Origin of the sequence: uncultured Methylibium sp. (assembly GCF_902826655.1) — a bacterium.
Classification (GTDB): domain Bacteria; phylum Pseudomonadota; class Gammaproteobacteria; order Burkholderiales; family Burkholderiaceae_C; genus Methylibium.
In genome coordinates this window covers 1-55055 of sequence record NZ_CADEFR010000022.1, presented here as the reverse complement: position 1 = coordinate 55055, position 55055 = coordinate 1, and the positions used below count along the sequence as shown (strand labels likewise).

General features: G+C 71.0%; 47 protein-coding genes, 1 tRNA gene and 1 pseudogene. 24 read left to right on the top strand and 25 right to left on the bottom strand.

Annotation, left to right across the window (positions count from 1 at the left end; translation table 11 throughout):
- The 3 genes from QZV97_RS11240 to metF all read left to right on the top strand — a co-directional run.
- Positions 1-424 (top strand): adenosylhomocysteinase (locus QZV97_RS11240; RefSeq protein ID WP_295641918.1); only part of this gene is annotated, 424 nt, incomplete at its 5' end.
- Between the two features lie 5 nt (positions 425-429).
- Positions 430-1185: a TlyA family RNA methyltransferase gene (locus QZV97_RS11235; protein ID WP_295641917.1), complete on the top strand. Its 756-nt coding sequence runs from the start codon at positions 430-432 to the stop codon at positions 1183-1185.
- Between the two features lie 19 nt (positions 1186-1204).
- A complete protein-coding gene (metF, locus tag QZV97_RS11230) occupies positions 1205-2056 on the top strand; it encodes a methylenetetrahydrofolate reductase [NAD(P)H] (RefSeq protein ID WP_295641916.1) in 852 nt (283 codons plus the stop codon).
- Here metF and QZV97_RS11225 read toward each other — a convergent pair.
- The 3 genes from QZV97_RS11225 to QZV97_RS11215 are packed head-to-tail and all read right to left on the bottom strand — an operon-like array spanning position 2053 to position 3974.
- On the bottom strand, positions 2053-2493 hold the full coding sequence (locus QZV97_RS11225; RefSeq protein ID WP_295641915.1) for a hypothetical protein: 441 nt from the start codon (positions 2491-2493) through the stop codon (positions 2053-2055). The two genes, metF and QZV97_RS11225, sit on opposite strands and share 4 nt — an antisense overlap.
- 20 nt (positions 2494-2513) lie before the next feature.
- A complete protein-coding gene (locus tag QZV97_RS11220) occupies positions 2514-3344 on the bottom strand; it encodes a polyphosphate kinase 2 family protein (protein ID WP_295641914.1) in 831 nt (276 codons plus the stop codon).
- A 15-nt stretch (positions 3345-3359) separates the two neighbouring features.
- Positions 3360-3974 carry a 5-formyltetrahydrofolate cyclo-ligase gene (locus tag QZV97_RS11215; RefSeq protein ID WP_295641913.1) on the bottom strand — a complete coding sequence of 205 codons (615 nt, stop codon included), beginning with the start codon at positions 3972-3974 and terminating at the stop codon, positions 3360-3362.
- A 69-nt stretch (positions 3975-4043) separates the two neighbouring features.
- On the opposite strand from QZV97_RS11215, the gene QZV97_RS11210 reads away from it, so the two are divergent.
- Entirely contained in the window at positions 4044-4454 is a 411-nt protein-coding gene (locus QZV97_RS11210; RefSeq protein ID WP_295641911.1) for a TfoX/Sxy family protein, read from the top strand.
- 10 nt (positions 4455-4464) lie between these two features.
- Here QZV97_RS11210 and QZV97_RS11205 read toward each other — a convergent pair whose 3' ends face one another.
- Complete coding sequence (locus tag QZV97_RS11205; protein WP_295641910.1) at positions 4465-4737, bottom strand: DUF2917 domain-containing protein; 273 nt, start codon at positions 4735-4737, stop codon at positions 4465-4467.
- 4 nt (positions 4738-4741) lie between these two features.
- Positions 4742-4999, bottom strand: a complete 258-nt coding sequence (locus tag QZV97_RS11200; protein ID WP_295641908.1) for a hypothetical protein — start codon at positions 4997-4999, stop codon at positions 4742-4744.
- Between the two features lie 97 nt (positions 5000-5096).
- Between QZV97_RS11200 and QZV97_RS11195 the strand changes: the two genes are divergently transcribed.
- Positions 5097-6062, top strand: a complete 966-nt coding sequence (locus QZV97_RS11195; RefSeq protein WP_295641905.1) for a LysR family transcriptional regulator — start codon at positions 5097-5099, stop codon at positions 6060-6062.
- Between the two features lie 21 nt (positions 6063-6083).
- Here QZV97_RS11195 and QZV97_RS11190 read toward each other — a convergent pair whose 3' ends face one another.
- Positions 6084-6365, bottom strand: coding sequence for a hypothetical protein (locus tag QZV97_RS11190; protein WP_295641903.1), 282 nt, complete (start codon positions 6363-6365; stop codon positions 6084-6086).
- A gap of 217 nt (positions 6366-6582) precedes the next feature.
- On the opposite strand from QZV97_RS11190, the gene QZV97_RS11185 reads away from it, so the two are divergent.
- The 3 genes from QZV97_RS11185 (at position 6583) to QZV97_RS11175 (ending at position 10379) form a co-directional block, all read left to right on the top strand.
- On the top strand, positions 6583-8622 hold the full coding sequence (locus QZV97_RS11185) for a lytic transglycosylase domain-containing protein (RefSeq protein WP_295641901.1): 2040 nt from the start codon (positions 6583-6585) through the stop codon (positions 8620-8622).
- Between the two features lie 10 nt (positions 8623-8632).
- Positions 8633-9586, top strand: a complete 954-nt coding sequence (locus tag QZV97_RS11180) for a complex I NDUFA9 subunit family protein (RefSeq protein ID WP_295641899.1) — start codon at positions 8633-8635, stop codon at positions 9584-9586.
- 88 nt (positions 9587-9674) lie between these two features.
- Positions 9675-10379, top strand: a complete 705-nt coding sequence (locus QZV97_RS11175; protein ID WP_295641897.1) for a glutathione S-transferase family protein — start codon at positions 9675-9677, stop codon at positions 10377-10379.
- Between the two features lie 61 nt (positions 10380-10440).
- On the opposite strand, the gene QZV97_RS11170 is transcribed toward QZV97_RS11175, so the two are convergent.
- A complete protein-coding gene (locus tag QZV97_RS11170; protein ID WP_295641896.1) occupies positions 10441-10887 on the bottom strand; it encodes an FxDxF family PEP-CTERM protein in 447 nt (148 codons plus the stop codon).
- A 134-nt stretch (positions 10888-11021) separates the two neighbouring features.
- On the opposite strand from QZV97_RS11170, the gene QZV97_RS11165 reads away from it, so the two are divergent.
- Positions 11022-12191, top strand: coding sequence for a multifunctional CCA addition/repair protein (locus tag QZV97_RS11165; RefSeq protein ID WP_295641919.1), 1170 nt, complete (start codon positions 11022-11024; stop codon positions 12189-12191).
- 59 nt (positions 12192-12250) lie between these two features.
- On the opposite strand, the pseudogene QZV97_RS11160 reads toward QZV97_RS11165, so the two are convergent.
- Positions 12251-12787, bottom strand: a pseudogene (locus tag QZV97_RS11160) (helix-turn-helix transcriptional regulator); the annotation flags it as partial.
- A gap of 397 nt (positions 12788-13184) precedes the next feature.
- Here QZV97_RS11160 and QZV97_RS11155 point away from each other — a divergent pair.
- Positions 13185-14705, top strand: coding sequence for a winged helix-turn-helix domain-containing protein (locus QZV97_RS11155; protein WP_295641894.1), 1521 nt, complete (start codon positions 13185-13187; stop codon positions 14703-14705).
- 34 nt (positions 14706-14739) lie between these two features.
- On the opposite strand, the gene QZV97_RS11150 is transcribed toward QZV97_RS11155, so the two are convergent.
- A tRNA-Ile gene (locus QZV97_RS11150) sits at positions 14740-14816 on the bottom strand.
- A 35-nt stretch (positions 14817-14851) separates the two neighbouring features.
- Entirely contained in the window at positions 14852-15880 is a 1029-nt protein-coding gene (hrcA, locus tag QZV97_RS11145) for a heat-inducible transcriptional repressor HrcA (protein WP_295641891.1), read from the bottom strand.
- An 82-nt stretch (positions 15881-15962) separates the two neighbouring features.
- On the opposite strand from hrcA, the gene QZV97_RS11140 reads away from it, so the two are divergent.
- Genes QZV97_RS11140 through ampC form a run of 7 tightly spaced genes read left to right on the top strand, consistent with a single transcriptional unit; the run spans position 15963 to position 23266 of the window.
- The gene (locus QZV97_RS11140) at positions 15963-16868 is read left to right on the top strand and encodes an NAD kinase (RefSeq protein ID WP_295641889.1); all 906 of its coding nucleotides are present in this window, start codon (positions 15963-15965) and stop codon (positions 16866-16868) included.
- Between the two features lies 1 nt (position 16869).
- Complete coding sequence (recN, locus tag QZV97_RS11135; protein ID WP_295641887.1) at positions 16870-18552, top strand: DNA repair protein RecN; 1683 nt, start codon at positions 16870-16872, stop codon at positions 18550-18552.
- A complete protein-coding gene (rapZ, locus tag QZV97_RS11130) occupies positions 18549-19445 on the top strand; it encodes an RNase adapter RapZ (RefSeq protein WP_295641885.1) in 897 nt (298 codons plus the stop codon). The genes recN and rapZ overlap by 4 nt, the downstream gene beginning before the upstream one ends.
- A 33-nt stretch (positions 19446-19478) precedes the next feature.
- Complete coding sequence (locus QZV97_RS11125) at positions 19479-20102, top strand: LON peptidase substrate-binding domain-containing protein (protein WP_295641883.1); 624 nt, start codon at positions 19479-19481, stop codon at positions 20100-20102.
- Positions 20102-20569, top strand: a complete 468-nt coding sequence (locus tag QZV97_RS11120) for a GNAT family N-acetyltransferase (protein WP_295641881.1) — start codon at positions 20102-20104, stop codon at positions 20567-20569. Before QZV97_RS11125 ends, QZV97_RS11120 begins: the two co-directional genes overlap by 1 nt.
- The gene (locus tag QZV97_RS11115) at positions 20562-22082 is read left to right on the top strand and encodes a pyridoxal-dependent decarboxylase (protein ID WP_295641879.1); all 1521 of its coding nucleotides are present in this window, start codon (positions 20562-20564) and stop codon (positions 22080-22082) included. Before QZV97_RS11120 ends, QZV97_RS11115 begins: the two co-directional genes overlap by 8 nt.
- A 5-nt stretch (positions 22083-22087) precedes the next feature.
- Positions 22088-23266, top strand: a complete 1179-nt coding sequence (gene ampC, locus QZV97_RS11110) for a class C beta-lactamase (RefSeq protein WP_295641876.1) — start codon at positions 22088-22090, stop codon at positions 23264-23266.
- Between the two features lie 23 nt (positions 23267-23289).
- Here the strand turns inward: ampC and QZV97_RS11105 are convergent, their stop codons facing one another.
- Positions 23290-24180 (bottom strand): MBL fold metallo-hydrolase, encoded by an 891-nt coding sequence (locus QZV97_RS11105; protein ID WP_295641874.1) that lies wholly within the window; start codon positions 24178-24180, stop codon positions 23290-23292.
- Between the two features lie 131 nt (positions 24181-24311).
- On the opposite strand from QZV97_RS11105, the gene QZV97_RS11100 reads away from it, so the two are divergent.
- Positions 24312-25274, top strand: a complete 963-nt coding sequence (locus QZV97_RS11100) for a LysR family transcriptional regulator (protein WP_295641872.1) — start codon at positions 24312-24314, stop codon at positions 25272-25274.
- A gap of 25 nt (positions 25275-25299) precedes the next feature.
- Here QZV97_RS11100 and QZV97_RS11095 read toward each other — a convergent pair whose 3' ends face one another.
- Both QZV97_RS11095 and QZV97_RS11090 read right to left on the bottom strand, forming a co-directional pair.
- Positions 25300-26175, bottom strand: a complete 876-nt coding sequence (locus QZV97_RS11095; protein WP_295641870.1) for an alpha/beta hydrolase — start codon at positions 26173-26175, stop codon at positions 25300-25302.
- Between the two features lie 88 nt (positions 26176-26263).
- On the bottom strand, positions 26264-26965 hold the full coding sequence (locus QZV97_RS11090) for a hypothetical protein (RefSeq protein WP_295641868.1): 702 nt from the start codon (positions 26963-26965) through the stop codon (positions 26264-26266).
- 430 nt (positions 26966-27395) lie between these two features.
- Between QZV97_RS11090 and QZV97_RS11085 the strand changes: the two genes are divergently transcribed.
- From QZV97_RS11085 to QZV97_RS11070, 4 genes are all read left to right on the top strand, one after another.
- Positions 27396-29039, top strand: a complete 1644-nt coding sequence (locus tag QZV97_RS11085) for a class I SAM-dependent DNA methyltransferase (protein ID WP_295641866.1) — start codon at positions 27396-27398, stop codon at positions 29037-29039.
- 86 nt (positions 29040-29125) lie between these two features.
- On the top strand, positions 29126-30238 hold the full coding sequence (locus tag QZV97_RS11080; RefSeq protein WP_295641864.1) for a Fic family protein: 1113 nt from the start codon (positions 29126-29128) through the stop codon (positions 30236-30238).
- On the top strand, positions 30235-31371 hold the full coding sequence (locus QZV97_RS11075; protein WP_295641862.1) for a restriction endonuclease subunit S: 1137 nt from the start codon (positions 30235-30237) through the stop codon (positions 31369-31371). Before QZV97_RS11080 ends, QZV97_RS11075 begins: the two co-directional genes overlap by 4 nt.
- A complete protein-coding gene (locus QZV97_RS11070; protein WP_295641860.1) occupies positions 31368-34523 on the top strand; it encodes a type I restriction endonuclease subunit R in 3156 nt (1051 codons plus the stop codon). Before QZV97_RS11075 ends, QZV97_RS11070 begins: the two co-directional genes overlap by 4 nt.
- A 141-nt stretch (positions 34524-34664) precedes the next feature.
- Here the strand turns inward: QZV97_RS11070 and QZV97_RS11065 are convergent, their stop codons facing one another.
- Both QZV97_RS11065 and uvrA read right to left on the bottom strand, forming a co-directional pair.
- On the bottom strand, positions 34665-35891 hold the full coding sequence (locus QZV97_RS11065) for a tetratricopeptide repeat protein (RefSeq protein WP_295641858.1): 1227 nt from the start codon (positions 35889-35891) through the stop codon (positions 34665-34667).
- A 16-nt stretch (positions 35892-35907) separates the two neighbouring features.
- Positions 35908-41634 (bottom strand): excinuclease ABC subunit UvrA, encoded by a 5727-nt coding sequence (gene uvrA, locus QZV97_RS11060; protein WP_295641856.1) that lies wholly within the window; start codon positions 41632-41634, stop codon positions 35908-35910.
- A 206-nt stretch (positions 41635-41840) separates the two neighbouring features.
- On the opposite strand from uvrA, the gene QZV97_RS11055 reads away from it, so the two are divergent.
- On the top strand, positions 41841-44258 hold the full coding sequence (locus QZV97_RS11055; protein WP_295641854.1) for a PAS domain-containing protein: 2418 nt from the start codon (positions 41841-41843) through the stop codon (positions 44256-44258).
- Between the two features lie 53 nt (positions 44259-44311).
- On the opposite strand, the gene QZV97_RS11050 is transcribed toward QZV97_RS11055, so the two are convergent.
- The 5 genes from QZV97_RS11050 to QZV97_RS11030 form a co-directional block, all read right to left on the bottom strand.
- Positions 44312-46066: an MFS transporter gene (locus QZV97_RS11050; protein ID WP_295641852.1), complete on the bottom strand. Its 1755-nt coding sequence runs from the start codon at positions 46064-46066 to the stop codon at positions 44312-44314.
- A 180-nt stretch (positions 46067-46246) separates the two neighbouring features.
- Positions 46247-46900, bottom strand: a complete 654-nt coding sequence (locus QZV97_RS11045) for a 2-hydroxychromene-2-carboxylate isomerase (protein WP_295641850.1) — start codon at positions 46898-46900, stop codon at positions 46247-46249.
- On the bottom strand, positions 46897-47103 hold the full coding sequence (locus QZV97_RS11040; RefSeq protein WP_295641848.1) for a DUF1289 domain-containing protein: 207 nt from the start codon (positions 47101-47103) through the stop codon (positions 46897-46899). Before QZV97_RS11040 ends, QZV97_RS11045 begins: the two co-directional genes overlap by 4 nt.
- Positions 47100-47594, bottom strand: coding sequence for a YbaK/EbsC family protein (locus tag QZV97_RS11035; RefSeq protein WP_295641846.1), 495 nt, complete (start codon positions 47592-47594; stop codon positions 47100-47102). Before QZV97_RS11035 ends, QZV97_RS11040 begins: the two co-directional genes overlap by 4 nt.
- A complete protein-coding gene (locus QZV97_RS11030; RefSeq protein ID WP_295641844.1) occupies positions 47591-48511 on the bottom strand; it encodes a hydroxymethylglutaryl-CoA lyase in 921 nt (306 codons plus the stop codon). The genes QZV97_RS11035 and QZV97_RS11030 overlap by 4 nt, the downstream gene beginning before the upstream one ends.
- Positions 48512-48653: 142 nt before the next feature.
- Between QZV97_RS11030 and QZV97_RS11025 the strand changes: the two genes are divergently transcribed.
- On the top strand, positions 48654-49082 hold the full coding sequence (locus QZV97_RS11025) for a hypothetical protein (protein ID WP_295641842.1): 429 nt from the start codon (positions 48654-48656) through the stop codon (positions 49080-49082).
- Between the two features lie 14 nt (positions 49083-49096).
- On the opposite strand, the gene QZV97_RS11020 is transcribed toward QZV97_RS11025, so the two are convergent.
- The 5 genes from QZV97_RS11020 to QZV97_RS11000 form a co-directional block, all read right to left on the bottom strand.
- Positions 49097-51118 (bottom strand): acetyl/propionyl/methylcrotonyl-CoA carboxylase subunit alpha, encoded by a 2022-nt coding sequence (locus QZV97_RS11020; protein WP_295641840.1) that lies wholly within the window; start codon positions 51116-51118, stop codon positions 49097-49099.
- A 14-nt stretch (positions 51119-51132) separates the two neighbouring features.
- Positions 51133-51762: a DUF4126 domain-containing protein gene (locus QZV97_RS11015; protein WP_295641838.1), complete on the bottom strand. Its 630-nt coding sequence runs from the start codon at positions 51760-51762 to the stop codon at positions 51133-51135.
- A gap of 4 nt (positions 51763-51766) precedes the next feature.
- On the bottom strand, positions 51767-52558 hold the full coding sequence (locus QZV97_RS11010; RefSeq protein ID WP_295641836.1) for an enoyl-CoA hydratase/isomerase family protein: 792 nt from the start codon (positions 52556-52558) through the stop codon (positions 51767-51769).
- Positions 52559-52565: 7 nt separating this feature from the next.
- A complete protein-coding gene (locus QZV97_RS11005; protein ID WP_295641834.1) occupies positions 52566-53705 on the bottom strand; it encodes an acyl-CoA dehydrogenase family protein in 1140 nt (379 codons plus the stop codon).
- 10 nt (positions 53706-53715) lie between these two features.
- Positions 53716-55055, bottom strand: a 1340-nt coding sequence (locus QZV97_RS11000) for a carboxyl transferase domain-containing protein (protein WP_295641832.1), incomplete at its 5' end; no start/stop codon positions are given.

Below are 55055 nucleotides of genomic sequence, written 5' to 3'. Positions count from 1 at the left end.
GGACGAGGCCATCGTCTGCAACATCGGCCACTTCGACAACGAGATCGACGTCGCCTCGCTCGAGAAGCTGGAGTGGGACGAGATCAAGCCGCAGGTCGACCACATCAAGTTCCCGGACGGGAAGAAGATCACGCTGCTGGCCAAGGGCCGCCTCGTGAACCTGGGCTGCGCCACCGGCCACCCGAGCTTCGTGATGAGCTCGTCCTTCGCCAACCAGACCATCGCCCAGATCGAGCTCTTCACCAAGAGCGCCGACTACCAGGCCGGCAAGGTCTACGTGCTGCCCAAGCACCTGGACGAGAAGGTCGCGCGCCTGCACCTGAAGAAGGTCGGCGCCATGCTGACCGAGCTGACCGACGAGCAGGCGGCTTACATCGGCGTCAGCAAGGCCGGTCCTTACAAGGCCGACACCTACAGGTACTGAGCCCGATGCGCGCCGACCAGGTCTTGGTCGCGCAGGGCCTGGCACCCACGCGCTCGGCCGCCCAGCGCCTGATCGAGCGCGGCGCGGTCGAGCGTCGCGCGGTGCAGGGCTGGGCGGTGCTGCGCAAGTCCGGCGAGGACCTGGGCGACGCCGCCGAGCTGCGGATCACCGACGACGCCGAGCTGCGCTGGGTGTCGCGCGCCGGGCTCAAGCTCGACGGCGCGCTGGCACGCTGCGGCATCGACGTGGCCGGCGGCACCGCGCTCGATGCCGGCCAGAGCACCGGCGGGTTCACCGAGGTGCTGCTGGCACGCGGCGCGACGCGGGTCGTCGGGGTCGACGTCGGCAGCGGCCAGCTGCACCCGTCGCTGCGCGGGCACGCGCAGGTGACCGCGATCGAAGGCGTCAATGCGCGGTCGCTGACGCGCGAGGCGCTCGGGGCGGCGATGCCGGCCGCCGGCTTCGACCTGGTCGTCGCGGACCTGAGCTTCATCCCGCTGACCACCGTGCTGCCGGCGCTGGTGCCGCTGCTGGCCGCGAACGGCACGCTGCTCGCGCTGGTCAAGCCGCAGTTCGAACTGCAGCCCAAGGACATCGGCAAGGGCGGGCTGGTGAAGCACGCCGCGTCCTACGCCGAGGTCGAGACCAAGCTGCGCGAGGCCTGCGCCGCGCTGGGCCTGGCCGTGATCGACTGGTTCGACAGCCCCGTCGCCGGTGGCGACGGCAACCGTGAATTCTTCGTTCGGGCCGCACCGCGGTGACGGCCCCTGGAGCCTCGACATGAGTGACGCCCCCCGCCTGAAGCTGCCGGTCCCGGTCAGCTTCGAGTTCTACCCGCCCAACACCGAGGCCGGCGCCGAGAAGCTGAAGACCGTCGTGCAGGACCTGGGCGTCACCGATCCGGAGTTCTTCAGCGTCACCTACGGCGCCGGCGGCTCGACGCGCGATCGCACGCTGTCGACCGTGGCCGACATCGCGGCGCTGGGCTTCGAGGCCGCGCCGCACCTGTCGTGCATCGGCTCGACGCGCGCCGGCATCACCGAGATCCTCGCCACCTACCGCGCCCGCAACATCCGCCGCCTGGTGGCGCTGCGCGGCGACCTGCCGAGCGGCACCGCGACCGCGGGCGAGTTCCGCTACGCCAGCGAGCTGATCCGCTTCGTGCGCGAGCGGGAAGGCCAGGCGCTGCGCATCGAGGTCGCCGCCTACCCGGAGTACCACCCGCAGCAGCGCTACGCCCGGCGCGACATCGAGCACTTCGCCAACAAGATCAAGGCCGGTGCCGACGCGGCGATCACACAGTTCTTCTACAACCCCGACGCCTACTTCCACTTCGTCGACGAGGCGCGCGCGCTGGGCGTCGACGTGCCGATCGTGCCGGGCATCATGCCCTTCCACAACTACGCGCGCATCGCGCAGTTCGCGATGCGCGACGGCATCGAGATCCCGCGCTGGGTCGCATTGAAGATGGAAGGCTACATGGACGACACCGCGTCGATCCGCGCCTTCGGCCTGGAGGTCGTGACGAGGCTGTGCGAGCGCCTGATCGCCGGCGGCGTGCCGTCCATCCACTTCTACACGCTGAACCAGTCGGCGCTGGCGCTCGAGGTCTGCAGGCGGCTGGGCCGCTAGCGCGCGGCCTCGGCCGGGCAGGCCCCCGCCGCGCGCGCCGTGACGCGCTGGTAGAAGGTCATGTTCTTGCCGCCCAGCCGCACGCGCAGCGTGCCGGCGAGGCCGGCTTCGTCGAAGCGCCAGCGCGCCTCGCCCTCGGTGCCGTGGCCGCCGCTGCAACGCAGTGCGTAGCGCGCGCCCTCGCCGTCCTGCTCGACCGGCACGAGCCGGCAGTCCTCCAGCGAGACGTCGGCCAGCGCCGGGAAGGCGCCACCGAGGTCGCCGCGATCCAGGCAGCGGCGCTCGCGGAGCGTGGCGTAGCGCAGGTGTTCGTCGAGGTTGGGCATGCCGGTCTCGATCGTCACGTCGTAGAGCCGTGCAGCGGTCTCGGGCCCCTGGGCGGGGGCGCCGCCGACGGCGAGAGCCCCGGCCAGCACGGCGACGAACGCGCGGCGCATGCGTCCGGCCCCGGCCCGGGTCAGACGATCTTCACCGCCGCCGGGTCGAAGTCCGGCTTCGGGGCCTTGAGCTTCATGCCCTTCAGCACCTCGGCGACGAGCCTCGCGATCATCAGGTTGCGGTTGGTCTTGCTGTCGGCCGGGATCACGTACCAGGGCGCGTGCGCGGTCGACGTCGCGGCGAGTGCCGTCTCGTAGGCCGCGACGTACTGCTTCCATTTCGCGCGCGTCGCCAGGTCGCCGAGGTTGAACTTCCAGCGCTTGGCCGGGTCGTCGACGCGCGCTTGCAGGCGCTCCTTCTGCTCGGCCTTGGAGATGTGCAGGAAGCACTTGAGCACGCGCGTGCCGCCGTCGTGCAGCAGGCGCTCGAAGGCATTGATGTGGCCGAGCCGGCGGTCGCGCTCGGCGGCGTCGATCCAGCGTTCGACGAAGGGCACCAGCACGTCCTCGTAGTGGCTGCGGTTGAAGACGACGATCTCGCCGCTGCGCGGCACGACCGCGTGCACGCGCCACAGGAAGTCGTGCGCGCGCTCGACTTCGGTCGGCGCCTTGAAGGCCGCGACGCGCACGCCCAGCGGGCTGCAGCGGCTGAACACCGAGCGCGCCGTGCCGTCCTTGCCCGAAGTGTCCATGCCCTGCAGCACCAGCAGCAGCTTGGGCGGCGCACCGGCGCTGCCGTTGGCGTACAGCAGGTCCTGCAGGCGGTCGATCTCGATCGCCAGTTCGTCGAGCCGCGCGTCGTCGGCCTCGCGGCTGCTGCCGGCGAAGGGCCGCGCGCCGGGATCGAGGTCCTTGAGCTTCAGCTTGCGGCCGACGCGCCAGGACTCGAGTGCTGCGGAGTTCTTCGCCATGGGGGTCCTTCGTCTTCAGGCACCGCGCGACCAGACGAGGCCGTCCTCGGTCAGCATCACGTCGAGCGGGATGTCGTGCGGCTCGGCCTGGAGCCAGTCGATGTAGCCGTGGCGGTAGCCGATGCCGGCCGTGAAGGGCCGCGGCTCCAGCGCCGCCAGCGTGCGGTCGTAGAAGCCGCCGCCGTAGCCCAGGCGCACGCCGCCCGGCCCGAAGCCGACGCAGGGCACCAGCAGCAGCGTCGGCATCAGGATGTCGGTGCCCTTGGGCTTGGGGATGTCGTAGGCGTCCTCTTCCATCGGGCAGCCCGGGTACCACTGATGAAAGCGCAGCTGTTTGGTCTGGCGGTTCATCACCGGCAGGCCGATGCGGCGCGGCGGGCCGTCGCCGGTGCCGTGGCCTGCGCCTTCGGTCCAGCGGTGCAGCGCCGGCAGCGGGTCGAACTCGCCCTTGATCGGCCAGTAGGCGCCGACGGTCGTGTCGTCGCGCCGCGTGAGCCAGACGCGCAGCACGCCCTGCAGTTGCTCGGCGCGATCCTGCCGGTCGGCCAGGTTCAGGCGCTCGGCCTGCAGCATGCGGCGCAGCTGGGCCTTGTCGCGCGGCAGGGCTAGCGGGTCGTAGGGCAGCGTCATCGCGGGTCTCTGGAGCGGGTCACGATTCTGCCTGCGCGGCCCGGCGGTGGCTCACCCTAGACTGCGACCATGGCCGCCCCCCGCGACGAGTTCGCTGCCCATTGCGTCGAGCTGCTGGCGCCGCTGGGCGCCGTGCGCGCGAAGCGCCTGTTCGGCGGCCACGGGATCTACGTCGACGAGCTGATGATCGCGCTGATCGCCGACGAGACGCTGTACTTCAAGACCGACGCGCAGACGCTGCCGCGGTGGCAGGCGGCCGGCGGACGGGCTTTCGTCTACGAGAGCCGCCGCGCGGGACAGGAACGCAAGGTGACGGCGATGAGCTACTGGACGCCGCCCGACGAAGCGCTCGACTCGCCGTCGCTGCTGGCACCCTGGGGCCGGCTCGCGCTGGAGGCGGCACTGCGGGCCCACGCTGCACGGGCGGCCCGGCCGCGCAAGTCCGCCGCCGCCGCGGCCACCAAGCCGCGGCGGCGATGAGTCGCCTTGCTCAGGCCTGCGGCTCCTCGAGCAGCTCGAAGCTCGCCGGCGCCCAGCCTTCGGCCAGGGCCGAGGTGCCGGCCGGCAGGCGCAGGCACTCGCCGGGCGACAGCCACCAGTCCTCGGGCGTGGGCCCGTCGGCGCGGCCGTCGGCCGTCACCCACAGCTTGCCTTCGCGCAGCCGCAGCCAGCGCGCGACGCGCATGGCCGGCAGTTGCAGGGTCTGGCCGCGGCCGAGTTGCCACAGCGGGCCGGGATCGCGATGCAGGGTCGTCGTGTTCATGTCGTCACTCCTGGCGTTGCGGACTCGTCGGCACGGGGCAGCTCGAGGCCTGGGAATCGGTGGGCACCGGGCAGCCCGGCGACAAGGTGGAGGCGGCGCTGTCGCCGACGTGGATCAGCACCGTCAGCAGGGCCGCGACGCCGCCCGCCAGCGTGGCCGCCAGCAGGCGCTGCAGCCGGGGCACGGCAGGGCGCCAGGTCGGGACCCGGGACCGGGCGCGCTTCCTGGATAGTTGCGATATGCGCATCACCATCGTGTTCATTTCCGGCTCCTTGGATTTCTGTTTCTGGTGGATATCATCGGCAATAACGAGCAGACAATCCAATGAGATCGCGCCGACACACTGATGCACATAGATCATGAATCAGACCCGCCAACGCCCGCTGTCCGTCGGTCCGATCCGCGCCTTCGAGGCGGTGGCGCGCCGGCTCAGCTTCCGGGCGGCCGCCGAGGAGCTCTACCTGACCCAGTCGGCGATCAGCCGGCAGATCCAGGCCCTGGAAGAGGAACTCGGGGCGCCGCTCTTCACGCGCGGCACCCGCCATGTCGCGCTGACGGCCGCGGGCACCTCGCTGATGGCCGCGGTCGCGCCGGCGCTCGACCGGCTGGACACCACGGTGCGCCAGCTGCGCCGCGCGCGCAGCCGGCGAGGCGTCAACGTCAGCACCTTCGCCTCGATGGCGTCGATGTGGCTGCTGCCGCGCATCGAGGCCTGGCAGCGCGACCAGCCCGAGCTCGACATCCGCATCGACGCCAGCGACCGCCTCGTCGACCTGGACGATCCGGACATCGAGATCGTGATCCGCCACTGCCCCGAATCCAGCGCGCCCGACGGCGCCCTGCGGCTGTTCGGCGAGATGCTGACGCCGGTGGCGAGCCCGCGCCTCATGGAGCAGGCCGCGGCCGGCGTGGCGCCGCCGCTGTCGACGATGGCCGACCTGGCCGGCCACACGCTGCTGGAGGAGGACGATCCGCGGCCCTACGCCCGCCAGCTGCGCTGGCCGCACTGGCTGGAACGCCACGGCCTGCCGACGCTGGCGCCGCGTCGCTGGATCTACCTGAACTTCACCTACCAGCAGGTGCAGGCCGCGCTGGCCGGCCAGGGGGTGGCGCTGGCGCGACTGGCGCTGGTCAGCGAGATGCTGGAACGCGGCGAACTGGTCGAGCCCTTCGGGCCCGGCTGCCGCATCCGCAGCCCCTATGCCTACTGGCTGATCGTGCCGACGCTCGGCGGCGAACGCGTCGAGGTCCAGAGGCTGGCCGAGTGGATCAAGGCGCAGTCGGCGCTGACGCGCGCCGCGATCGGCGAGGCCGACCCAGGCTGAGCCGCAGCGGCAGCCGCCGGGTCAGCGCGGCTGGCGCGACATCAGCGGCTGCGGGCCGACGCGGGCGCCGGCGAGTTGCTGCGCGTCGGCCGCAGCGTCGCGCTTGGCGTGGATCACGACGCGCGGCAGCTCGACGGCCCGCGGCTGGCGGGTCGCGGTCACCGTCACGCGCGGCAGCTCGACGACGCGCAGGCTCTCCTGGCTGTTGCTCGGCGCAAAGGCCGGAGCCAGGGCCAGCATCAGCGTGGCGGCCGAGGCGGCGATCGCGGCGGCAATCACGGTCAGGGTCGGACGTTGTTGCATGGTGGGCTCCTTGGGGCGGTCTTCGTTGTCGATGGAGCGAACTCTAGGCAGTGCCTCGCCGCGCCGCGAGCGGCGTGCGACGAACTGCAGCGGAGGCGTCGTGAACTGCAGGCGGGCGCGACGAGCCTGCCCCGCCGATGCCGCACCTGGCCGCTCGTCATGCCAACTGCGTTAAATTCAGAGCCACCGCCACGGCCCCAGCGGCCCGCCTGTCGGCATGATTCGCCTGCTGTCTCGACCTGTCCTCCTGCCCGCGCTGGCCTGCGCGACGATCCTGCTGACCCTGGCGGCGAACGCCGCCGCCGCGCCCGCGGCCCCGCCGCGCGCGTCGGCCACCGGCGACCTGCTGCTCGACGCGCAGGACGCGCTGCGCAAGAAGGACCGCAGCCGCCTCGCCGCGGCGCGCGCCGCGGCGATCGCGGGCAATCACCCGCTGGCGCTGTGGGTCGACTACTGGGAGATCGGCAACCGCATCCTCGAGGTCCAGCAGGACGACCTGAACGCCTTCTACGCGCGCTGGCCCGGCAGCTACGTCGAGGACCGCCTGCGCAACGACTGGCTGCTCGAGCTGGGCCGTCGCCGCGACTGGGCCAACTTCCGCGTCGAGTACCCGCGCTTCAAGCTCAACGACGACCGCGAGGTCAGCTGCTACGCCCTGCTGACGCGCCACCTCGACGGCGAGGACGTGCGCCCGGACGCCCGCAAGGCCTGGCTCGCGCAGCGCGACGCCGACGAGGGCTGCGCGCTGCTGGCGACCACGCTGTTCGAGGCCAGACGCCTGAGCAGCGACGACGTCTGGCGCAAGCTGCGCCTGGCCGTCGAGGCCAACCGCCCGCGCATGGCGCGCCAGGCCGCCGGGCTGCTGGGCGAGGATGTCGCCGCGCAGGTCGCAGACCTGAGCGAACAGCCGCAGCGCTACCTCACGCGCAAGGCCGGCAGCGGCAGCCGCCAGGCCGCCGAACTGACGGCGCTGGCATTGATCCGCAGCGCCGCCAACGACCCCGACGCCACCGCGCTGGCGATGCGCGAGAAGTGGGACGGCGCCCTGCCCGCCGACGTGGCGGCCTGGGTCTGGGCCAGCATCGGCAAGCAGTCGGCGCAGAAGCTGCTGGACAGCGCGCCCGATCACTTCCAGCGCGCGGCGCTGCCGCGCCGGTCCAGCGTCGACGTCGTGCTGCCCGACGACACGCTCGCCTGGAAGCTGCGCGCCGCGCTGCGCGCCAACAACGGCGCCGGCCGCTGGCAGCAGGTGATGCAGGCGGTCAACGCGATGAGCCCGACCGAACAGCGCGAGCCGGCCTGGGTCTACTGGAAGGCCCGCGCGCTGACCGCGCTGGCCGCGAGCAGCCAGGACGGCGATGCGCTGCGCACCGAGTCGCGCGAGCTGATGGCGTCCATCGCCAACCCGCTGCACTTCTACGGCAAGCTGGCGACCGAGGAGCTCGGGCAGCCGCTGCTGCTGCCGGCGCCGCCGGCGCCGCCGACGGCCGAGGAGCGCGCCGCCGCCGCGGGCCACCCCGGGCTGCAGCGCGCCCTGATGCTGATCGACGGCGGCCTGCGCAGCGAAGGCGTGCGCGAGTGGAACTTCTCGCTGTTCGGCATGAAGGAGCGCGAACTGCTCGCCGCGGCGCAGCTGGCCTGCGAGCGCGAGGTCTGGGACCGCTGCATCAACACCAGCGAGCGCACGCGCGAGCAGGTCGACATGGCCCAGCGCTTCCCGACGCCCTACCGCGACGACGTGGTGGCCCGCGCGAAGGACGCCGGACTCGATCCGGCCTACGTCTACGGGCTGATCCGCCAGGAGTCGCGCTTCGTCGGATCGGCACGCTCGTCGGTCGGCGCCTCGGGCCTGATGCAACTGATGCCGGCGACCGCGAAGTGGACCGCGCGCAAGCTGGGCATCGACTACAGCCACGACCGCATCACCGACCAGGGCATCAACCTGCAGCTGGGCACCGGCTACCTGAAGATGGTGCTCGACAGCTTCGAGGGGTCGATGCCGCTGGCCTCGGCCGCCTACAACGCCGGCCCGTCGCGGCCGCGCAAGTGGCGCGAGGGCCCGCAGGTCGACGCGGCCGCCTGGGCCGAGAACATCCCCTTCACCGAGACGCGCGACTACGTGAAGAAGGTGCTGTCCAACGCGACCGACTACGCTGCGCTGCTGACCGGCGAACCGCAGTCCTTGCGGGCGCGGCTCGGTGCGCTGATCGGCCCGCGCGGCGCGGCGCTGAGCCCGACCGAGCGCGAGCTTCCATGACGGGCCGCCGATGCGCGACCTGCTGATCCTCGGCGGGACCGGCTTCGTCGGCCGGGTGCTGTGCGAGCGCCTGATCGAGCACTTCGCCGGCCAGGCCCGGCTCACGGTGCCGACGCGCCGCCTGCAGCACGGCAAGGCGCTGCTGACGCTGCCGACGATCCGGCTGATCGAGGCCGACCTGCACGACGACGCACAGCTCGCTTCGCTGGTGGCGGGCCACGATGCGGTGATCAACCTCGTGGCGATCCTGCACGGCAGCGCGTCCGACTTCGAGCGCGTGCACGTGGCCCTGCCGCGGCGCCTCGCCGAAGCCTGCCGCGCCGTCGGCGTGCGCCGGCTGCTGCACGTCAGCGCGCTCGGCGTGGCCGCCGATGCGCCGTCGAACTACCTGCGCTCCAAGGCCGCCGGCGAGGCGGCACTGCGCGGGCAGGGGCTCGACGTGACGGTGCTGCGCCCGTCGGTGATCTTCGGGGCCGGCGACCGCTTCCTGAATCTCTTCGCGCAGCTGCAGCGGGTCTTTCCGCTCATGCCGCTGGCCGGATCCGGTGCGCGTTTCCAGCCGGTGTGGGTCGGTGACGTCGCCGCGGCGCTGGTGGCCGGCCTGGCGCGGCCGCAGAGCATCGGACAGACCTACGAGTGCGCCGGCCCGTCGACCTACACGCTGGCCGAGATCGTCCGGCTCGCCGGCCGCTGGGCCGGCAACGAACGCCCGGTGCTGCCGCTGCCCGACGCGCTGGGCCGGGTGCAGGCCGCGCTGATGAGCCTGATGCCCGGTGAGCCGCTGATGTCGGGCGACAACCTCGACTCGATGCGCGTGCCCAACGTCGCGACCGGCTGGCTGCCCGGGCTCGACGCGCTGGGCATCGCACCGGCGGCGCTCGAGGCCGTCGCCCCGGCCTATCTCGGCCCGCAGGCCGGCCCGGCCCGGCTGGGCAGCTGGCGCGCCCTGGCACGCCGCGGCTGATCGGCCGCCCGCGCATCAATCCGATGCGCCGAACTCAAGCCGGCACCTGCGCACGCGGGCTAGCATCGTCGTCCTTGTGGAGATGAGCATGCAACTCGTGATCGGGAACAAGAACTACTCGTCGTGGTCGATGCGGCCCTGGGTGCTGATGCGCCAGGCCGGCATCGCCTTCGAGGAGGTGCTGCTGCGCTTCGACGGCTTCGCGCCGGACAGCCGCTTCCAGCGCGAGCTCGCCGCCTACACGCCGGCCCGGCGCGTGCCGGTGCTGATCGATGGCGACGGCGATGGCGACGGCGATGGCGCCTTCTCCGTCTGGGACACGCTGGCGATCGCCGAGTACCTGGCCGAGAAGTTTCCGCAGGCGCGGCTGTGGCCGGACGACGTGCGAGCGCGAGCCCGCGCCCGCAGCGTCTGCGCCGAGATGCACGCCGGTTTCCCGGCGCTGCGCAGCCACTGCCCGATGAATGTCGAGGCCTCGCTGCCGGAGGTCGGTGCACGCCTGATGCGCGAGCAGCCGGCCGTGGGCACGGACCTCGAACGCATCGTCGCCTTGTGGAGCGAGTTGCTGCAGCAGCACGGCGGGCCCTTGCTGTTCGGCCGCTTCACGATCGCCGACGCCTACTTCGCGCCGGTCTGCAGCCGGCTGCGCACCTACGCGCTGCCGGTGCCGCCACGGATCGCGGCCTATGTCGAGGCGGTGCATGCCCTGCCCGGCGTGCAGGCCTGGGTGAAGGACGCGCTCGAGGAGCGCGAGTTCCTCGACTTCGAGGAGCCCTACCGCAGCTCTCGCTGAAGCTCGGCGCCGAAACGACAACAGGCCCGCAGGCCCGTTTCCGGTCCGGCAGATCCAGCGATCAGGCCGACGGCGCGCGGCGCCGCAGCATGAAGGCCAGCGCGCCCAGCCCGGCCAGCATCATCGCGTAGGCGCCAGGCTCGGGAACCGGGCTCACGCTCAGCGCGCCCGGGTAGCCGGCCGACGCGCGCTGGCCGTCGCCGAGCTGCGGGCCGGACAAGCGGGTCGATCCCCGGCCACCGATCTCGATCGCGCCGAGGCCGGCGAAGGAGTCGGCCACGCCGTTCAGCGACGCCGAGGTGGAGCGCAGTTCGCTCGCGCGACCGGAGCCGGTCGTGAACAGGGCGCCGCTGACGATGGCATCACCGCCGAGCAGGAAGCTGTAGGTGTCGCTGAAGGCGCCGGCCGGCACGTTCTGCAGCGCGACATCCTGGGTCTGCGCCTGGACCGATGCGCCGGCGAGGCCGACCACGACAGCAAGCGTGCGAAGCAGCGACCGCAGGCGCATCGAGAACCTCTTTGTAAGATGCCGCCGAGCACCAGCACCCGTCGGCGCGAGGGGTTGTAACTGCCACCCCTCCAGCCGCCCACCCCGTGACTCAAGGCCCACCCCCCGAACCTGGGGCTCAGCACGACCCGTCGATCCCCGCCGGTGCCGCCGTCTACGAGGTCGGCGGTGCGGTGCGCGACGCGCTGCTCGGTCTGGCCGTGCGCGATCGCGACTGGGTGGTCGTCGGCAGCACACCGGACGCGATGCGGGCTGCCGGCTTCCTGCCGGTCGGGCGCGACTTCCCGGTCTTCCTGCATCCGGCCACGCACGAGGAATACGCGCTCGCGCGCTCCGAGCGCAAGACCGGGCCGGGCTACCACGGCTTCGCCTTCCACGCGGCGCCCGACGTCACGCTGGAGCAGGACCTGGCGCGCCGCGACCTGACGATCAACGCCATCGCCCGCCGCGACGACGGTACGCTGGTGGACCCGCATGGCGGACGCCGAGACCTCGCGGCACGCGTGCTGCGGCACGTGTCGCCGGCCTTCGCCGAGGACCCCGTGCGGATCCTGCGACTGGCCCGCTTCGCCGCGCGCTTCAGCGACTTCGCGATCGCTCCCGAGACCCTGTCGCTGATGCGCGCGATGGTCGAAGCGGGCGAGGTCGACGCGCTGGTGCCCGAGCGGGTCTGGCAGGAGCTGGCGCGCGGGCTGCTCGAGGCCCGGCCGTCGCGCATGTTCGAGGTGCTGCAGGGCAGTGGCGCACTGCAGCGGCTGCTGCCCGAGCTCGCCGTGCTGCGGGCCGGGCCGGGGACCGCCCGCGATGCCTGGGCCGGGCTGATGGCGGTGCTCGATGCCGCCGCCGGGCTGGGTGCGCCGATCACCGTGCGTTACGCCTGCCTCGGGCACGCGCTCGGCGTGTCGGCCCTGCACGAGATCGGCGAGCGCCTGCGCGTGCCGAACGACTGCCGCGAGCTGGCCCAGGTCGTCGCTCGCGAGCACGACGCCGTCGATCGTTGCGGCGAGCTCGACGCCTCCGGCCTTCTGCGCTTGCTCGAGCGCTGCGACGCGCTGCGCAAGCCGCAGCGCTTTGCCGAGCTGCTGCAGGCCTGCGAGTGCGCGGCTCGCGCCGGGCCGGCGACGAGCGACCGCCCCTATGCGCCGGCGGCGCGCCTGCTCGCGGCGCTCGGCGTGGCGCAGGAGGTCGACACGGCCCAGGTCGCCGCGCAGGCGGCGGCCCGCGGCGCCACCGGACCCGCGATCGGCGACGCCATCCACGCGGCCAGGGTCGCTGCCATCGGGGCGGCGCGGCTGCCGCGGTGACCCTGCCCCGGCCGCGCGCCCTGCGCCGCCGCCGAAGGCAGCCTGGCCGCCAGGCGAATCAGGTCGTCGATGCTGCCGGCGCCCAGCTTGCCGCGGATGGAAGCGATCTGCGTGCGCACGGTCGACAGCTCGACGCCCTTGGCCGCCGCGATGCAGGCGGGCTCGAGGCCGATCACCAGGTCACGCAGCACGCGCCGCTCGGACGGCGTGAGGCCGTGCGTCTCGGCCAGCAGGTCGATCGCCAGGTCCTGGCACAGCGCTCGCCGCCCGATCAGCACGAAGGCCAGGCCGGTCGGCAAGCCGTCGCGCAGCGCCGGCAGCACGGCGACGAACAGTCGACCTCTCCTGCCGGGCAGAACCCGCAGGCGCCGGCCGCCGCCCCGTGCCGCCTCGCGAAGGTCCGAGTCCAGCAAGGCCGCATGATGCCGATCGGCCGCCGAAAGACGCCCGCCCTCGAGCCGCAAGGAGCCCGCGCCGGCCAGTTCCGCCTGCGCTGCCCGGTTGACCAGCACCGGCCGGCGCGCGGCGTCGCAGACGACGATGCCCTCGTCCAGTTCGTCGAGCAGGCCGCGGATCAGCGGCTCGGCGAAGCCCATCGAACCCGGCCAGGCGCCGACCTCCTCGCCGTCTCGCGAGACGGGATCCCACGGATCGAGCACATCGAACTCCCTCGACCCCACGGGCCGCATCGACACTGTCTCCGTCGGAGCCATGGAGGTCCTTTGCCGGCCCCAAGCTTTGCTAAACCTTCCTAAACGAGAAGGCCCGCGCGGCTATCACGAAACCTCCGTGCAGGTTGTCGTCGCGCGACCGAACCTGTAAGACCTGACAGGCACGCGGAAGAGGGATGGAATCGCGAGTCCTTCGCCCCCTACGCTCTGTCTCATGTCACCACGAGCGCTGGTGACAGCAGCGGTCGTCGCGCGCCGTGCCGGATCCGGCGACGAACGCGGCCAGAACCGCGAAGAGCAAGGCAACCAGGGAGGGGTAGTCATGGCCGCAATCCTGCGCTTCGGCCATTTCGAGATGCGGCCCGAGCAGCGCCAGCTGCTCGCCGACCGGGTGCCGCTGGCACTCGGCACCCGGGCCTTCGACCTGCTCGCCGTGCTGCTGGAGAACCGCGACCGCATCGTCTCCAAGACCGAGCTGCTCGAGCGCGCCTGGAGCGGTGTCGTGGTCGAGGAGAACAACCTGTCGGTCCAGGTGTCCTCGTTGCGCAAGCTGCTGGGCGAGTCGGCCATCGTCACGGTGCATGGGCGCGGCTACCGCTGGACCGTGCCGGTCCACGACGCCTCGGCGGCCGGGCCGTCGGGCTCGGCGTCCGTGCGGCCTTCGCTGGCCGTGCTGCCGTTCGCGAACCTCGGCGGCAGTTCCGACCAGGCCGACTTCGCCGACGGCCTGGCCGACGACATCGTCGCCAACCTGGCCCGGTCCCCCTGGCTGCACGTCATCGCCCATCGGGCCGCGCGAGGCCGTGGTGACTCCGGGCTCGGCGCGGTCGACCTTTGCACCGCACTGGGCGTCAGCTACCTCATCAAGGGCAGCGTGCGACGCGCCGGCGCCACCTTGCGGGTCAGCGCCGAGCTGGTCCACGGCGCCAGCGGCGAAACGCTGTGGGGCGAGCGCTATGACCGCCCGGTCGACGACCCGTTCGCGGTCCAGGACGAGATCGCCACCAACATCGTCGGGTGCATCGAGCCGATGTACCTGAAGCGGGAGGAGCTGCTGGCCTCGCGACGCAACGCGCGCGACGTGCAGCACTGGGACCTGCTGATGCGGGCTCGCTGGCACTACTGGCGCTCCACATGCCTGCACAACGCGGAGTCCAAGCTCCTGCTGCAGCGTGCACTCGGGCTGCGACCGAACGACGTGACGGCCCTGTCGCTGCTGGCCCTGAGCCTGGCGACCGATGCCTGGTTCGGCTGGGCTCCCAACGCCAAGATCGCCGCGACGGAGGCCCGGCGCGTCGCCCTGCGCGCCGTGGCGCAGGACGATCGCGACAGCTTCGCGCACTTCGCGCTCGGGCTCACGCAGGTGGGCTTCGGGCAGATCGACCGCGCGATCGACGAGCAGCGGCGCGCGCTGGAGCTCTATCCGCAGTTCGCGGCCGCCTCGGGCGAACTGGGGCGGCTGCTCGCCTACTCCGGCCGCACCGTCGAGGGTGCGGCGATGATCCGCCGCGCGATGGCCGCGAGCCCCACCGATCCGCGCCTGAGCCTGTGGTACTTCGGCCTGGCGATCGCGAGCTTCGTCGACGAGGACCACGAGGCCGCGGCCCGGCATGCCGCGACCGCCGTGGCCCACCGGCCCGACTGGTACTTCAACCATTACCTGCTGGCCGCCTGCCTGTCGAGCTGCGGCGAACTCGACGCGGCGCGCGATGCGCTGGCCGAGGGCAGCCGCCAGATGCCGCGCTTCTCGGTCGCCACGCTGGCGATCGGGCATCCGTTCAAGAACCCCGCGCACCGCGACCGCTACGTGGCCGCCTTGCGGCAGGTCGGCTGGAAGGGCTAGGGCGTCGAGGCGCCGGGCCGTGGCGTCGGTGTGCTGGTAGGCCGTGCTGGGATCGAACCAGCGACCAAAGGATTATGAGTCCTCTGCTCTAACCGACTGAGCTAACGGCCCGCGCAGCCGATTCTAGGTGGCGCCCCTCGCGGGACTCACTTCTGGCTCAGCGCCTGCGTCACCAGCCGCGAGGTGATGTCGACGATCTGGATCATGCGGTCGTAGGCCATGCGCGTCGGGCCGATGACGCCGAGCGTGCCCACCACCTTGCCGTCGACCTCGTAGGGCGCCGACACGATCGACAGCTCCTCGTACGGGACGATCTGGCTCTCGCCGCCGATGTAGATGCGTACGCCCTCGGCGCGGCTGCTGACGTCGAGCAGGCGCATCAGCTGGGTCTTCTGCTCGAACAGGTCGAAGAGCTTGCGCAGGCTGCCCATGTCGCTGGAGAAGTCCTGCACCGCCAGCAGGTTGCGCTCGCCCGAGACGATGACCTGCTCGCCGCCGTCGGCCACCGCCTCGCTGCCGAACTGCACCGCGGCCTGCATCAGCAGCGCGATCTCGCCGCGCAGGGCGTCGATCTCGGTCTTGAGGCGCTCGCGCACCTCGTCGATCGTCAGTCCCGCGTAGTGCGCATTGAGGAAGTTGCTGGCCTCGATCAGCTCGGACGGGCTGTGGTCGCGTGCCGTGATGACGACGCGGTTCTGCACGTCGCCGTCGGGCGCCACCAGGATCACGAGGACCCGCCGCTCGCCCAGGCGCAGGAATTCGATGTGGTGGAAGACGCTGGCCTTGCGCGGCGCCGTCACGACGCCGACGAACTGCGACAGGTTGCTCAGCACCTGCGCCGCGTGCGCGATCACGCGCTGCGGCTGGTCGGGTTGCAGCTGCTCGTGCGCCGCCTCGAGCCCCGGCGCCCGGGCGCTCAGGTCGATCGGTCGCGCGGTGAGCATCGTGTCCACGAACAGGCGGTAGCCGCGTGCCGTCGGGATGCGCCCGGCGCTGGTGTGCGGGCTGGCGATCAGCCCCAGCTCCTCCAGGTCGGCCATCACGTTGCGGATGGTCGCCGGACTCAGCTCCAGGCCCGAGGCCCGCGACAGCGTGCGCGAGCCGACGGGCTGCCCATCGGCGATGTAGCGCTCGACGAGCGTCTTCAACAACGTCTTGGCACGGTCGTCCAGCATGGAAAATCATTGTAGGGCGGGGGTCGATCGCGAGGTTTCGCCCTCGCGGCGACGCAAAGGGCTGTGGTGTAATTTCTTCAACATGGCGAGCCGCTTCCGTCACGCTGCCCTCGTGGGCAAGTACCAGGCGCCGGGCAGCCGCGCGGTGCTCGCCAGCGTGGCCGACTTCCTGGCCAGCCAGGGCCTGGAGGTCTCGCTCGACGCCGACACGGCCCTCGCGGTCGGCCTGCCCGACTACGCCGCGCTCGACGCCGCCGCGATCGGGCGGCACTGCGACCTGGCCGTGGTCGTCGGCGGCGACGGCACGATGCTCGGCACCGCGCGCCAGCTGGCGCGCCACGGCACGCCGCTGATCGGCATCAACCAGGGGCGGCTCGGCTTCATGACCGACATCCCGGTCACCGAGATGCGCGAAACCCTCGCCCCGATGATCGCCGGCGACTACGAGGAAGAGCACCGCACGATGCTCGAGGCCCGCGTCAAGCGCCAGGCCGGCCACGAGATCGAGACGCTGTACGAGACCTTCGCGATCAACGACGTGGTCGTGAGCCGCGGCGCGGGCGCCGGCATGGTCGAGCTGCGCGTCACGGTGCAGGACCAGTTCGTCGCCAACTTCCGCGCCGACGGGCTGATCCTCGCGTCGCCGACCGGGTCGACCGCCTATGCGCTGTCGGCCGGCGGGCCCATCCTGCACCCGGGCATCGCCGGCTGGGTGATGGTGCCGATCGCGCCGCACTCGCTGTCCAACCGCCCCATCGTGCTGCCCGACACCGGCGAGGTCTCGATCGAGATCGTCACCGGCCGCGACGCCAGCGTGAACTTCGATCACCAGAGCCTCGCCAGCCTGCTGCCCGGCGACTGCATCTGTGTGCGCCGCAGCGAGCACCGCGTGCGCGTGCTGCATCCGCGCGGCTGGAGCTACTACGCGACCCTCCGCCGCAAGCTCCACTGGAACGAAGGCGTCCTGCCCGAGGCTGGCGGTCACTGAGATGCTGCGCCGCATCGCCCTGCGCGACTTCGTCATCGTGCCGGCGCTCGAGCTGGAGCTGCAGGCCGGCTTCACCGCGCTGACCGGCGAGACCGGCGCCGGCAAGTCCATCCTGATCGACGCGCTGCAGCTGGCACTCGGCCAGCGCGGCGACGCGGGCGTGGTGCGCGAGGGCGCCGCGCGCGCCGAGATCACGGCCGAGTTCGACACGCCGCCGGCGCTGCGGCCGTGGCTCGCCGAAGCCGGTTTCAATGCGGACGACGACGACACCCTGCTGCTGCGCCGCAGCCTCGACGCGCAGGGCAAGAGCCGCGCCTGGGTCAACGGCAGCGCCGCCACCGCCACGCAGCTGCGCGAGCTGGGCGAGAAGCTGGTCGACATCCACGGCCAGCACGCCTGGCAGAGCCTGACCCGGCCCGACGCGGTGCGCGCGCTGCTCGATGGCTACGCCGGCGTCGACAGCGCGCCGCTCGCTGCGGCCTGGGCCGCGTGGCGCGGCGCCAGCGAGCGACTCGCCGACGCCCGCGCGCGCCAGGGCGACCTGGACCGCGAGCGCGAGCGCCTGCAGTGGCAGCTGAACGAGCTCGACAAGCTCGCGCCTGCCGACGGCGAATGGCCCGAGCTCGAGGCCGAGCACCGCCGCCTCAGCCACGCCCAGGCCATCCTCGACGCGCTGCAGGCCGCGCTGGCCGCGATCAGCGACGACGAGGCCTCGGCCGATGCGCGCAGCGCACAGGCGATCGATGCCATCGAGTCGGTGCTGGACCACGACGCGTCGCTGCGCGAGCCGCTGGACGTGATCCGCAGCGCGCAGGCCCAGTTGCAGGACGCCGCGCACACCCTCAACGCCGCGCTGCGCCACGCCGACCTGGACCCCGACCGCCTGCAGCAGCTCGATGACCGGCTGGGCGCGTGGATGGGCCTGGCACGCCGCTTCCGCCGCCCGGCCGAGGAGCTGCCCGTGCTGCGCGCCGAGTGGAAGGCCGAGCTGGCGCAACTCGACGCCGCCACCGACCTCGACGCGCTGGAGCGCACGCTCGCCGCGGCGCGCAGGAGCTACGACGCGGCGGCCAAGGCCGTGTCCGCCCAGCGCGCCACGGCCGCGCCCAGACTCGCCGCCGCCATCACCGCCGCGATGCAGCAGCTGGGCATGGCCGGCGGGCGCTTCGACGTGGCGCTGGAGCCGCTGGCCGAGCCGCAGCGCCACGGCCGCGAGTCGGCCGAGTTCCGCGTCGCCGCGCATCCGGGCAGCACGCCGCGCGCGCTGGCCAAGGTCGCGTCGGGCGGCGAGCTGTCGCGCATCGCGCTGGCGATCGCGGTCACCACGAGCGAGCTCGGTGAAACCGGCACGCTGATCTTCGACGAGATCGACGCCGGCGTCGGCGGCACCGTGGCCGACGCCGTGGGCCAGCTGATGAAGCGCCTGGGCCGCGACCGCCAGGTGCTGTGCGTCACCCACCTGCCGCAGGTCGCGGCCTGCGCCGACCGGCATTGCGTCGTCAGCAAGTCGGCGCGCGACGGCCGCACGACCAGCGACGTGCAGCCGGTGCAGGGCGAGGCCCGCGTCCAGGAGATCGCGCGGATGCTGGGCGGCAGCGCCGCCAGCACCAGCCTCGCGCACGCGCAGGCGCTGCTGAGCGGGGCCGCGGTGCCCGACACCAAGACACGGAAGCAGCGAGCATGAGTGCCGGCGGGTCGGCGCCGCGTGAGGTCGTGCTGGTGACCGGCATCTCCGGCTCCGGCAAGACCATCGCGCTGCACGCCCTCGAGGACGCCGGCTTCTACTGCGTCGACAACCTGCCGCCCGAGCTGCTGACCGAGTTCCTGCGCCTGGAGCAGACCCGCGCCATGCCGCGGCGCGTCGCGATCGCGGTCGACGTGCGCAGCGCGGCGTCGCTGCCGCACCTGCTGCCGCTGATCTCGCAGCTGGGCAGCGAAGGCGTCACGGTGCGGCCGATCTTCCTCGACGCCAGCACCGACGCGCTGGTGCGCCGCTACTCCGAGACGCGCCGCCGCCACCCGCTCAGCGCCGAGGCCGCCGACGGCTCGGTCGACCAGCACCGCGCGCTGGTCGACGCCATCGGCCTCGAGCGCGAGCTGCTGGCCGAGCTGCGCGACGTCTCGGCCCTGATCGACACCAGCCAGCTGCGCCCCGCGCAGCTGCGCAGCTGGGTGCGCGACCTCGTCAAGGCGCCGTCGGGCGCGCTGACGCTGGTGTTCGAGTCCTTCGCCTTCAAGAACGGCGTGCCGCTGGACGCCGACATGGTCTACGACGTGCGCGTGCTGCCCAACCCGCACTATGTGCGCGAGCTGCGACCGCTGACGGGCCGCGACGCGCCGGTCGCCGAGTACCTGGAGCAGCAGCCCGAGGTGATCGAGATGCTCGGCCAGGTCGAAGCCTTCCTCGCGCGCTGGCTGCCCGCCTTCGAGCAGGACCAGCGCGCCTACCTCACCGTCGCCATCGGCTGCACCGGCGGACAGCACCGCTCGGTGTATTTCGTGGAGCAGTTGGCGCGGCGCTTCGCCTCCCGTGGTATCACCTTGTTGCGGCATCGCGAACTCGACGCGCGCTCGTAGTACGCTGCCGCCGCGGCGCCCGCCGCCCCCGCCATGACCGTCGATCCCACCGCCTCTTTCCGGGTCCCGTTGTTTCCGCTGCAGTCGGTGCTGTTCCCCGGCGGCCTGCTGAGCCTGCGGGTGTTCGAGGCCCGCTACCTGGACCTGATCGGCGACTGCCTGCGTGAAGGTCGGCGCTTCGGTGTCGTCGCGCTGCGCAAGGGCAGCGAGGTCAACAAGGGCGATCGCGACGTCGCCTTCGAATCCGTCGGCTGCGAGGCCGAACTGATCGACGTCGACAGCGAGCGTCCCGGCATCCTGCACGTGCGCTGCCGCGGCGTGCAACGCTTCCGGACCGACCAGGTCGCGCAGGAAGCCAACCACCTGTGGGTGGCGCACGCCCGTCACCTGCCGCAGGACGAGCCCACCCTGCCCACCGGCGACCTGCTCGGCTCGGCCAAGGGCCTGGCCAACGCGATCGCGACGCTCAAGCAGCAGGGCAACGAGCCCTTCCTCGAGCCCTACCAGTTCGACAGCGCCGGCTGGCTGGCCAACCGCTGGTGCGAGATCCTGCCGATCCCGCTGGCCGCCAAGCAGAAGCTCATGGAGCTGCCCGACCCGCTGGTGCGCCTGAAGCTGGTCGACGACTTCCTGCGCAGCAAGGGCGTGGTGGCCTGATGCGCGCCGCGGCGCGCATCGGCCTGGAATCGCCGGACCAGCCCGACGTCATCGCACTGATCGACGCGCTCGACGCCTACCAGCGCTCGCTCTACCCGCCCGAGAGCAACCACCTGCTCGACCTCGCGTCGCTGTGCCGGCCCGAGGTGCTGTTCGCGGTCGCGCGCGACGACGCCGGCGCGGTCGTCGGCTGCGGCGCCGTCGTGCTGCGGCCCGACCACGGCGAGCTCAAGCGCATGTTCGTCAGCCCGCTCGCGCGCGGCCAGGGCCTCGCGAAGGCCCTGCTGCACCGCCTCGAAGCCGAGGCGCGGTCGCGCGGCTGCCGCGCGCTGATGCTCGAGACCGGCATCCACCAGCACGAGGCACTGGCGCTGTACCAGCGCGACGGCTACCGGCGCCGCGGCCCTTTCGGTGGCTACGCCGAGGACCCGCTCAGCGTCTTCATGGCCAAGTCCCTGGATGGCTGAGTCGCCGCCCGACGCCGGCCGCCGCATCGCGGCGCTGGCGATGGAGCCGGAGCGCTTTCGCGCGCTGGGCCATGCGCTGGTCGACCGCCTGACGGCCGAGCTCGCACGACTGGCCGCACGGCCGATCACGCCCGGCGAGACCGTCGCGGAGGTGCGCCACGCCCTCGACGCGGCGCGCGGCCTGCCGGCGCAGGGCGAGGACGCCGCCGCGCTGCTGGACCAGGCCGCCTCGCTGCTCTTCGAGCACTCGACGCTGAGCAGCCATCCGCGCTTTCACGGCTACATCGCCGCGGCGCCGGCGCCGATCGGCATGCTGGCCGAGCTGCTGGCCGCGGCGCTCAATGCCAACGTCGCGCTCTGGCAGGCCGCGCCGATGGCCAGCGAGATCGAACTCCAGACCGTGCGCTGGCTGGCCGACCTGGTCGGCTGCCCGGCGGGCAGCGGCGGCCTGCTCACCAGCGGCGGCAACGCGGCCAACGGCATGGCGCTGCAGCTCGCGCTGCGCGCGCGGCTGCCCGACCTGCGCGAGCAGGGCCTGGGTGCGGCGCGCTTCGCGGTCTACGCCTCCGACCAGACGCACGGCTGGCTGCCCAAGGCGCTGGAACAGGCCGGCCTGGGCCGGCGCGCGCTGCGCACCGTCGCGAGCGATGCGCAGCAGCGCATCGACCTCGATGCGCTGTCGCGCGCCATCGCCGCCGACCGCGCCGCCGGCGTGCAGCCGCTGATGCTGGTCGGCAACGCCGGCAGCATCGCCACCGGCGCCGTCGACCCGCTGCCGGCGCTGGCCGCGCTGGCGCGCCGCGAAGGCCTGTGGTTCCACGTCGACGGTGCCTACGGCGCGCCCGCCGCCTGCCTGCTGGGCACGCCCGATGCCACGCTGCTGGGCGCGCAGGCCGCCGCCGACCTGCCGGGCCTGCGCGAGGCCGACTCGCTGGCGCTGGACCCGCACAAGTGGCTGTACGCGCCCATCGAGGCCGGCTGCCTGCTGGTGCGCGAACCGCAGCGCCTGCAGGACAGCTACGGCCAGCGGCCCAGCTACTACGCCGCGCCTTCGCACGGCGAGCCCGACCTCGTCGACTTCCACGAGCTCGGCCCGCAGAACACCCGCGGCTTCCGTGCGCTGAAGGTCTGGCTGGCGCTGCGCATGGCCGGACGCGACGGCTACCGGCAGATGATCGCCGACGACATCGCGCTGGCCCGGCGGCTGTTCCAGCGCGTGCAGGCGACGCCGGGCCTCGAGGCCGCGACGCACGGCCTCAGCGTCACGACCTGGCGCTGCCGGCCGGCCGGCATCGACGATGCGACCGCGCTCGACGCGCTGAACCGCGACATCCTCGCGCGCGTGCAGCGCGGCGGACGCAGCTACCTCAGCCCGGCCGTCGTGAACGGCCGCTTCCTGCTGCGCGCCTGCATCGTCAACTTCCACACCGGCGCCGCCGACATCGACGCCCTGCCCGGCCTGGTGCTCGACGCCGCCCGCGACTGCACCCAAGCGACGGCACGAGCCCGGTGACAGGCATGCTCCCCTTGCATCCTTCGCCCGGGCACCCGCGGCGCCGCGCGCTGGCGGTACTGCTCGCGCTCCTGGCCCCTCTGCCGTCCGGCGCCGGCGACGACGCCGAGACGCTGCGGGCCATCGTCGACGAGGCGATTCGCCCGCTGATGGCCCGCCACGACATCCCCGGCATGGCGGTGGGGCTCGTCGTCGATGGGCGGGCCCGAGTCTTCAACTACGGCGTGTCGTCGAGACAGAGCCGTGCACCGGTCACCGACACGACGCTCTTCGAGATCGGCTCGATCAGCAAGATGTTCACCACGACGCTCGCGGCCTGGGCGCAGGCCAACGGCAAGCTCTCGCTGGACGACCATCCCGGTCGCCACTTGCCGCATCTGAAGGGCCGGCCGATCGACCGGGCCACGCTGCTGCACCTGGGCAGCTACACGGCCGGCGGCCTGCCGCTGCAGTTTCCCGACGCTGTCGCCAGCGACGAGGCCGCGCTCGCCTACTTTCGCGCCTGGAAGGCCGATGCCCCGCCGGGCACGCTGCGCCAGTACTCCAACCCCAGCATCGGCCTGCTGGGCGCGGTCACCGCGAAGGCGCTGGGGGATGGCTACGCGACGCTGATCAAGACGCGGCTGCTGCCGCAGTTCGGCATGCGCCACACCTACATCCACGTGCCGCCGCAGGCGATGGCCGACTACGCCTGGGGCGACCGCGACGGCCAGCCGGTGCGCGTCAATCCCGGCCCGCTGGACGACGAGACCTACGGCATCAAGTCGACGGCCGCCGACCTGCTGCGCTTCGTGCAGGCCCACATCGACCCGCGCGGGCTCGAGCCGCCGCTGCGCCGCGCGATCGCGGTCACGCAGGTCGGCCGCTACCGGGTCGGCAGCATGGTGCAGGGCTTCGGCTGGGAGCAGTTCGCCTACCCGGTGTCGCGCGAGGCGCTGCTGGGAGGCAATGCGGAGGAGGTCATCTTCGAGCCCAACCCCGTGCAGCGCGTGGCTCCGCAGCCGGCCGATGCACCGCGCCTCTTCGACAAGACCGGTTCGACCGGCGGCTTCGGCGCCTACGTCGCCTTCGTGCCGACGCAGCGCATCGGCATCGTGATCCTCGCCAACCGCAGCTATCCGATTCCGGCGCGCGTCGAGGCGGCGCACGCGATCCTGGATCGGCTGGCGCCGGGCACGCGCTGACCGCGCGACCCGGCGCCCGCGAGCTACCACTTCATCTCGCCCTTGTTGACCTTGGCGCCGATGTCCAGCGCGATGCCCAGGCCGGCCTGCGGATACGCCTTCTGCAGCACGCCGATCAGCTCGGCCGCGTTGCCGGCCTTCGGCAGCTCGGCCTCGAAGCGCTGCAGGTAGCCGCGCGTGTAGCGAATGGCGCTGTCGTCCAGTGCCGTGCCGGCCGCCATGTGGCCCGGCACCACCAGGGCCGGGCGCAGCGCCTGCATCTCGTCGAGCTGGGCCAGCCAGGCCTGGCGCTCGCCGGGCTTCTGCGTGTCGGCGGTCCAGACGTGCAGGTTGCCGAACACGGCGATGTTGCCGACGATGGCCTGGATCGACGGGATCCACACATAGGGCCGGTGCGCCAGCTCGCCGGTCGTGCCGCGGACCTCGACGGTCTCGCCGTCGATGCTGAGCGTGCGGCCGTCGAGGGCCTCGGGAACGATCGGCACCTTGGGCGCGTTGGCGCCCATCTTCGGGCCCCAGAAGGCCAGCTTGCCGGCCAGCTTGGCCTGGATCTTCTCGCGCACGGCCGGCGTGGTGAGCACGCGCGCCTGCGGGAACAGCTCCTTCAGCGTCTCGGCGCCGAAGTAGAAGTCGGGGTCGGCATTGCTGATGAAGATGGTCTTCAGCGTCTTGCCGCTGTCCAGCACATGGGCTGCCACGCGCAGCGCGTCGGCGCGCGTGAAGCCGGAGTCGATCACCATCGCCTCCGACTTGCCGCTGACCACCACGGCGTTGACATGAAAGCTGTTGGCGTCGGCGTTGTAGACCTTCACCGACAGCGGCGCGGCGACCTGCGCCGACGCGCCGTCGGCGGCGACCACGCCCAGCGCCAGCAAGGGCAGGACACGGCGGACGAACTGGAGGGGAAACATCATGCTGAGCTCCTGAAGTGGTGGTGATCGGGACACCGACACTCTATTCAGCCCAGCTCGGTTGATAAACGGCATGTCGATTGATGTACTGTTGCGTACATCGATGAACTGGGGCCTCAGCGCCACCACCCGCCATGGACCGACTGACCGCCACCCGCGTCTTCCTCACCGTGGTCGACCACGGCAGCCTGACCCGCGCCGCAGAGCATCTGGAGATGTCGACCGCGATGGTCAGCCGCTATCTGGCGGCTCTGGAAGACTGGCTCGGCGCCCGCCTGCTGCACCGGACCACGCGCCGCATCGGCCTGACCGAAGCCGGCCAGTCCGCGCTGGTCTCGGGCCGCCAGCTGCTGGAGACGGCCGAGGACCTGGAGCAGTCGGCCGGGTCGGCCCGTCGCCAGCCGGCCGGCCGGCTGAGGGTGGCGTGCGCGCCGTCCTTCGCCGAAGCCCAGCTGACCGCTGCGCTGATGGAGTTCCAGGACGCCCACCCGCTGGTCGACCTGTCGGTGCTGGCGGCCGATCGCAGCGTGGACCTCACGGCCGAGCGCATCGACCTGGCGGTGCGCATCACCAACAAGCTCGAGCCCGGACTGATCGCGCGGCAGCTGGCGGTGTGCCGCTCGGTGCTGTGCGGGGCGCCGCGCTACCTGGACCGCCACGGTCGGCCGCAGACGCCCGACGACTTGCTGTCGCACCGCTGCCTGTCGCACGCGCTCGTCAGCGCGACGCACTACCGGTTCACGCAGGCCGGCCGGACGATCGAGGTGCCCGTGGTCGAGCGCTTCTCGACCAACGAGACCGCCGTGCTGCGGCGCGCCGTGCTGGCAGGCGGCGGCATCAGCATCCTGCCCACCTACTTTGTCGGCGACGACCTGCGCGAGGGCCGCCTCGAGCGGCTGCTGCCCACGCACGAACCCGACACGATGGGCGTCCACGCCGTGTTCCTGTCGCGCCTTCACCAGCCGCTGGCGCTGCGGCTGCTGGTGGACTTTCTGGCGGCCCGGTTCGGCGGCCCGACGCCGCCGTGGGACGCGGCGCTGGGCATCGGCGGCGAGGCCGGATCGGCGTTGCCGACGGCGTCGGGCGGCGAGCGTTGATCGCCCGATCGTCGGTGGCCAGGAACTACCGATGCACGCGAGGGCCGCCGTCCAGCCACTCCAGCACCCACCGCGTCACCTCGGCCGGCTGCTCGCGCTGCAGAAAGTGCCCGGCGTTGGCGACCTCTTCGTAGCGGTACTCGCCGGCGAAGTGCCGGCCCTGGTCGCGCATCAGTTCGGCGCGCAGGTCGTCGGCGCCGCACAGGGCGAGCGTCGGCACGGTGATCGGGCCCTGCATGCGCCGGCGCAGATCTTCGAGCGCCGGGTCGCCCTTGCCGGCGTCGAGCATGGCGCGGTAGTAGCCCAGCGTGGCGGTCAGCACGCCTGGGCGCCGGAGCATGGCCTTGATGCTGGCGATGTGGGCCGCGTCTTCATGGCCGGGGCTGGTCCAGTAGGTCCACAGGTAGTCGATGAAGGCGGCGTCCTTGTCCAGCAGCGCGCGCTCCGGCAGGTCGGCCAGCTGGAAGAACCACCAGTGGAAGGAGCGGTGCACATGCCTGGGGTCCAGCATGCTGGCGGCCACCACGGCGGGGTGCGGCACCGCCATCACCACCGCGCGCTTCACCAGCTGCGGAAACGCCGCCAGCACCGCGTACGACACGATGGCGCCCCAGTCCTGGCCGACCAGATGGACCGGCTGGCCGCCGCCCAGGGCGCGGATCAGCGCGGCCACGTCGGCGGCCAGCGTGGCCTTGTCGTAGTAGCCGTCGGCCGGGATGGCGGTGGGGTGGTAGCCGCGCATGAAGGGCGCCACCACGCGATAGCCGGCCGCGGCCAGCGCCGGCATCTGGTGGCTCCAGGTGTGCGCGGTGTCCGGAAAGCCGTGCAGCAGCAGCACCAGCGGGCCGGTGCCTTGTTCCAGGTAGGCGAAGGCCAGGCCGTTGGCGTGAACGTGCTGCATGCGGGTCGAGGCGGGGAGTGAGGCGCGCGCGTCGATTCTTGCAGGCCGCGCGACCCGCCCCTGGCCGGCGGCAGCAGCAGCAGCCGCGTCAATACATGATCACGCCGCTGGAGCCGCCGAACAGCCCGCGCACGCAGGCCTTGGGCGTGGTGGCGCAGACGTTGGTGGCGACCTCCTCGCAGTCGGTCTGGCTGCCGCTCTTCTTGGCGACGCACTTGTAGCCATAGGGCGGCTCGCCACGCAGCTGGCAGTCGGAGCAGCCGGCCACCGTGATGACGCCGCCGCTGCCGCCGCTGCCGATGAGGCGGGCCACGTCGTCGTCGGGCAGCGGCGTGCCGTCGGCCGGCAGGGGCACCGGCCAGGCCAGGCGCACCACGAAGTCGGGCGCCAGCTGCTCCAGCGGCTGCTTGGCATCCACCGCGAAGGCCGTGCCGCGCGCCGCCGACTCCAGGCAACGCTGCGCCGCTGCGGCCTGGTCGGCCGGCAGCGCGGCGGCGGACTTCTGCAGCTTGGCGCTGTCGAAAGTCCACTGCTCCCCGGCCTTGCGGAACGCCAGGTCCAGCGCGATGGCGCCGGTGGCCGCCCCTTCCGGCTTGATGCCGGCCCAGCAGCCGTGCAGCTTGCCGCCGGCGAAAACGGAGTCCTGCAAGTACTGCCCGATGCGCTTTTGCGCGGCGGCACCTTCGTCGGTGAAGCCGGGCGGCGGCGGCTTCTCTTCCTTGCGGCCGCAGGCGGCCAGGGTGAGAGCCAGGGCAAGGGTGACCAGAACCAGGGAGCCGGGGTGGCGCATGGGAGCTCCTGATGGGTGGCGATGCGGCCACGGGTTCAGGGAACGTAGGGGGTGGGGGCAGGGGAGTCAATCCCACGCGCGCCTACGCCTACGAGGTCTCTGTTCCCAAGTTGCATCGTGTCGACGAGGGCGTTCTGCCGCTTCACTGATGGCACTCTCAACACGATGGCGACGCAGCGTTCACTTGGCGCCCTCCTACTGCAGCAAGGCCAGTGATCGGGCCGATAGATCATTGATGGCTACTCGGCGCTTGCCGACGGTGATCGCAGCGGGTTGGCCTAGGCTGCCTGGCCCAAGCCATGCGGGCTTTGGCCTCGGCGACCGACGGCTGGTTCGGAGAGCGCGTGCATGACGCACCATCGATGCACCGCTATCGGTAGCCGACAACGCTGGCATCATTGTCGTAAGTGCATGAAGTCGCGGTGAAGCCTTGAAACCCGAAGAGCAACAGTTCCTCAACGACCTCGACAAGCGCCTGTGGAATGCGGCCGACCGCCTGCGCTCCAACGTCAACCCCAGCGACTACATGCACGTCGTGCTGGGGCTCGTGTTCCTCAAGTACGTGTCCGACGCCTTCAAGGAGCGGCGCACCGAACTTCAAGCCGCCTTCGCGGACCCCGCTCACGACTACTACCTTGGCCCGGACGCCGGCGAGATGGTCGAGCAGGAGCTCGAGGCCCGCGACTACTACCTCGAGAAGAACATCTTCTGGGTGCCCGCGCTGGCACGTTGGGACTTTCTTCGAGTGAACGCCAAGGTGGCCAACGGCACCAAGCTGCTGGTCAAGAACGGCAAGACTTTCGAGTACGACTTCAAGGGCATCGGCCGCCTGCTCGACGACGCGCTAGAAGCGGTCGAGAAGGACAACCCCAAGCTGAAGAACGTGCTCGACAAGAGCTACGCGCGCTGGCGCGTGGACGATGCACTGCCCGGCCTGATCGACGAGTTCTCGAAGGTGCCGTTCCACCACGGCTCGCTCAGAGCCAAGGACATCCTCGGCCACATCTACGAATACTTCCTCGGCGAGTTCTCCATCGCGGCCGGCAAGCGCGGCGGCGAGTTCTACACGCCCAAGAGCATCGTCACGCTGATCGTGCAGATGCTCGAGCCCTTCCAGGGCCGCGTATACGACCCCTGCTGCGGCTCGGGCGGCTTCTTCGTGCAGAGCGAGCGTTTCGTCGAAGAGCATGGCGGCAAGGTGGGCCAGCTCAGCGTCTATGGGCAGGAAGCGAACCCCACCACGTGGCGCCTGGCCAGCATGAACATGGCCATCCGCGGCATGGACTTCGACTTCGGCAAGGAGCCCGCCAGTACCTACACGCGGCCGCAGCACCCCGACCTGCGCGCCGACTTCATCATGGCCAACCCGCCCTTCAACATGAAGGCGTGGAAGGACGGCGTGAAGGACGACGACGTGCGCTGGAAGTACGGCGTGCCCCCCGAGGGCAACGCCAACTTCGCGTGGATGCAGCACATGATCCACCACCTGGCACCGCACGGCAGCATGGCCCTGCTGCTGGCCAACGGTTCGATGAGCAGCAACACCAACAACGAGGGCGAGATCCGCAAGGCCATCGTCGAGGCCGACCTTGTCGAGTGCATGGTGGCGCTGCCCGGCCAGCTGTTCACCAACACGCAGATCCCGGCGTGCATCTGGTTCCTCACGCGCAGCAAAGCCGCACGCAACGGCTGGCAAGAGCGCAAGGGCCAAACGCTATTCATCGACGCGCGCAACCTCGGCTACATGAGGGACCGGGTCCTGCGCGACTTCAAGCCCGAAGACGTCGCCAAGGTGGCCGACACCTTCCACCGCTGGAAGCGCGGGGAGGCGGTGGACGAACCCGGCTTCGCCAAGGCCGCCACGCTGGAAGACATCCGCAAGCACGACCATGTGCTCACCCCCGGCCGCTACGTGGGCGCCGCCGTACAGGAGGACGACGGCGAGCCCTTCGAGCAGAAGATGGCCCGCCTGACCGCCACCTTGAGCAACCAGCTCGCCGAGAGCGCGAGGCTCGAAGCGGCCATTCGAAAGAACCTGGCCGGCCTGGGCTACCCGCTCAAAGAACCCGGGTGAGTCCGGAAGGGCGGCGAACGTGTATAGAGAATCTGGTTTTTCTATACATGTTATGCGAACATGCATAGCAAATCGCTAGGCCTTCGATGCCCGCCCTGCCGCCGCTCCAACCCCTGACCCGCCTGAAGGCGGCGTACTTCGAGTCCCCCGCGCTTCTCAAGGCCACCGCCACCGCGAGCCGCAAGCTCGCCGAGTTGAAGGGCCTGGCGGCTGGCATGCCCAACCAGGGCATCCTCATCAACACCCTGGGCCTGCAAGAGGCCAAGGACAGCTCGGCCATCGAGAACATCGTCACCACACACGACGAGCTGTTCCGCAGCGCCACCTACCCGGACCTGTTCGCCTCGCCCGCCGCCAAGGAAGTGCGGCACTACGTGCAAGCGCTCGGCGTCGGCTTCGACTTGGTCAAGCGCAGTGGCCTGCTCACCGCCAACCACATGATCGAGATCCAGGCCGAGCTGGAGCAGAACAACGCGGGCTTTCGCAAGTTGCCCGGCACGGCGCTGAAGGACGGCGCCGGCCGCGTGGTGTACACGCCGCCGCAAGACCCGGCCGCCATCGTCGCGCTGATGCGCGACCTGGAGCGCTTCATCAACGACGACAGCGCCTTCGACGCCGACCCCTTGATCAAGATGGCGCTGGTGCACCACCAGTTCGAGAGCATCCACCCCTTCTACGACGGCAACGGCCGCACCGGCCGCATCGTCAACGTGCTCTACCTGGTGAACAAGGACTTGCTCGACATCCCCGTGCTCTACCTCAGCCGCCACATCGTGCGCCACAAGCCCGACTACTACCGCCTGCTGCAAGCCGTGCGCGAGCAGAACGACGCCGTGCCGGTGTGGCAAGCCTGGGTGCTGTACATGCTGGCCGCCGTGGAGCAGACCGCGCAGCAGACCATCGCCACCGTGGCCGACATCAAAGCCGCGCTGATGGACTACAAGCACCGCATCCGCACGGCGCACAAGTTCTACAGCCAGGACCTGATCAACAACCTGTTCATGCACCCGTACACCAAGATTGAATTCGTCGAGCGCGATCTGAAGGTGTCGCGACTCACGGCCACCAAATACCTGGACGCGCTGACGGCCAGCGGCTTCGTGCAGAAGGTGAAGGTGGGGCGGTCGAACTACTACATCAACCAGGCGCTGAATGCAATCTTGACGAAGGCGGAGATGGTGGAAGGGGCGCAGGGATGAGTGCCTGGGTAACGAAACCATTAGGTGAGGTCATACACCTCCAGCGTGGGTTTGATCTTCCGGTTCAGGTTCGGTGCGAGGGCCCGTTTCCCGTGATTGCTTCAACGGGGCAAGTGGGTAGTCATGTCAAGGCAATGGTGTCCGCTCCGGGGGTCGTGATCGGTCGTTCTGGAAGTCTTGGTGGGAGCCAGTACATCGAACGCGACTTCTGGCCATTGAACACCACCCTATGGGCTAAGGACTTCAACGGCAACGATCCCCGCTTCTGTCATTACCTGTTGTCATCGCTGGACCTTGCGGCCTTCAATGCCGGCGGGGCGGTGCCTACTCTGAATCGAAACCACATCGCGCCACTTCCGGTGCGAGTTCCGCAGAGTGCTCGTGATCAGCGAGCCATCGCAGACGTCTTGGGAGCCCTCGACGACAAGATTGAGCTGAACCGCCGCATGAGCCAGACGCTGGAGGCCATCGCGCAGGCGATCTTCAAGTCTTGTTTCGTGGACAACACGCCCGACGACGCGCAGCCCGTCACGCTGAAAGACCTGACCACCAAGATCGGCAGCGGCGCAACCCCGCGTGGCGGCCGCGAGGTCTACATTGACGAAGGCGTGGCCCTGATCCGCAGCCAGAACGTCTACGACTCGCAATTCGTCTGGGACGGTCTGGCGCGAATCACCGACGAAGCCGCGCGCCAGCTGGCCAATGTGCAGGTGCAAGCCGGCGATGTGCTGCTGAACATCACGGGCGCGTCCATCCTGCGGACCTGTGTCGTGCCGCCGGATGTGCTGCCGGCTCGCGTGAATCAACACGTAGCGATCATTCGGGCCAAGACTGATGTGTCGCCGCACTTTCTGCACCTGCACCTGCTGCAGCCAGACACCAAGGCCTACTTGCTCGGCCTCAACGCGGGCGCGTCGCGCGAAGCCGTGACCAAGGCGCACATCGAATCAGTGCCCATCCTGGACCCCGGTGTTGAGGGCATGGCACGGTTCGATGCCGCCGTCGCACCGCTGTTCGCCCTGGCGCAGGCCTGTTCAGCCGAAGCGCGGACGCTGGCGGCCATGCGCGATAGCCTGCTTCCCAAGCTGCTGTCGGGCGAAGTTCCCGTTGCAGCCATCGAGCCCGCGGCATGACCGAAGACGACCTCGAACAGCTCGCCATTGCCTGGTTCCAGGAGACCGGCTGGGAGTTCCGTCACGGCGTGGCCATCGCGCCGGACAGCGCCGCACCGGCCCGTGCGGAGTGGCGACAGGTCGTCCTTGCCGACGAGCTGAGCCAAGCACTGGCGCTGTTGAACCCGGGGTTGACCTCCTCGGCGCTGGACGAAGCCGTCCACGCGTTCACCAAACCCGATCACCCTTCGCTGCTGCAGCGCAACCAGGCGCTGCACCACGCGCTGGTCGATGGCGTGCCCGTAGCCATCACCGATACCCAGGGCCTGCAACGCGGCGACCGTGTGCGCGTGATCGACTTCGACAATCCCGAGCGCAACCGCTTCCTGGTCGTCAACCAGTTCACCGTGCAAGGCCACGGTTCCAAGGGACAGCGGCCGCGCCGGCCCGACCTGGTGTGCTTCATCAACGGCCTGCCCATCGCGGTGGTTGAGCTGAAGAACACTGCCTCTGAACAGGCCGACATCTGGAGCGCCTACAACCAGCTGCAAACCTACAAGGAAGAGATTCCCGACCTCTTCGCCACCAACGAGGCGCTGGTCATCAGCGATGGGCTGCACGCGCGCATCGGCTCGCTCACCGCCAGCCGCGAGCGCTTTCTGCCGTGGCGCACGGTGGCGAACGAAGGCGACCGTCCGTTGCTGCAGTTCGAGCTGGAAACGGTGGTGCGCGGCTTCTTCAAACCCGAGCTGCTGCTCGACTACCTGCGCTACTTCGTTCTGTTCGAGCAAGCGGATGGGCAGCTGATCAAAAAGATCGCCGGTTACCACCAGTTCCATGCCGTGCGCGAAGCGGTCCGGGCCACGGTCATCGCGGCCAGCGGGCCACCGCCAGAGGCAGCGCAAGAGGAGCGCGCCACGTACGGCCGGCAGGTGCAGCCGGGTTCGCGCAAGGGCGGCATCGTGTGGCACACCCAAGGCTCGGGCAAGAGCATCTCGATGGTGTGCTTTGCGGCCAAGCTGATGCGCGAGCCGGCGATGGGCAACCCGACGCTGGTGGTGGTGACCGACCGCAACGACCTGGATGGCCAGCTCTTCCAGACTTTCGTCGGCGCCAAGGCGCTGCTGAAGGAGCTGCCGCAACAGGCGAACGACGGCGACGAGCTGCGCGCCTTGCTGGCCGGGCGGCCCTCGGGCGGCATCATCTTTTCCACAGTGCAGAAGTTCGCGCCGGGGCCGGGCGAGGCGCAGTTCCCCAAGCTCACCGATCGGACCAACGTGGTGGTGATCGCCGACGAGGCGCACCGCTCGCAGTACGGCTTTCGCGCGGTGCTCGACAAGAAGAGCGGCCAGTACAAGTACGGCTTTGCCAAGCACTTGCGCGACGCGCTGCCGAACGCCACCTTCGTTGGCTTCACCGGCACGCCGGTGGAAAGCAGCGACAAGGACACACGCGCCGTGTTCGGCGACTACGTCAGCATCTACGACATCCAGGACGCGGTGGACGACGGCGCCACCGTGCCCATCTACTACGAGAGCCGCCTGGCCAAGCTGGACATCAACCAGGCGCAGATCGAGCAGCTCAACGCCGACGTGGAGGAGGTGTTCGAGGACGAGGAAGACGTGGCCCAGCGCGAGGCCGCCAAGGGCCGCTGGGCGCAACTGGAAAAGCTTGTTGGCGCCGAGCCGCGCCTGAAGCAGGTGGCCGCCGACCTGGTGGCGCACTTCGAGGCGCGCAACGCGGCGGTGGAAGGCAAGGCGATGGTCGTGTGCATGAGCCGCGCCATCTGCGCGCAGCTCTATGCCGAGATCGTGGCGCTGCGGCCGGCTTGGCACAGCACCGACGCGGCGCAAGGCGCGGTCAAGGTGGTGATGACGGGCTCGGCCGCCGACGATGCGGCGCTGCAGCCGCACATCACCAACGCCGGCACCAAGAAGCAGTTGGAGAAGCGCTTCAAGGACCCGAAGGACCCGCTCAAGCTCGTGATCGTGCGCGACATGTGGCTCACCGGCTTCGACGTGCCCTGCCTGCACACCATGTACGTGGACAAGCCGATGCGCGACCACAACCTGATGCAGGCCATCGCGCGGGTGAACCGCGTCTTCCGCGACAAGGAAGGCGGCCTGGTGGTGGACTACATCGGCATTGCCGCCGAGCTGCGCAGCGCGCTCAAGACCTACACCGAAAGCCGCGGCAAGGGCCAGCCGACGCTTGACGCCGCCGAGGCACTGGCCAAGCTGAAGGAGCTGATGGACGTGGCGCGTGGCCAGTTGCACGGCTTCGACCACAGCGCTTACCGAACCAAGGCCGTGGCGCTGTTGATCCCCGCGGCCAACCACGTGCTGAGTCAGGACGAAGGCAAGAAGCGCTGGGCTGACGTGGTGTTGGGCATCACCAAGGCATTTTCCCTGTGCGGCACGCTGGACGACGCAGTGGTGCTGCGCGAGGAGATCGCGTTCTTTCAGGCCATCAAGGCCGTGATCGCCAAGGCCACCGAGCCCGACAAGAAGCTCTCGGAAGACAGGCGCAACGCGGTTCTGCGGCAGATCCTCGACAACGCCGTGGTGGCGCAGGGCGTCGAAGACATCTTCAAGCTGGCGGGGCTGGAGCGCCCGGACATCGGCATCCTGTCGGATGCCTTCCTCGAAGACGTACGCCGGCTGCCGCAGAAGAACTTTGCGGTGGAGCTGCTGCAGCGCTTGCTCAACGACGAAGTGAAGTCGCGCTCGCGGACCAACGTGGTGTTGGAGAAGAAGTTCGGCGATAGGTTGCTTGCAGCACTGAATCGCTACCGCAGCCGCGCCATCGAGAGCGCACAGGTCATCGAAGAATTGATCGCGATGGCCAAGGAGTTCCGTGAAGCAGCCAAGCGCGGCGACGAGCTGGGTCTGAACGAGTCAGAGCTGGCCTTCTACGACGCGCTGGCCAACAACGAGAGCGCAGTGCGCGATCTCGGCGACCCCGTGCTGAAGGCCATCGCGCAAGAGCTGACCCAGAAGCTGCGAGGCAGCGCCACGGTGGACTGGCAGAAGCGCGACAGCGTTCGTGCGCGGCTGCGCAATCTCGTGCGCATCACGCTGCGGCGGCACAAGTACCCACCGGACATGCAGGAAGAGGCGATCCGGCTGGTGCTGGAGCAGGCGGAGCGCTTGACAGACGGTTGGGCAGCTTAGCGGTCAGGGTACTCAACCAAGCGCACCGCAGCGATCGAGCTCAGCCCCAAATGAACGCCGTGTCACCGCCAAGGGTGGCCACGCCAGGTGGTTCGCCAGCAGTCAAGCAGCTCAAAGTTGCGAGCCAGTCTGCTGAATGACCTACCCCCGCCTCCCCACCACATACACCCCCTCCACCTCCCGCCTCTGCTCCCGCCGGATCACATCCCGCTCCAGCGCCAGCAGTTCGAAGCCCTGTGCCTCGGCCAGCCGGGCCAGGTAGTCGGTGGAGTGGGCGTAGCGCAGGCTGGGCAGCAGTTGCACGCCTTGCCGCGGGTCGGTGGGCGGTTCGGCGGTAAAGGCGAAGATCGCGCCGGGCGTGGTGGCGGCGCGGACGGCGGCGAACACGGGTTCCAGCTCGCCCACGTAGATGAAGACGTCGGCCGCCACGACGAGGTCGTGGCGCGGTTCGGCGGGGCGCGCCAGCGCCTCCAGCAGGTCGGCCTGCAGCAGCTCGTCGTACACGCCCAGCACCCGCGCCTTGGCCAGCATGGCGCCCGACAGGTCCACGCCCACCAGGCGGCGCGACATCGGCCGCAGCAGCGGGCCGCACAGGCCCGTGCCGCAGCCCAGGTCCAGTGCCGACTGGAAGGGCGCGTGCGTGGCCAGGCGGCGGGCCAGGCGCTCGGGGGCCTCGTAGCCCAGCAGGCCGCGCAGGTGCTGGTCGAAGTCGTCGGCGTAGCCGTCGAAGAGGCCGCGCACGTAGGCCGCGGGTGCGGTCGGCGGCGGCGACGCGCGGCCGTCGCCGGTCACCGCCGCGAGGTAGTAGCCGTTCAGCGCCGCGTCGCCGCCGCGCGCCAGCGCCTCGCGGAAGGCCTGCGCCGCGTCGTCGTGGCGGCCGGCCTCGCGCAGCAGGTCACCGTGGCGCGACCAGACCTCGGGCTGGTCGGCCTCCAGCGCCAGCGCGCGCGCATAGGCGCGCAGCGCATCGTCGCGCCGACCCAGGGTCTTGTAGGTCTCGGCCAGCCGCGTCCACGCGGCGACGTGCCGGTCGTCCACCGCCAGCAGCCGCTCGAAGCCGCGCCGTGCCGCCTCGGCGCGGCCCAGCTGCGCCAGGGCGCTGGCCTGGTGCAGCAGCGCGTCGACGTTGTCCGGCTCGCCCTGCAGGGCCTGGCGGGCGCTGTCCAGCGCTTCTTCGGGCCGGCCCAGCAGCAGGCGCACGGCCGCCAGGTTGACCAGCGTCGACACGCGCCCCGGCACGCCCCGCAGCGACGCGCAGAAGCAGCGCTCGGCCGCGTCGCATTGGCCGGCCTCCAGCTGCGCCAGGCCTTCCATGAAGTCGGCCTTGGCCTGCGCAAAGCGCGGGTCGTCGGGCGGGGCGGTGGTCATCGCGCCGGCCTGCTGTTCAGCGACGCGCCAGCACCGGCGCCAGCGCGACCCCGGTGTGCGTACCGGCCGCGACCACCTGCTCGGGCGTGCCGGCCGCCACGACCCGGCCGCCGCCGGCGCCGCCCTCGGGTCCCAGGTCCAGCACCCAGTCGGCTTCGGCGATGACGTCGAGGTCGTGCTCGATGACCACCACGCTGTGGCCGCCGTCGACCAGGCGGTGCAGCACGCGGATCAGCTTTTCCACGTCGGCCATGTGCAGGCCGACCGTGGGCTCGTCCAGCACGTACAGCGTGTGCGGCGGCTTCTGGCCGCGGCGGGTCACGTCGTCGCGCACCTTGCTGAGCTCGGTGACGAGCTTGATGCGCTGCGCCTCGCCGCCGCTGAGCGTGGGTGACGGTTGACCCAAGGTCAGGTAGCCCAGGCCCACGTCCTGCAGCAGCTGCAGCGGGTGGGCGATGCTGGGCATGCTGGCAAAGAAGGGCAGCGCCTCGTCGACCTCCATCTGCAGCACGTCGCCGATGCTTTTTCCCCGCCAGGTCACGGCCAGCGTCTCGGGGTTGAAGCGCGCACCGTGGCACAGGTCGCAGGGCACCTTCACGTCGGGCAGGAAGGCCATCTCGATGGTGCGCAGGCCCTGGCCCTCGCAGCCCGGGCAGCGGCCCTCGCCGGTGTTGAAGCTGAAGCGCCCCGCCGCGTAGCCGCGCGCCTTGGCTTCCAGCGTCTCGGTGTACAGCTTGCGGATCGTGTCCCAGAAGCCGATGTAGGTGGCCGGGCAGGAGCGCGGCGTCTTGCCGATCGGCGTCTGGTCGACCTCCAGCACGCGGTCGATGGGCGCAAAGCCTTCGAGCGCGTCGCAGGCGATCCAGGCCGGCGTCTTGCCGGCCGCGAGCGCCGCACGGCCGGCCTGGGTGGCCTTCATCGGCGCGACCTGCTGCACGTTGGCCAGCAGCACGTCGCGCGCGACGGTGCTCTTGCCCGAGCCGCTGACGCCGGTGACGGCGACCAGGCGGTTGACGGGCACGCCCACGTCGAGCCCGCGCAGGTTGTGCAGCGTGGCGCCGCGCACGGTCAGCCAGGCGGCGTCCTGGCCGACCGCGCGGCGCGGCTGCAGCGGGTGGCGCATCGGGTGCTGCAGCAGCTTGCCGGTCAGCGAGTCGGGCGCGCGCAGCAGGTCGGCCGCGGTGCCCTCGGCCACCAGCCGGCCGCCGCGCTTGCCGGCGCCGGGGCCGATGTCGATGATGTGCTCGGCGCGGCGGATGGTGTCCTCGTCGTGCTCCACCACCACCAGCGTGTTGCCCTGGCTGCCCAGCAGGTGCAGCGCGTCGAGCAGCACCTTGTTGTCGCGCGGGTGCAGGCCGATGGTGGGCTCGTCGAGCACGTAGCAGACGCCCTGCAGGTTGCTGCCCAGCTGCGCCGCCAGGCGGATGCGCTGCGCCTCGCCGCCGCTCAGCGTGGGCGCGGCGCGGTCCAGCGTCAGGTAGCCCAGGCCCACCTGTTCCAGGAAGGCGAGGCGCGACTTGATCTCGGCGATCACGTCGCGCGCGATCGTGGCCTCGCGGCCGTCGAGCTTCTGCGACTCGACCCAGCGGCGCGCCTCGTTGACGGCCTTGGCCGCGACGGCGGCGATCGACTGCTCGCCATCCGCCGCGTGGCCGAAGCGCACCGCCAGCGAGGCCTTGTTGAGCCGCGCACCGTGGCAGGTGCCGCAGGGCGCGTCGGCCACGTCTTCGACCTCGGGCTCCGCGAAGGTCTTCTCGCGGCCGCCGTTGTCGTCGTCGCGGACCGAGTCGTCCAGCGCCTTGCGCTGCTCGCGCGTCAGCGTGAGGCCGGTGCCCACGCAGTCGGTGCACCAGCCGTGCTTGCTGTTGTACGAGAACATGCGCGGGTCCAGCTCGGGGTAGCTGGTGCCGCAGGACGGACAGGCGCGCTTGGTCGAGAAGACCTTCACCCTGCCGATGCGGTGGGTCGCGGCGCCGGCGGCCATCGCGCCCTGCAGGCCGTCCAGCGGCGCCAGCAGATGCACGACGCCCTTGCCCAGCTCCAGCGCTTTGGCCAGCAGCTCGCGCAGCGCGGCCTCCTGGTCGGCGCTGACGAACAGGTCGCCGACCGGCAGCTCCAGCGTGTGTTCCTTGAAGCGGTCCAGCCGCGGCCAGGGCGAGGTGCGCACGAACTCGCCGTCGACGCGCAGGTGCGTGTGGCCGCGCTGCGCGGCCCACTTGGCCAGGTCGGTGTAGACGCCCTTGCGGTTGACGACCAGCGGTGCCAGCAGGCCGATGTGCTGGCCCTTGTAGTCGCGCAGCAGCTGCGCGGCGATCGACTCCGGCGTCTGCGGCTTCACGGCCACGCTGGCATCGGCCGTGCACTTGGGGCAGTACTGCGTGCCCAGCTTCACGTAGAGCAGGCGCAGGAAGTGATAGACCTCGGTAGTGGTGGCCACCGTGCTCTTGCGGCCGCCGCGCGACAGGCGCTGCTCGATCGCCACCGTGGGCGGGATGCCGTAGACCGCGTCCACCTCGGGCCGGCCGGCCGGCTGCACGATGCTGCGGGCGTAGGCGTTCAGGCTCTCCAGGTAGCGGCGCTGGCCCTCGTTGAACAGGATGTCGAAGGCCAGCGTGCTCTTGCCCGAGCCCGAGACGCCGGTCACGACGCTGAACTTGCCGCGCGGGATGTCGACGCTCAGGCCCTTGAGGTTGTGCTCGTGCGCGTTGACGATCTGGATGGCCTCGACCTGCGCGCGCGCGCGGCGCGCCTTCACCACCGTCTGCAGCGGCGCGCCCTCTTCCACCGCATGGCCGCCCTCGCCCAGCGAGCGCTCGTAGTCGCGCAGCGCGGCGCCGGTGTAGGACGTGGCATGCGCCTTCACGTCGTCGGGCGTGCCGTCGCAGACCAGCTGGCCGCCGGCCTCGCCGCCCTCGGGGCCCAGGTCCACGATCCAGTCGCTGGCGCGGATGACGTCGAGGTTGTGCTCGATGACGATGATCGAGTGGCCGGCCTCCAGCAGCTTGCGGAAGGCGCGCATCAGCTTGGCGATGTCGTCGAAGTGCAGGCCGGTGGTGGGCTCGTCGAAGAGGAAGAGCGTGCCCTTGCGCGCCACCGACTGTCGTGACGCCGGGCTGTCCTTGGCCGCCTCGGCCAGAAAGCCCGCGAGCTTGAGGCGCTGCGCCTCGCCACCGCTGAGCGTGGGCACCGGCTGGCCGAGCTTGACGTAGTCCAGGCCCACGTCGACCAGCGGCTGCAGCGCGCGCAGCACGTCGCGGTCGTCGGCGAACAGGCGCACCGCGTCGGCGATGGTCAGCTCCAGCACGTCGTTGACGTCGAGCGGGCGGCCGCCGCGCTCGATCTTCACTTCCAGCAGCTCGGGGCGGAAGCGCTTGCCGTCGCAGTCGGGGCAGCGCAGGTAGACGTCGGACAGGAACTGCATCTCGACGTGCTCGAAACCCGAACCGCCGCAGGTGGGGCAGCGGCCGTCGCCGGCGTTGAAGCTGAACATGCCCGGGCCGTAGCCGCGCTGCCGCGACAGGGCCGCGTCCGCGAAGATCGTGCGCAGGCCGTCGAAGGTGCCCACGTAGCTGGCCGGGTTGGAGCGCGCGGTCTTGCCGATCGGCGACTGGTCGACGAAGACCGCGTCGCTCAGCCAGTCGGCGCCCAGCAGGCGGTCGTGCGCGCCGGGGGTCTCGGTGGCCTTGCCGAAGTGGCGGGCCAGCGCGGGGTACAGCAGGTCCTGCATCAGCGTGCTCTTGCCCGAGCCGGACACGCCGGTCACGCAGACCAGGCGCTGCAGCGGGAACTCGACGGTGATGTTGCGCAGGTTGTGCTCGCGCGCGCCTTCGACGATGAGGCGCGGCGTGCCGACGGTCACCGCGCGCTTGAGGCCCAGGCCGATGCTGCGCCGCGCGCCGAGGTAGGCGCCGGTCATGGTGTCGGCGCGCTTCAGGTCCGACGGCGTGCCGTCGAAGACGATGCGCCCGCCCTGCGTGCCGGGACCCGGGCCCATGTCGATCACGCGGTCGGCGGCCAGCATCACGGCCGGGTCGTGCTCGACCACCACCAGGGTGTTGCCGGCGTCGCGCAGCCGCAGCATCGCCTGCTTGATGCGGTCCATGTCGCGCGGGTGCAGGCCGATGCTGGGCTCGTCCAGCACGAACAGCGTGTTGACCAGCGAGGTGCCGAGCGCCGTGGTGAGGTTGATGCGCTGCACCTCGCCGCCGCTGAGCGTGCGGCTCTGGCGGTCCAGCGTCAGGTAGTGGATGCCGACGTCGCACAGGTACTTGAGGCGCGTGCGCACCTCGTCGAGCAGCAACTCCAGCGCGTCGTCGAGCATCGTGCTGGGGAGCTGCAGCTCGTCGAGGAAGCGGCGCAGCCGGTCGATCGGCATCAGCATCAGGTCGTGCAGGCTCAGGCCGGGCAGGGCCTCGAGCTGCTCGCGGGTCCACGCCGCGCCGACCGGCATCACGCGCTTGCCGGGCGGCAGCACGGCGTCGGCGCCGTCCTTCGTGCCCAGACGCCACAGCAGCGACTCGAGCTTGAGCCGCGCGCCGCCGCACACCGTGCAGGGTGTGTAGCTGCGGTACTTGGACAAGAGCACGCGGATGTGCATCTTGTAGGCCTTGCTCTCCAGGTACTCGAAGAAGCGGCGGATGCCGTACCACTGCTTGTTCCAGTTGCCCTTCCAGTTGGGCGTGCCGGCTATGACCCAGTCGCGCTGCGCCTCGGACAGCTGGCTCCAGGCGGTGTCGCGCGGGATGCCGGCCTCGCCGCCGTACTTGAGCAGGTCGTCCTGGCAGTCCTTCCAGGCGGGCGTCTGCAGCGGCTTGATCGCGCCGCTGCGCAGGGTCTTGCGGTGGTCGGGGATCACCAGGCCCCAGTCGACGCCGATCACGCGGCCGAAGCCGCGGCAGGTCTCGCAGGCGCCGTAGGCCGAGTTGAAGCTGAACATCGCCGGCTGCGGGTGGCTGTAGCGCGTGTCGCTGTCGGGGCTGTGCAGGCCCTGGCTGTAGCGCCACAACTCGGGCTCCTCACCCTCTTCCTTCAGCGCGTAGACGTTGACCCGGCCGCTGCCGCGCTTGAGCGCGACTTCCAGCGCCTCGGCGACGCGCGACTTCTCGGTGCCGTCGAGCCTGAAGCGGTCCGCGACGACATCGAGCAGCGTGCGCGGCCCCGTCGGCGTGGCGACCTCGCGCTTCGCCTGCACGCGGGTGTAGCCGCTGGCGGCGAGCCACTGCTCGATCTGCTCGTCGCTGGTGCCCGCGGGCAGCTCGACGGGAAAGGTGACGACCAGGCGCTGCCCGGGCGCCGCGCGCTTGTGCAGGTCGGCGTAGATCGACTCCGGGTCGTCCTCGCGCACCGGCTTCGCGGTCTGCTTGTCGAACAGCTGCGCGGCGCGCGCGAACAGCAGCTTGAGGTGGTCGTTCAGCTCGGTCATCGTGCCGACCGTGCTGCGGCTGGTGCGCACCGGGTTGGTCTGGTCGATGGCGATGGCCGGGGGCACGCCGTCGACCGCGTCGACCGCCGGGCGGTCCATGCGGTCGAGGAACTGGCGCGCATAGGCGCTGAAGGTCTCGACGTAGCGGCGCTGGCCCTCGGCATACAGCGTGTCGAAGACCAGGCTGGACTTGCCCGAGCCGCTGGGCCCGGTGACGACGGTCAGTTCGCCGGTGTGCAGGTCGAGGTCGAGGTTCTTGAGGTTGTGCTGGCGCGCGCCGCGGATGCGGATCAGGCCGGGTGGGCGTTGACCGTTGGGCATGGGGGGTCCGGGGGTGAGGCCGAAGATTCTAGGAAGCTCCGGCGGCGGTGTCGGTGTCGTTTCGAAAGCCGGAGCCCGCCGCAGGGCCGCGACGCGGCGTGCCCGGCCCCCGGCCCCCGGCCCCGCATCGGGGTGTTGCTTGCGGGCATCTCCCCTGCCACGCCGCGGACCCGCGCAGTACATTGGGTCGCCAACCCCGCGCCCCCATGGAGCCGCCCCCACCCCAGCCCCCGTCGCTGACCGACGCCGAGCTGCTGGCGCGCTACGAGCGGGCCATGGCCGGCTCGCAGGACGGCTATTGGGAGCGCAACCTGCGCAGCAACCTCAGCTGGTATTCGCCGAGTTTTCGCGCGATGTTCGGCTTCGGGCCCGACGAGCTGCCGAACGACCGCAACGTCATCAACGCGCGCGTCCACCCGGACGACATCGGTCCCTTCCTGGCGTCCTATCAGGCGGCGATCGACAGCGTCGGCAGCTTCACCTACGAGGTCCGCTTCCTCGACCGGCAGGAGCGCTGGCGCTGGGTGCGCGGCCGCGGCCGCGCCTGGGCCGGCAGCGACGGCCGCTCCGAGGTCATCACCGGCGCGCTGAGCGACGTGCACCGCGAGAAGACGACGCAGCAGGCGCTGACGCAGATCACGCAGCGCTTCGAGCGTGCCGTCGAGGCCGCGAACGAGGCGCTGTTCGAGCGCTGGGCCGACAGCGACGACTTCTACCTCGCGCCGCGCTTCGCCGAGCTGCTGGGCTACACGCCGGCCGAGCTCGGCACGAGCCGCGCCCGGCTGACCGGGCTGATGCATCCCGAGGACCGCGATCGCTTCGAGTCGCGCGTCGCCGTCGGCATCGACGAGCGCAGCCGCTGGACCATCGACTACCGGATGCGCACGAAGTCCGGCGGCTACCGCTGGTTCCACTCGCGCGCGATGGCGCAGGAGGACGCCGACGGGCGCGTCCTGGTGACCGGCGTGATGGCCGACATCCACGAGCAGGTGATGGCGCGCGAGGCGCTGCAGCGCCAGCAGCAGCACCTGGAGCAGCTGGTGAGCGAACGCACGGCCAAGCTCGAGGCCACGCTGGCGCTGGCCGAGCAGCAGCGCGCCGCGGCCGACCGCGGCAGCGAGGCGAAGTCGCGCTTCCTGGCGCACATGAGCCACGAGATCCGCACGCCGCTGAACGGCGTGCTGGGCCTCAACGAGCTGGCGCTGCGCAGCGCGCAGTCGCCGGCGCAGCGGCGCCACCTCGAGCTGGCGCTGCAGTCGGGGCGCTCGCTGCTCGGCATCATCAACGACGTGCTCGACTTCTCGCGGCTCGAGGCCGGCAAGCTGGCGCTGGTCGACACGCCCTTCGACCTGCCCGGCCTGCTGGCGCAGACGCTGCGCGCGGTGATGCCGGCGGTGCGCGGCAAGGGCCTGAACGTGATGTTCGACCACATCGGCGACATCACGCGGGTGCGCGGCGACCCGGAGCGGCTGCGCCAGATCGCGACCAACCTGCTGGGCAACGCGGCCAAGTTCACCGAGCGCGGCCATCTGGCGCTGGTGACGACGATGCGGCCCGCCGGGCCGGGCCGCTGCGAGGCGGTGATCGAGTTCCGCGACACCGGCCCCGGCATGGACGCCGCGACGCAGGCCCGCGTGTTCGACGCCTTCGTGCAGGGCGACGCCAGCCTGACGCGGCGCCACGGCGGCACGGGCCTGGGCCTGTCGATCGCGCGCGGCCTGGCCGAGGCGATGGACGGCGAGCTGACGCTGGCCAGCACGCCGGGCGCCGGCAGCTGCTTCACGCTGCGCCTGCCGCTGGCGGTCGACGGCGACGCGCAGCTGTGGCAGCCGGTGCCGGGCCGCGCCTGGCTGCTGTACACGCGGCCGATGATCGGCGAGTGGCTGGTGACGCGCTTCGCGCGGCTCGGCTGGCAGTCCGCGCTGCTGCCGGGGCTCGCGGCCGCGGTGGCGCAGGCGCGGCAGACGCCGCCCGCCGATCACCCCGAGCTGGTCGTCGTGGCCGAGCACGTGCTGGGCGAGTCGCCGGACCTGGCCGGGCTGCGCGCCGCGCTGCCCGACGCACGCATCACGCTGCTGGTGCGGCCGGACTGGGCCCAGCCCGAGGTCGAGCTGGCGGCGCGCGCGCTGGCGATCACGCCCAGCTTCATGCCGCTGACGCCGCACGACCTGCTGGAGATGCTGCAGCCGTCGGCCGCCCATGCGGCGCTGCCGCCGATCACCCGGCCCGGCGCGCTGCCGCGGCGCGTGATGCTGGTCGAGGACAACCCGGTCAATCGCCTGATCGGCGAGCAGATGCTGGTCGCGCTGGGCCTGGAGGTCGACAGCGTCGACGGCGGCGAGGCCGCGATCGCCGCCTGCCACACGCAGCCGCCGGACCTGATGCTGCTGGACGTGCAGATGCCGGGCCTGGACGGCCACGCGACCTGCCGCCGCCTGCGCGCGCTGCAGCAAGGCGGCACGCTGCCGCCCTTCGCGATCGTCGCGCTGACCGCGCACGCGCTCGAGAGCGACCGCGCCGCCAGCCTGGCCGCGGGCATGGACGGCTTCCTGACCAAGCCGATCGTGCTGGAGCAGTTGCGCGCCGAGCTGCTGCGCTGGCTGCCGGACGACGACGAGGCCTGAAGAAAAAACGGCGCGCCGGGAACCGGCGCGCCGCTTGCAAGTGTCCGCTGCGCTCAGTCGTCGGCGTAGATGTCGCGGTCCTTGGTCTCGGGCACGAACAGCAGGCCGATGACGAAGGTCCCGAGCGCGATCACCACCGGGTACCACAGCCCGTAGTAGATGTCGCCCGACTGCGCCACCATCGCGAAGGCCGTGGCCGGCAGCATGCCGCCGAACCAACCGTTGCCGATGTGGTACGGCAGGCTCATCGAGGTGTAGCGGATGCGGGTCGGGAACAGCTCGACCAGCGCCGCGGCGATCGGACCGTAGACCGCCGTCACGTAGATCACCAGGATGGTCAGGATGCCGATGATGGTGAGCTTCTGCGCGCTGAAGATGTCGAACATCTTGAGCACGTTCCACAGGCCTTCCTTGGGCTCGATCGGGATCTTGACCTTTTCCGGATCGCTGGCGCCGGGGTAGCCGGCCTTGGTGATCAGATCCGCGGCCTTCTTGGCGAAGTCCGGGTCCTTGGCCGACAGCGCCTCTTCGGCGCCGATCTTCACCGTCGCCACCGTGCCGGCCGGGGCGTCGACCGTGGTGTAGCTGACCGCGTTGCGCGCCAGCAGGGCCTTGGCGATGTCGCAGGACTTGGTGAACTTGACGGTGCCGGTCGGGTTGAACTGGAACGAGCAGTCGGCCGGGTCGGCATTGACCACCACCGGCGCCGACGCCTGCGCGCGGTGCAGCGCCGGGTTGGCCGTGGCCGTCAGCGCCTTGAACAGCGGGAACACGGTGAGCGCCGCGATCAGGCAGCCGCCCAGGATGATGGGCTTGCGGCCGACGCGGTCGGACAGCGCGCCGAACACCAGGAAGAAGCCGGTGCCCAGCGTCAGCGACCAGGCGATCAGCACGTTGGCGGTGAACTGGTCGACCTTCAGGATCGACTGCAGGAAGAACAGCGCGTAGAACTGGCCCGTGTACCAGACCACGGCCTGGCCGGCGACCAGCCCGAGCAGCGCCAGCAGCGCGATCTTGGCGTTCTTCCACTGGCCGAAGGCTTCGGACAGCGGCGCCTTGGACTGCTTGCCCTCTTCCTTCATCTTCTTGAAGGCCGGGCTCTCGTTCATCTGCAGGCGGATGTAGACCGACACGGCCAGCAGCAGCACCGACAGCAGGAAGGGAATGCGCCAGCCCCAGGCCGCGAACGCGGTGATCTTGGTCTTGGTGCCGCTGATCAGCACTTCGACTTCGGGGTAGTTGGCGTTGACGTAGATCTGCGTGAACAGGATGACGATCAGCGACAGCAGCAGGCCGAGCGTCGCCGTGGTCTGGATCCACGCGGTGAAGAAGCCGCGCCGGCCCTTCGGCGCGTGCTCGGCCACGTAGGTCGCCGCGCCGCCGTACTCGCCGCCGAGCGCCAGGCCCTGCAGCATGCGCAGGGCGATCAGGCTGACCGGCGCGGCCCAGCCGAGCACCTCGTAGCCGGGCAGGCAGCCGACGATGAAGGTCGACAGGCCCATGATGACGATCGTGATCAGGAAGGTGTGCTTGCGGCCGACCAGGTCACCGAGGCGACCGAACACCAGCGCGCCGAACGGCCGCACCAGGAAGCCGGCGGCGAAGGCCAGCAGCGCGAAGACGTTGCGCGTCGCCTCCGGGTAGTTGGAGAAGAACTGCGCGCCGATGATGGCCGCCAGCGAACCGTAGAGGTAGAAGTCGTACCACTCGAAGATGGTGCCGAGGGACGAGGCCAGGATGACCTTCTTCTCCTCGCGGGTCATGGGTGCCGCCGCGGTGGATGCGGTGGCGGGCAGGACGGCGGCCATGGGGGTTGTCTCCTTGTGTGCAGACGCCGCAGCTGCGGCGCGTGCCGAGGAGGATCCGCGGTGCGACTTGACAGGCCCTGACGCCAAACCAACGCACGCTGACGGCTCGCGGGTTAACCCCCGCGCCTTGTATTGCGATGCGAAAGCGGGCTTGCCCGCAACTTACGCGACAGGCTGGCGTCAGCGCGCCCGCGTCACGCCGGTCCCGACCTGCGCGGGCGCGTCCCAGTGCGCGGCGAACCAGGGATCGCCGCGCAGGCAGGCCGCGGCCATGTCGAGCGCGTCGAAGCCCCAGAACAGTCGGGCCCCGCCATCGGCCCGCGGCAGCTCGAGCGTCGGCACGCCGAACACGCCGCGCGCGACGGCGGCTTCGGTGTTCTCGCGCAGCTGCTGCTTGACGGCGTCGGACTGTGGATCACGTCTTGGCTGCAGGCGTGCGCCCAGCTCGGCCAGCCGCGCCGCATCGTCGGCCGGCGCGCCGCCCTGCCACACATGGCGCAGCACGGTCTCGCACTGCAGGCGGTTCGGCCGGCCGTCGTCGGCGCAGGCCAGCAGCAGGCGCAGCAGCGGCAGCGGGTTGAAGGGATGCACAGCCGGCACCTCCATCGCCAGGCGCTGGCGGTGCGCGAGCCAGGCGATCTGGCGATAGGTCCAGTCGCGCTTGGGCGCGATCTCGGCCGGACCGAGCTGGCCCCAGTGCTTCAACAGGCCGGCGAACAGCAGCGGCCGGTACTCGACGACGTAGGAGCAGCCTTCCAGCGCCTGCGGCAGCTGCTCGAAGGCGAGGTGCGCATACGGCGAGATCGGATCGAACCAGAAGGTGATCGGCGTCATCGCGCGGTCTCCGTCGCGCCGGAGCGCCGCGCCCCCAGCTGCAGCCAGATCGCGCGCTTGGCCGCGTCGTCGAGCCGGCCCCAGGCGACGATCTCGTCGAGCGTGCGCCAGCAGCCCTCGCACCAGCCCGTGGTCGCGCTCATGCGGCAGACGCTGTTGCAGGGCGACGGCACCGGCGTGGTCGCGACGTCGGCTTGCTTCACGACTGCACCACGTCCGCGACCGGCGCCCCGGTCAGTTGCTCGAGCTGCTGCGGGCTCAGCGGGAACACGCCGTTCGGATGGCCGGCCGCGGCCCAGATCTCGTCGAAGCGGAACAGCTCGCGGTCGATCAGCGTCACGCAGGGCCGGGCATGGCCGAGCGGCGCCACGCCGCCGATCGAGTAGCCGGTGTGCGCCTTGACGAAGTCGGCATCGGCGCGCTTCAGCGCACCGGTGTGCGCGGCCACCTTGGCTTCGTCGACCCGGCGATCGCCGGAGGTGACGACGAGCACGGCCGCGTCGTCGTCGCGGCGCCGGAAGATGACGCTCTTGGCGATCTGGCCGAGTGACACGCCGAGCGCGTCGGCCGCCTCCTGGGCGGTGCGGGCCGCGATGTCCAGGAAGCGCGGCGCGCGCGGATGACCCAGCTCCGACAGCACGCGCGTGACGTGCCGGAAGCCCTCGGGCCGCGGCTCGAGCGTCGCCTCGTTCATGCGGCGGCTTCCGCCGTCGGCCGCTTCGCGAGCACGGCGTTCGCGACGCGCGACACCGGCTTGCGGCCGAGCACGCCGGAGATCCAGCCGGCGGCGTCGACCAGCGCGTCGAGGTCGATGCCGGTCTCGATGCCCAGTCCGTGCAGCAGGAACACCACGTCCTCGGTCGCGACGTTGCCGGTCGCGCCCTTGGCGTACGGGCAGCCGCCCAGGCCGCCGACGCTGGCGTCGAAGACGTGCACGCCCATCTGCAGGCAGGCGTGCACGTTGGCGAGCGCCTGGCCGTAGGTGTCGTGGAAATGGCCGCTGACCTCGTCGAGCGGGTAGTGCCTGAGCGCGCGCTCCATCGCGGCCTGCACGCGCCGCGGCGTGCCGACGCCGATGGTGTCGGCCACGCCGACGTGCTGGACGCCGATCTCGTGCATCAGCCGCGCCACCAGCTCGACGCGATCGGGATGGATGTCGCCTTCGTAGGGACAGCCGACCGCGCAGGAGATCGCGCCACGCACCTTGATGCCGGCCGCGCGCGCCGCGGCCGTGACCGGCGCGAAGCGCTCGATCGACTCGGCGATCGAGCAGTTGATGTTCTTCTGGCTGAAGGCCTCGCTGCAGGCGCCGAAGACGACGATCTCGTCCGGCTGCGTGGGGACGGCGGCCTCGAAGCCCTTGAGGTTGGGCACCAGCACGCTGTAGCGCACGCCGGGTCGGCGGTGGATGCCCGCCATCACCTCGGCGTTGTCGGCCATCTGCGGCACCCACCTCGGGCTGACGAAGCTGGTGACCTCGACCTCGCGCAGGCCGGCCGCCTGCAGGCGATGCACCAGTTCGATCTTGTGCGTGGCGGCGACCGGCTGCCTCTCGTTCTGCAGGCCGTCGCGCGGACCGACATCGACGAGGCTCACTCGACTCGGCAGCATGTGCGTTTCCTCACGAACAGGACCCTCGTTGCGTCAGCAGGTGCCCACATTCCCCCATGAACCGGTGTGGACCCTCCCCATTGTGCGGGATGGGCAGGTGATCCCCCGCAAAGCACCATGCATTCACCTCGCGGAGTTCCTCGTGACCACCACCACCTTCACCCGCCTCCAGCTCGCCACCCGCATCCACTTCGCGCTGCTGCGCAACCTGGGCGAGGGCATCGACGTCGGCCGCATGCTGCGCCAGCGCGACTATGCGGACGAGGCGCTGAATGTCTGCCGCAGCCTCGACGACGACGGCCTGTTCGACCTGGCCAACCGCTTCGAGGAAGCGACGGCCGCCGAGAACGCGAAGGTCCACATGGACGTCGCCGCCAAGGCCGCGCGCGCGGCCCTCGCGCTGATCCCGCGCCGCGGCCCGGTCACTCCGCAGGAGATGCCCTGGTCGCAGCAGACCAGCGGCTTCGGCCTGACGCACACGCTCGAAGCCGAACCGCCGACGCCGCCGGTGCGCCGCTTCTCGGTGTCGGGCTGGCTGGGATTCGGCGCCGACAGCCAGGAACGCCACTGATCCCGAGGCGTCGCTCACGACGCCTGCGCCTCGAAGTCGAGCAAGGCCTCGCCCTCGCCGACCTGCTCGCCGGCGGCAAACCGCAAGCCCTTCACGACGCCGTCGCTCGGTGCGGCGAGCGTGTGTTCCATCTTCATCGCTTCCATCACCGCGAGCGGCTGACCGCGCTTGACGCGATCGCCGGGCTGCGCGAGGAACGCCACCACCTTGCCGGGCATCGGCGCCGTCAGCCGCCCGCCCTCGGCGGCGCCCTCGCCGGCGTGGCCCAGCACATCGACCTCGCGCGACAGCGCCGACCCCTCGGGCGCGAACACCGCGACGTCCTCGCCGATGGCATAGACCGACAGCAGCAGTCGCCGCTCGCCGACCACCACGTCATAGCGATCGCTGCCCGCCGGCACGGCCGAGAACGCCTGCGCCCGTTCCCCGGTCGTCAGGACCATGCTGCCGTCGTGCCGACGCTCCAGGGCGACGCGATGGTGGGCTCCGGCATGGTCGATCTCGAAGCGGCGCGTCGCACCGCCGTGCAGGCGCCAGCCGTCACGGCGTGACCACGGGTCGGCGGCCTCGGCGGCGCGCTCCAGCGCCAGCGCATGCGCCGCGACGCCGCTCGCCACGATGTCGATCGGCAGGGCCGGTGCATCGAACAACGCGGCGCGCTCGCGCTCGATCAGGCCGGTGTCGAGGTCGGCCGACGAGAACGAGGCGCTGGCCGCCGCACGCCGCAGGAAGGCCACGTTGGTGTGCGGCCCGACGATGTGCGTCGCGGCCAGCGCGGCATCCAGCCGGCGCAGCGCCTGCGCGCGGTCCTCGCCCCAGACGATGAGCTTGGCGACCATCGGGTCGTAGTGCGGCGTGATGGCGTCGCCCTCGCCGACGCCGGCATCGACACGCACCGGCGCCGGCTCGTGGAAACGCTCGGCATCGGCGTTGCGACTGAAGGCCACGTGCGCGGGCCAGCGCAGCACGTCGAGCCGGCCGATGGACGGCAGGAAGTTCGCGTCCGGGTTCTCGGCGCAGATGCGCGCCTCGATCGCGTGGCCGTGGATCCTGAGCTCGTCCTGCTTCAGCGGCAGCGGCTCGCCGGCCGCCACGCGCAGCTGCCACTCGACCAGGTCGAGCCCGGTGATCGCCTCGGTGACCGGGTGCTCGACCTGCAGCCGCGTGTTCATCTCCATGAAATAGAAGCGACCGTCCTGCTCGGTGATGAACTCGACCGTGCCGGCTCCGACGTAGCCGACCGCCTTGGCGGCCGCGACCGCGGCCTCGCCCATCTCGCGGCGGCGTTCGGGCGTCATGCCGGGCGCGGGGGCTTCCTCCAGCACCTTCTGGTGACGACGCTGCACCGAGCAGTCGCGCTCGAAGAGGTAGACGCAGTCGCCGTGGCGGTCGCCGAAGACCTGGATCTCGATGTGCCGCGGCCGGGTCACGTAGCGCTCGACCAGCACCGCGTCGTCGCCGAAGCTGTTGATCGCCTCGCGCTGGCAGGACGCCAGCGCCGCGTCGAACTCGGACTCGGCATTGACGACGCGCATGCCCTTGCCGCCGCCGCCTGCGCTGGCCTTGATCAGCACCGGATAGCCGATGCGCCCGGCCTCGCGCTTGAGCAGCGCCGGATCCTGGTCGGCGCCGTGGTAGCCCGGCACCAGCGGCACGCGCGCTGACTCCATCAGTCGCTTGGACTCCGCCTTCAGGCCCATCGCCTGGATCGCCGACGGCGGCGGCCCGATGAAGACGACGCCGGCATCGGCGCAGGCCTGCGCGAAGCCTTCGTTCTCGCTCAGGAAGCCGTAGCCCGGGTGCACGGCCTGGGCGCCGGTCGCCAGCGCGGCCCGCAGGATGCGCTCGTGCAGCAGGTAGCTGTCGCGCGGCGCATTGCCGCCGATGTGCACGGCCTCGTCGCAGGCCCGCACGTGGCGCGCGTTCGCGTCGGCGTCGGAGTAGACGGCCACGGTCGCGATGCCCAGCCGGCGCGCGGTGGCCGCGACCCGACACGCGATCTCGCCGCGGTTGGCGATCAGGATCTTCTTGAACATCTCGTTCTTCTCCGTCAGGCCGCCGTCGACGACGGCAGGCCGAGCAGCATCTTCAGTCGCGACCACACGCGCCGCAGGAACTTCGACAGCCACCAGATCACGCCCAGCATCGTCACGAAGGCCAGCGACACCGCGACGATGGCGAGCACCGGGTGCTCGAAGGCCAGCCACAGCATGCCCGGCACCGCCAGGTCGCCCAGCAGCGACAGCCCGATGTTGGAGAAAGGCTCGGGCGAGGTGTTGACCGCCGCGCGCGTGCTTGCCTTCGCCGCATGGCTGGTGGCGGCCAGCGTGCCGCCCAGCAAGGCGGCCACCGCGGCCATCGTGGCGTGATCGGCCCCGAACACGCCGGCCGCCAGCGCCGCGCCGGCCGGGATGCGCAGCAGCGTGTGCACCAGGTCCCACAGCGAATCGAGCCCGGGGATCTTGTCGGCGAAGAACTCGGCGAACACCATCAGGCTGCTGCCGGCCAGCATCGCCGGATGCTGCAGCAGCTGCAGGCCCGGCGGCAGCGACACCCAGCCGGCATAGCCGACCAGGCCGGTGATCGCCAGCACCGCGTACAGGCGCAGGCCGCTGGCCCAGCCCAGCGTCGCGGCCAGCGCGATCAGCTGGGTCGTGTCGAGAGCCTGCAGCGCATCCATGCGTTCATGCGGCCCAGTGCGGCCTGGTCTTGCCGAGGAAGGACGCGATGCCGTGCCGGCCATCGTCGGACGCGCGCGAGTCGGCGATGAACGCGACCGTCCGTGCGACCAGCGCCGCATCGACCGGCTGCGTACCCACGTCGTGCAGCAGGCGCTTGCAGTCGGCCAGCGCCTGCGGGCTGGCGGCCAGGAAGGCCTCGACGAAGTGCTGGACCTTCGCATCGAGCTGATCGGCGGCGACGGCTTCGTGCACGGTGCCGATGCGCGAGGCCGTCGCGGCATCGAAGCGCTCGGCGGTCAGGAAATAGCGCTGTGCCGCATGCGCGCCCATCGCGCGGATCACGTACGGCGAGATCGTCGCCGGGATCAGCCCGAGCTTGACCTCGCTGAGGCAGAAGTGCACGCCCTCGGCGGCGACCGCGACGTCGCAGGCGGCGACCAGTCCCATGCCGCCGGCGTAGGCGTCGCCCTGCACGCGAGCGATCGTCGGCTTGCGGCAGGCGGCGATGCTGCGCAGCATCTCGGCCAGCGCGCCGGCGTCGGCCAGGTTCTCGTCGCGCGAGTAGCCCGACATGCGGCGCATCCAGTTCAGGTCGGCGCCGGCACAGAAGGCGCTGCCGTCGGCGGCGAGGACGATCACGCGCACGCTGTCGTCGGTGTCGAGTGCGCGGAAGGCCGCCGTCAGCTCGGCGATCACGACCTCGTTGAAGGCGTTGCGCACCTCGGGACGCGCGAGCGTGACGCGCGCCACGGCGGGTGCGGGGCGTTCGATGCGGATCGTGGTCGGGTCGGTCATCGCGGGCTCAGTATCTTTTGGCGGCTTCGTCGAGCATGACCTCGGTCGCGCCGCCGCCGATCGCCAGGATGCGCGCATCGCGCCATAGGCGTTCGATCGCGGTCTCGCGCATGTAGCCCATGCCGCCGTGGAACTGCTGGCAGGTCGAGACGACCTCGTTGACCAGTTCGCCGGTCAGGGCCTTGAGCATCGACACGTCCTGCACCACGTCGCGCCCCTGCGTGACCAGCCAGGCGCAGTGGTACATGTAGGCGCGCGCGGCGCGGGTCTTCGCGTCGAGCATCGCGAGGCGCTGGCGGATGGTCTGCTTGTCCCACAGCGTGGCGCCGAAGGCGCGACGGTCGCGGACCTGGGTCAGCGTCATCTTCAGCGCCTGCGTCGCATGGCCGACGGCCATCGCGGCCAGCGCGATGCGCTCGGTCTGGAAGTTCTTCATCACCGCGTGGAAGCCCTTGCCTTCCTCGCCCAGCAGGTTGGCGGCGGGGATGCGGCAGTTCTCGAACACCAGCTCGGCGGTGTCCGACGACAGCCAGCCGGTCTTCTTCAGGGAGCGGCCGACACTGAAGCCGGGCGTGCCCTTCTCGACGATGAACATCGAGATCGCGTGCCGGCCCTCGCCGGTTCTCGCGGCGATGAAGTAGAGGTCACCGTGCACGCCGTTGGTGATGAAGAGCTTCGTGCCGTTCAGCACCCACTCATCGCCCTCGCGCCGGGCCGTCGTCCGCAGGCCGGCCACGTCGGAGCCCGCGCCGGGCTCGGTGATGCCGACGGCGGTGATGGTCTCGCCGCGGATCACGCCCGGCATGTAGCGGGCCTGCTGCGCCGCGCTGCCGGCATGGTGCAGGTGCGGGCTGGCCATGTCGGTGTGCACGAGCACCGTGATGATGAAGCCGCCGAAGGTCGACTGCGACAGCGCCTCGGCGAACACCAGGTTGGTCAGCGCGTCGGCCTCGGCGCCGCCGTGCTCGGCCCCGTACATCAGGCCCAGCAGGCCGGCACCGCCCATCTTGCGCAGCACGTCGCGCGGCGTGAAGCCGGCTTCTTCCCACTTCTCGGCGTGGGGTTCGACCTCGCGCGCCAGGAAGCGCGCGACCTGGTCGCGCAGCAGTTCGTGTTCGGGGCTGAGGTAGATGTTGTCGTTGCTCACGGCCGGGCCTTCACATGCGGAACACGCCGAAGCGCGGCGAATCGGGAATCGGTGCGTTGAGGCTCGCGCTGATCGCCAGCGCGAGCACGCGCCGCGTGTCGGCCGGATCGATGACGCCGTCGTCCCACAGCCGCGCGCTGGCGTAGTACGGGTGCGACTGGTGCGCGAACTGGTCGAGGATGGGCTGCTTGATCGCAGCCTCCTGCTCGGCCGTCATCGTGCCGCCCTTGGCCTCGACCGCCTCGCGCCGCACGGTGGCCAGCACGCCGGCCGCCTGCTCGCCGCCCATCACGCAGATGCGCGCGTTCGGCCACATCCACAGGAAGCGCGGCGAGTAGGCGCGGCCGCACATGCCGTAGTTGCCGGCGCCGTAGCTGCCGCCGATGATGACGGTGAACTTGGGCACGGTGGCGGTGGCGACCGCGGTGACCATCTTGGCGCCGTGCTTGGCGATGCCCTCGGCCTCGACCTTGCGGCCGACCATGAAGCCGGTGATGTTCTGCAGGAAGACCAGCGGCACGCGGCGCTGGCAGCACAGCTCGATGAAGTGCGCGCCCTTCATCGCCGAGTCGCTGAAGAGGATGCCGTTGTTGGCGACGATGCCGACCGGCTGGCCCTCGATGTGCGCGAAGCCGGTCACCAGCGTCGGGCCGTAGCGCGCCTTGAACTCGTCGAACTCCGAGCCGTCGACGATGCGGGCGATGACCTCGCGCACGTCGTAGGGCTTGCGCGTGTCGACGGGGATCACGCCGTGGAGCTCGGCGGGGTCGAACTTCGGCGGGCGCGCGGGCTGCAGCCGCAGCGGCTCGGCCTTGCGCCAGTTCAGGCTGCCGACGATCTGCCGCGCCAGCGCCAGCGCGTGCGTGTCGTTGTGCGCCAGGTGGTCGGCCACGCCCGACAGGCGCGTGTGCACGTCGCCGCCGCCCAGGTCCTCGGCGCTGACGACCTCGCCGGTCGCCGCCTTCACCAGCGGCGGGCCGCCCAGGAAGATCGTGCCCTGGTTCTTGACGATGACCGTCTCGTCGCTCATCGCCGGCACGTAGGCGCCGCCGGCGGTGCAGGAGCCCATCACCACCGCGACCTGCGGGATCCCCTGGGCCGACATGTTGGCCTGGTTGTAGAAGATGCGGCCGAAGTGCTCGCGATCGGGAAATACCTCGTCCTGGTTCGGCAGGTTGGCGCCGCCGCTGTCCACCAGGTAGAGGCAGGGCAGGCGGTTCTCGCGGGCGATCTCCTGGGCGCGCAGGTGCTTCTTGACCGTCATCGGGTAGTAGGTGCCGCCCTTCACCGTGGCGTCGTTGCACACGATCATGCAGTCGACGCCGCTGACCCGGCCGATGCCGGCGATCA

What these genes read in the sequence shown, in the direction of transcription:
- QZV97_RS11055 (WP_295641854.1), top strand. Translation starts at nt 41,841, where the DNA reads ATGGAGCCGCCCCCACCCCAGCCCCCGTCGCTGACCGACGCCGAGCTG.
- QZV97_RS11050 (WP_295641852.1), bottom strand. Translation starts at nt 46,066, where the DNA reads ATGGCCGCCGTCCTGCCCGCCACCGCATCCACCGCGGCGGCACCCATG.
- QZV97_RS11095 (WP_295641870.1), bottom strand. Translation starts at nt 26,175, where the DNA reads ATGCAGCACGTTCACGCCAACGGCCTGGCCTTCGCCTACCTGGAACAA.
- QZV97_RS11125 (WP_295641883.1), top strand. Translation starts at nt 19,479, where the DNA reads ATGACCGTCGATCCCACCGCCTCTTTCCGGGTCCCGTTGTTTCCGCTG.
- QZV97_RS11220 (WP_295641914.1), bottom strand. Translation starts at nt 3,344, where the DNA reads ATGGCGAAGAACTCCGCAGCACTCGAGTCCTGGCGCGTCGGCCGCAAG.
- QZV97_RS11080 (WP_295641864.1), top strand. Translation starts at nt 29,126, where the DNA reads ATGCCCGCCCTGCCGCCGCTCCAACCCCTGACCCGCCTGAAGGCGGCG.
- QZV97_RS11115 (WP_295641879.1), top strand. Translation starts at nt 20,562, where the DNA reads ATGGCTGAGTCGCCGCCCGACGCCGGCCGCCGCATCGCGGCGCTGGCG.
- QZV97_RS11075 (WP_295641862.1), top strand. Translation starts at nt 30,235, where the DNA reads ATGAGTGCCTGGGTAACGAAACCATTAGGTGAGGTCATACACCTCCAG.
- QZV97_RS11225 (WP_295641915.1), bottom strand. Translation starts at nt 2,493, where the DNA reads ATGCGCCGCGCGTTCGTCGCCGTGCTGGCCGGGGCTCTCGCCGTCGGC.
- QZV97_RS11205 (WP_295641910.1), bottom strand. Translation starts at nt 4,737, where the DNA reads ATGAACACGACGACCCTGCATCGCGATCCCGGCCCGCTGTGGCAACTC.
- uvrA (WP_295641856.1), bottom strand. Translation starts at nt 41,634, where the DNA reads ATGCCCAACGGTCAACGCCCACCCGGCCTGATCCGCATCCGCGGCGCG.
- QZV97_RS11010 (WP_295641836.1), bottom strand. Translation starts at nt 52,558, where the DNA reads ATGACCGACCCGACCACGATCCGCATCGAACGCCCCGCACCCGCCGTG.
- QZV97_RS11045 (WP_295641850.1), bottom strand. Translation starts at nt 46,900, where the DNA reads ATGACGCCGATCACCTTCTGGTTCGATCCGATCTCGCCGTATGCGCAC.
- QZV97_RS11200 (WP_295641908.1), bottom strand. Translation starts at nt 4,999, where the DNA reads ATGAACACGATGGTGATGCGCATATCGCAACTATCCAGGAAGCGCGCC.
- QZV97_RS11120 (WP_295641881.1), top strand. Translation starts at nt 20,102, where the DNA reads ATGCGCGCCGCGGCGCGCATCGGCCTGGAATCGCCGGACCAGCCCGAC.
- QZV97_RS11105 (WP_295641874.1), bottom strand. Translation starts at nt 24,180, where the DNA reads ATGATGTTTCCCCTCCAGTTCGTCCGCCGTGTCCTGCCCTTGCTGGCG.
- QZV97_RS11180 (WP_295641899.1), top strand. Translation starts at nt 8,633, where the DNA reads ATGCGCGACCTGCTGATCCTCGGCGGGACCGGCTTCGTCGGCCGGGTG.
- QZV97_RS11170 (WP_295641896.1), bottom strand. Translation starts at nt 10,887, where the DNA reads ATGCGCCTGCGGTCGCTGCTTCGCACGCTTGCTGTCGTGGTCGGCCTC.
- QZV97_RS11185 (WP_295641901.1), top strand. Translation starts at nt 6,583, where the DNA reads ATGATTCGCCTGCTGTCTCGACCTGTCCTCCTGCCCGCGCTGGCCTGC.
- hrcA (WP_295641891.1), bottom strand. Translation starts at nt 15,880, where the DNA reads ATGCTGGACGACCGTGCCAAGACGTTGTTGAAGACGCTCGTCGAGCGC.
- QZV97_RS11015 (WP_295641838.1), bottom strand. Translation starts at nt 51,762, where the DNA reads ATGGATGCGCTGCAGGCTCTCGACACGACCCAGCTGATCGCGCTGGCC.
- QZV97_RS11090 (WP_295641868.1), bottom strand. Translation starts at nt 26,965, where the DNA reads ATGCGCCACCCCGGCTCCCTGGTTCTGGTCACCCTTGCCCTGGCTCTC.
- QZV97_RS11070 (WP_295641860.1), top strand. Translation starts at nt 31,368, where the DNA reads ATGACCGAAGACGACCTCGAACAGCTCGCCATTGCCTGGTTCCAGGAG.
- QZV97_RS11030 (WP_295641844.1), bottom strand. Translation starts at nt 48,511, where the DNA reads ATGCTGCCGAGTCGAGTGAGCCTCGTCGATGTCGGTCCGCGCGACGGC.
- ampC (WP_295641876.1), top strand. Translation starts at nt 22,088, where the DNA reads ATGCTCCCCTTGCATCCTTCGCCCGGGCACCCGCGGCGCCGCGCGCTG.
- QZV97_RS11210 (WP_295641911.1), top strand. Translation starts at nt 4,044, where the DNA reads ATGGCCGCCCCCCGCGACGAGTTCGCTGCCCATTGCGTCGAGCTGCTG.
- QZV97_RS11175 (WP_295641897.1), top strand. Translation starts at nt 9,675, where the DNA reads ATGCAACTCGTGATCGGGAACAAGAACTACTCGTCGTGGTCGATGCGG.
- metF (WP_295641916.1), top strand. Translation starts at nt 1,205, where the DNA reads ATGAGTGACGCCCCCCGCCTGAAGCTGCCGGTCCCGGTCAGCTTCGAG.
- QZV97_RS11195 (WP_295641905.1), top strand. Translation starts at nt 5,097, where the DNA reads ATGAATCAGACCCGCCAACGCCCGCTGTCCGTCGGTCCGATCCGCGCC.
- rapZ (WP_295641885.1), top strand. Translation starts at nt 18,549, where the DNA reads ATGAGTGCCGGCGGGTCGGCGCCGCGTGAGGTCGTGCTGGTGACCGGC.
- QZV97_RS11100 (WP_295641872.1), top strand. Translation starts at nt 24,312, where the DNA reads ATGGACCGACTGACCGCCACCCGCGTCTTCCTCACCGTGGTCGACCAC.
- QZV97_RS11155 (WP_295641894.1), top strand. Translation starts at nt 13,185, where the DNA reads ATGGCCGCAATCCTGCGCTTCGGCCATTTCGAGATGCGGCCCGAGCAG.
- QZV97_RS11190 (WP_295641903.1), bottom strand. Translation starts at nt 6,365, where the DNA reads ATGCAACAACGTCCGACCCTGACCGTGATTGCCGCCGCGATCGCCGCC.
- QZV97_RS11215 (WP_295641913.1), bottom strand. Translation starts at nt 3,974, where the DNA reads ATGACGCTGCCCTACGACCCGCTAGCCCTGCCGCGCGACAAGGCCCAG.
- QZV97_RS11035 (WP_295641846.1), bottom strand. Translation starts at nt 47,594, where the DNA reads ATGAACGAGGCGACGCTCGAGCCGCGGCCCGAGGGCTTCCGGCACGTC.
- QZV97_RS11065 (WP_295641858.1), bottom strand. Translation starts at nt 35,891, where the DNA reads ATGACCACCGCCCCGCCCGACGACCCGCGCTTTGCGCAGGCCAAGGCC.
- recN (WP_295641887.1), top strand. Translation starts at nt 16,870, where the DNA reads ATGCTGCGCCGCATCGCCCTGCGCGACTTCGTCATCGTGCCGGCGCTC.
- QZV97_RS11235 (WP_295641917.1), top strand. Translation starts at nt 430, where the DNA reads ATGCGCGCCGACCAGGTCTTGGTCGCGCAGGGCCTGGCACCCACGCGC.
- QZV97_RS11140 (WP_295641889.1), top strand. Translation starts at nt 15,963, where the DNA reads ATGGCGAGCCGCTTCCGTCACGCTGCCCTCGTGGGCAAGTACCAGGCG.
- QZV97_RS11020 (WP_295641840.1), bottom strand. Translation starts at nt 51,118, where the DNA reads ATGTTCAAGAAGATCCTGATCGCCAACCGCGGCGAGATCGCGTGTCGG.